The 57,425-nt window shown below is 53.2% G+C and carries 45 protein-coding genes; 25 read left to right on the top strand and 20 right to left on the bottom strand.

Going from position 1 to position 57,425, the window contains the following annotated elements; genetic code table 11:
• The 4 genes from KKG35_07560 to KKG35_07545 form a co-directional block, all read left to right on the top strand.
• Positions 1–894: Na+/H+ antiporter subunit D (locus tag KKG35_07560; protein MBU1737986.1), on the top strand; the 894-nt coding region annotated here is incomplete at its 5' end.
• Between the two features lie 194 nt (positions 895–1,088).
• The gene (locus tag KKG35_07555) at positions 1,089–2,156 is read left to right on the top strand and encodes a hypothetical protein (protein MBU1737985.1); all 1,068 of its coding nucleotides are present in this window, start codon (positions 1,089–1,091) and stop codon (positions 2,154–2,156) included.
• 132 nt (positions 2,157–2,288) lie between these two features.
• The gene (locus tag KKG35_07550; GenBank protein ID MBU1737984.1) at positions 2,289–3,035 is read left to right on the top strand and encodes a TerC family protein; all 747 of its coding nucleotides are present in this window, start codon (positions 2,289–2,291) and stop codon (positions 3,033–3,035) included.
• 12 nt (positions 3,036–3,047) lie between these two features.
• A complete protein-coding gene (locus KKG35_07545) occupies positions 3,048–3,611 on the top strand; it encodes a DNA-3-methyladenine glycosylase I (protein ID MBU1737983.1) in 564 nt (187 codons plus the stop codon).
• A 55-nt stretch (positions 3,612–3,666) separates the two neighbouring features.
• Here the strand turns inward: KKG35_07545 and KKG35_07540 are convergent, their stop codons facing one another.
• From KKG35_07540 to KKG35_07525, 4 genes are all read right to left on the bottom strand, one after another.
• Positions 3,667–5,595 carry a hypothetical protein gene (locus tag KKG35_07540; protein ID MBU1737982.1) on the bottom strand — a complete coding sequence of 643 codons (1,929 nt, stop codon included), beginning with the start codon at positions 5,593–5,595 and terminating at the stop codon, positions 3,667–3,669.
• 24 nt (positions 5,596–5,619) lie between these two features.
• The gene (locus KKG35_07535) at positions 5,620–6,180 is read right to left on the bottom strand and encodes a hypothetical protein (protein ID MBU1737981.1); all 561 of its coding nucleotides are present in this window, start codon (positions 6,178–6,180) and stop codon (positions 5,620–5,622) included.
• Positions 6,181–6,193: 13 nt separating this feature from the next.
• Positions 6,194–7,003: a hypothetical protein gene (locus KKG35_07530; GenBank protein MBU1737980.1), complete on the bottom strand. Its 810-nt coding sequence runs from the start codon at positions 7,001–7,003 to the stop codon at positions 6,194–6,196.
• 62 nt (positions 7,004–7,065) lie between these two features.
• Positions 7,066–7,755, bottom strand: coding sequence for a hypothetical protein (locus tag KKG35_07525; GenBank protein ID MBU1737979.1), 690 nt, complete (start codon positions 7,753–7,755; stop codon positions 7,066–7,068).
• Positions 7,756–8,023: 268 nt separating this feature from the next.
• Between KKG35_07525 and KKG35_07520 the strand changes: the two genes are divergently transcribed.
• Positions 8,024–8,530 carry a hypothetical protein gene (locus tag KKG35_07520; GenBank protein MBU1737978.1) on the top strand — a complete coding sequence of 169 codons (507 nt, stop codon included), beginning with the start codon at positions 8,024–8,026 and terminating at the stop codon, positions 8,528–8,530.
• A 27-nt stretch (positions 8,531–8,557) separates the two neighbouring features.
• Here the strand turns inward: KKG35_07520 and KKG35_07515 are convergent, their stop codons facing one another.
• From KKG35_07515 to KKG35_07500, 4 genes are all read right to left on the bottom strand, one after another.
• On the bottom strand, positions 8,558–8,989 hold the full coding sequence (locus tag KKG35_07515; protein MBU1737977.1) for a hypothetical protein: 432 nt from the start codon (positions 8,987–8,989) through the stop codon (positions 8,558–8,560).
• Positions 8,990–9,140: 151 nt separating this feature from the next.
• Entirely contained in the window at positions 9,141–10,400 is a 1,260-nt protein-coding gene (gene rfaE2, locus KKG35_07510; protein MBU1737976.1) for a D-glycero-beta-D-manno-heptose 1-phosphate adenylyltransferase, read from the bottom strand.
• A 298-nt stretch (positions 10,401–10,698) separates the two neighbouring features.
• Positions 10,699–11,334, bottom strand: a complete 636-nt coding sequence (locus KKG35_07505) for a hypothetical protein (GenBank protein ID MBU1737975.1) — start codon at positions 11,332–11,334, stop codon at positions 10,699–10,701.
• 91 nt (positions 11,335–11,425) lie between these two features.
• The gene (locus tag KKG35_07500; GenBank protein ID MBU1737974.1) at positions 11,426–11,938 is read right to left on the bottom strand and encodes a PDZ domain-containing protein; all 513 of its coding nucleotides are present in this window, start codon (positions 11,936–11,938) and stop codon (positions 11,426–11,428) included.
• A gap of 698 nt (positions 11,939–12,636) precedes the next feature.
• Between KKG35_07500 and KKG35_07495 the strand changes: the two genes are divergently transcribed.
• The 13 genes from KKG35_07495 (at position 12,637) to KKG35_07435 (ending at position 33,424) form a co-directional block, all read left to right on the top strand.
• Positions 12,637–14,745 (top strand): tetratricopeptide repeat protein, encoded by a 2,109-nt coding sequence (locus tag KKG35_07495; GenBank protein MBU1737973.1) that lies wholly within the window; start codon positions 12,637–12,639, stop codon positions 14,743–14,745.
• 183 nt (positions 14,746–14,928) lie between these two features.
• Positions 14,929–16,851, top strand: coding sequence for a DUF4445 domain-containing protein (locus KKG35_07490; GenBank protein MBU1737972.1), 1,923 nt, complete (start codon positions 14,929–14,931; stop codon positions 16,849–16,851).
• 12 nt (positions 16,852–16,863) lie between these two features.
• Positions 16,864–17,616, top strand: coding sequence for a glycosyltransferase (locus KKG35_07485; GenBank protein MBU1737971.1), 753 nt, complete (start codon positions 16,864–16,866; stop codon positions 17,614–17,616).
• 481 nt (positions 17,617–18,097) lie between these two features.
• Complete coding sequence (locus KKG35_07480; protein ID MBU1737970.1) at positions 18,098–20,116, top strand: HAMP domain-containing protein; 2,019 nt, start codon at positions 18,098–18,100, stop codon at positions 20,114–20,116.
• Positions 20,113–22,992 (top strand): transporter substrate-binding domain-containing protein, encoded by a 2,880-nt coding sequence (locus KKG35_07475; protein MBU1737969.1) that lies wholly within the window; start codon positions 20,113–20,115, stop codon positions 22,990–22,992. Before KKG35_07480 ends, KKG35_07475 begins: the two co-directional genes overlap by 4 nt.
• A gap of 125 nt (positions 22,993–23,117) precedes the next feature.
• A complete protein-coding gene (locus KKG35_07470; protein ID MBU1737968.1) occupies positions 23,118–23,558 on the top strand; it encodes a phosphate/phosphite/phosphonate ABC transporter substrate-binding protein in 441 nt (146 codons plus the stop codon).
• 21 nt (positions 23,559–23,579) lie between these two features.
• On the top strand, positions 23,580–23,969 hold the full coding sequence (locus tag KKG35_07465; protein ID MBU1737967.1) for a phosphate/phosphite/phosphonate ABC transporter substrate-binding protein: 390 nt from the start codon (positions 23,580–23,582) through the stop codon (positions 23,967–23,969).
• Position 23,970: 1 nt separating this feature from the next.
• On the top strand, positions 23,971–27,300 hold the full coding sequence (locus tag KKG35_07460; GenBank protein MBU1737966.1) for a PAS domain S-box protein: 3,330 nt from the start codon (positions 23,971–23,973) through the stop codon (positions 27,298–27,300).
• Complete coding sequence (locus tag KKG35_07455; protein ID MBU1737965.1) at positions 27,278–27,652, top strand: response regulator; 375 nt, start codon at positions 27,278–27,280, stop codon at positions 27,650–27,652. The genes KKG35_07460 and KKG35_07455 overlap by 23 nt, the downstream gene beginning before the upstream one ends.
• Positions 27,649–30,063: a response regulator gene (locus KKG35_07450; GenBank protein MBU1737964.1), complete on the top strand. Its 2,415-nt coding sequence runs from the start codon at positions 27,649–27,651 to the stop codon at positions 30,061–30,063. Before KKG35_07455 ends, KKG35_07450 begins: the two co-directional genes overlap by 4 nt.
• A 264-nt stretch (positions 30,064–30,327) precedes the next feature.
• Complete coding sequence (locus tag KKG35_07445; GenBank protein MBU1737963.1) at positions 30,328–31,224, top strand: dihydropteroate synthase; 897 nt, start codon at positions 30,328–30,330, stop codon at positions 31,222–31,224.
• A 108-nt stretch (positions 31,225–31,332) separates the two neighbouring features.
• Positions 31,333–31,911: a type I restriction enzyme HsdR N-terminal domain-containing protein gene (locus tag KKG35_07440; protein MBU1737962.1), complete on the top strand. Its 579-nt coding sequence runs from the start codon at positions 31,333–31,335 to the stop codon at positions 31,909–31,911.
• 178 nt (positions 31,912–32,089) lie between these two features.
• Positions 32,090–33,424, top strand: a complete 1,335-nt coding sequence (locus KKG35_07435) for a 3-deoxy-7-phosphoheptulonate synthase class II (GenBank protein MBU1737961.1) — start codon at positions 32,090–32,092, stop codon at positions 33,422–33,424.
• Positions 33,425–33,471: 47 nt separating this feature from the next.
• Here the strand turns inward: KKG35_07435 and KKG35_07430 are convergent, their stop codons facing one another.
• From KKG35_07430 to KKG35_07420, 3 genes are all read right to left on the bottom strand, one after another.
• A complete protein-coding gene (locus tag KKG35_07430; protein MBU1737960.1) occupies positions 33,472–33,822 on the bottom strand; it encodes a GNAT family N-acetyltransferase in 351 nt (116 codons plus the stop codon).
• Between the two features lie 209 nt (positions 33,823–34,031).
• Positions 34,032–34,439: a hypothetical protein gene (locus tag KKG35_07425; protein MBU1737959.1), complete on the bottom strand. Its 408-nt coding sequence runs from the start codon at positions 34,437–34,439 to the stop codon at positions 34,032–34,034.
• A gap of 199 nt (positions 34,440–34,638) precedes the next feature.
• Positions 34,639–35,313 carry a response regulator transcription factor gene (locus tag KKG35_07420; GenBank protein MBU1737958.1) on the bottom strand — a complete coding sequence of 225 codons (675 nt, stop codon included), beginning with the start codon at positions 35,311–35,313 and terminating at the stop codon, positions 34,639–34,641.
• 563 nt (positions 35,314–35,876) lie between these two features.
• On the opposite strand from KKG35_07420, the gene KKG35_07415 reads away from it, so the two are divergent.
• From KKG35_07415 to KKG35_07405, 3 genes are all read left to right on the top strand, one after another.
• Positions 35,877–38,516, top strand: a complete 2,640-nt coding sequence (locus KKG35_07415; protein MBU1737957.1) for a cation-translocating P-type ATPase — start codon at positions 35,877–35,879, stop codon at positions 38,514–38,516.
• A 17-nt stretch (positions 38,517–38,533) separates the two neighbouring features.
• The gene (locus tag KKG35_07410) at positions 38,534–39,289 is read left to right on the top strand and encodes a sulfite exporter TauE/SafE family protein (GenBank protein ID MBU1737956.1); all 756 of its coding nucleotides are present in this window, start codon (positions 38,534–38,536) and stop codon (positions 39,287–39,289) included.
• A gap of 186 nt (positions 39,290–39,475) precedes the next feature.
• Positions 39,476–40,510 (top strand): tetratricopeptide repeat protein, encoded by a 1,035-nt coding sequence (locus KKG35_07405; GenBank protein MBU1737955.1) that lies wholly within the window; start codon positions 39,476–39,478, stop codon positions 40,508–40,510.
• 81 nt (positions 40,511–40,591) lie between these two features.
• Here the strand turns inward: KKG35_07405 and KKG35_07400 are convergent, their stop codons facing one another.
• Entirely contained in the window at positions 40,592–41,227 is a 636-nt protein-coding gene (locus tag KKG35_07400) for a response regulator (GenBank protein MBU1737954.1), read from the bottom strand.
• Between the two features lie 221 nt (positions 41,228–41,448).
• Positions 41,449–42,057: a hypothetical protein gene (locus KKG35_07395; GenBank protein MBU1737953.1), complete on the bottom strand. Its 609-nt coding sequence runs from the start codon at positions 42,055–42,057 to the stop codon at positions 41,449–41,451.
• 99 nt (positions 42,058–42,156) lie between these two features.
• Here KKG35_07395 and KKG35_07390 point away from each other — a divergent pair, with 99 nt between their 5' ends.
• On the top strand, positions 42,157–43,515 hold the full coding sequence (locus KKG35_07390) for a phosphomannomutase (GenBank protein MBU1737952.1): 1,359 nt from the start codon (positions 42,157–42,159) through the stop codon (positions 43,513–43,515).
• Positions 43,516–43,578: 63 nt separating this feature from the next.
• On the opposite strand, the gene KKG35_07385 is transcribed toward KKG35_07390, so the two are convergent.
• The 3 genes from KKG35_07385 to KKG35_07375 form a co-directional block, all read right to left on the bottom strand.
• Positions 43,579–45,015 carry a hypothetical protein gene (locus tag KKG35_07385; protein ID MBU1737951.1) on the bottom strand — a complete coding sequence of 479 codons (1,437 nt, stop codon included), beginning with the start codon at positions 45,013–45,015 and terminating at the stop codon, positions 43,579–43,581.
• A 325-nt stretch (positions 45,016–45,340) separates the two neighbouring features.
• The gene (gene eno / locus KKG35_07380; GenBank protein MBU1737950.1) at positions 45,341–46,642 is read right to left on the bottom strand and encodes a phosphopyruvate hydratase; all 1,302 of its coding nucleotides are present in this window, start codon (positions 46,640–46,642) and stop codon (positions 45,341–45,343) included.
• A gap of 306 nt (positions 46,643–46,948) precedes the next feature.
• A complete protein-coding gene (locus KKG35_07375) occupies positions 46,949–47,350 on the bottom strand; it encodes a bacteriohemerythrin (GenBank protein MBU1737949.1) in 402 nt (133 codons plus the stop codon).
• A 403-nt stretch (positions 47,351–47,753) separates the two neighbouring features.
• Here KKG35_07375 and KKG35_07370 point away from each other — a divergent pair, with 403 nt between their 5' ends.
• Positions 47,754–49,298, top strand: coding sequence for a DEAD/DEAH box helicase (locus KKG35_07370; GenBank protein ID MBU1737948.1), 1,545 nt, complete (start codon positions 47,754–47,756; stop codon positions 49,296–49,298).
• A 159-nt stretch (positions 49,299–49,457) separates the two neighbouring features.
• Positions 49,458–50,207, top strand: coding sequence for a ComF family protein (locus tag KKG35_07365; protein ID MBU1737947.1), 750 nt, complete (start codon positions 49,458–49,460; stop codon positions 50,205–50,207).
• A gap of 14 nt (positions 50,208–50,221) precedes the next feature.
• Here KKG35_07365 and KKG35_07360 read toward each other — a convergent pair whose 3' ends face one another.
• The 3 genes from KKG35_07360 to KKG35_07350 form a co-directional block, all read right to left on the bottom strand.
• Complete coding sequence (locus tag KKG35_07360; GenBank protein ID MBU1737946.1) at positions 50,222–51,538, bottom strand: inorganic phosphate transporter; 1,317 nt, start codon at positions 51,536–51,538, stop codon at positions 50,222–50,224.
• A gap of 46 nt (positions 51,539–51,584) precedes the next feature.
• A complete protein-coding gene (locus KKG35_07355; protein ID MBU1737945.1) occupies positions 51,585–52,256 on the bottom strand; it encodes a TIGR00153 family protein in 672 nt (223 codons plus the stop codon).
• A gap of 265 nt (positions 52,257–52,521) precedes the next feature.
• Positions 52,522–54,645: a thioredoxin domain-containing protein gene (locus KKG35_07350; protein ID MBU1737944.1), complete on the bottom strand. Its 2,124-nt coding sequence runs from the start codon at positions 54,643–54,645 to the stop codon at positions 52,522–52,524.
• Positions 54,646–55,118: 473 nt separating this feature from the next.
• On the opposite strand from KKG35_07350, the gene mtnA reads away from it, so the two are divergent.
• Positions 55,119–56,240, top strand: coding sequence for an S-methyl-5-thioribose-1-phosphate isomerase (gene mtnA, locus KKG35_07345; GenBank protein ID MBU1737943.1), 1,122 nt, complete (start codon positions 55,119–55,121; stop codon positions 56,238–56,240).
• Between the two features lie 312 nt (positions 56,241–56,552).
• Here the strand turns inward: mtnA and KKG35_07340 are convergent.
• The coding region (locus KKG35_07340) for a serine hydrolase (GenBank protein ID MBU1737942.1) at positions 56,553–57,425 on the bottom strand (873 nt) is incomplete at its 5' end.

Raw genomic sequence — 57,425 nt, 5'->3', positions numbered from 1 at the left:
GCGGCGGCCCACGCGTTTGCCCATATTATCTACAAGGCGCTCTTATGGATGTCGGCCGGTTCGGTTCTCTACATGACCGGCAAGAGCAAATGCACCGATCTGGGCGGTCTCTATAAAACCATGCCGTTCACTCTGATCTTCGGCACCATCGGCGCCCTGGCCATCTCCTCTTTTCCCGGGACCAGCGGCTTTACCACCAAGACCCTGATCATTGAAGGGTCGATCCACGAACACCTCTTCTGGGCCTGGCTGGTGCTTGAGATCGCCTCGGCGGGTGTCTTTCTCCATGCCGGGATCAAGTTCCCCTACTTTGTCTTCTTTGCCAAAGACAAGGGGTTACGACCTGGAGAAACCAACCGCTCGATGCTCTTCGCCATGGGCTTTCTCGCCTTTATCTGCATCTTTCTCGGCGTCTATCCGGAACCTCTTTACAATATCCTGCCCTATGAGATGGAAGCATATCACGCCTACACCCCGGCCCACGTCATCACTCAGCTGCAGCTTCTGATGTTCTCGGCCCTGGTCTTCTTCCTCTTCCTGCCGCTCCTGAAACGGACGGAAACCATCGCCCTCGATACCGACTGGTTCTACCGCAAGGGCGGCAGATTGTTCTATGTCCTGATGGACAGGGTCGGTAACGGGATCAACGAGGCGGGGGAGCGGATCCTGATTCAAGGATTTGTCCCCGCCCTTGCCCGGTTCACCCGCAACGGTCCGGCCCATCTGGCAAACCTGGTGATGACCCCGGTCTGGCTTCTCACCCTTGACCCGGCGGAACGGGAGCGGGAAAAGACCCTCCTCTACAAAAACTTCGCCTCCGGGACCATGGGCCTTGCAGTGATGACCATTTTCGTCGCCCTCTTTTTCGGACTGCTGTTTTTTTTCAGCCTTTGATTTGACCACAGAGGACACAGAGAGCACAGAGGTAACGGATACAAGAATTCTCTGTGTCCTCTGTGCCCTCTGTGGTGAGAAAAGTCTTTTCACCCTTCGGGTACTCACTTCAGTACCCCCTTTAGGGGTATAAGTTTCGTACGAGCAGACGAGCTGCTCAACTTAAGCTTGATTACGAGACCATCACATCAAATATGGATCTGGAAAAAATCGTTCAGCATAACTGCAATATCTCCGACGCGAGGGACAGCGGGATATATTCACTCTGTACGATGATCCTGAAGCTCAGGAATCTTTATAAGTGGGAAAAGGGGCTTGAGCCCTGGGACGAACCTGAACCGGCTGAGATCCTCGACTGGATTGAAGGGCGGGAAAACTACTGGGACTCGATCGTCGATGAAGAGTATGGCGTGATCACCATCAACGGCAATCGTTTCGATCCGTTTGACCTTGCCGCCGTCAACGAGAAAATAAAAGAAGACAATCTTGTGTACGGAGCGGGTTACGGGCGTTCGTTAAAATCGGTTTTTTTCCTGGCCGAACTTCTGGAAGAGAGCACAGCTGATGGCTGCCCGGTGCTGATCCTCGGCCGGGAGCTGGCCCGGGAAATGGCGAGCCCCTTTGCGATGCTGCAGGATGGCGCCATTATCATCCGGCGCGAATCCCTGCGCTTCTTTTTCTGGGACCAGGTCCAGGAGATCCGCTCGACCAGCCGGCCTGCCCTCAAACACGCACTGGAACTCCATGGCTGCTGGAAAGATGACCGGCCGGACCGCCAACTGTTCAGAAAGAACCTCGACCGGATCGTCGATCGGGAGATCCCCTCTTTTATTCATCATGAAACCGGGGAATACCACGAAAAGGGGCTCGACAGCACAACCCTGAAAACAATCGTTGCGACATTTCCGGCCTCCGCCATTGAACTCGTCGCCCGGGGCATCAAGGACATCCTGGCCGACACCAATGACAAAGGGATGCTCGGGTATATTATCAAAAACCGCGTTGAAACGTCCCTCGCCTTTTACGTGGGTTTTCTTGATGGCCTGCGCAAACTCCTTACCCCGGAGATCAGCGCGGCCTTCCCGGAGTTCCTCAAAACCCGAGACTGGAGCACCATCGAAAACGCCCGTCAGCTCTGCCGGGAGCGCAATCTGCAAAGGGGTGCGGTGTTGCAGGAAGCGTGTGCGAAATTAAAGAAAGATTCGGCAGAATCAGTGAAATGCTTTATTGAGAAGAAATTACTTAAACCACTGAATTTATAATCTCATAACATACTGTAATTACTATATTATATGTTTGTGATCACCCCCGTCTTTCCGGCATGTTTTCATGCCGGAAAGACAAACCCATCAGCTATTGTTACTCACTTCATTCACATAAAATAAGGAACCACTATGGACTGGCTACTTGACCCGCAGGCCTGGGTCGCCCTCCTGACCCTGACCCTGCTTGAAATCGTGCTCGGCATCGACAACATCATCTTTATTTCCATCCTGGCCGGCAGACTGCCGGAAGCGGAGCGGCAAAAGGGGAGAACGCTGGGACTTGCCCTGGCGATGATCACCAGGATTCTGCTCCTGCTCTCTCTCACCTGGGTCATGGGCTTGACCACCCCCCTGTTTGAAATATTCAGCCGGGAAATATCGGGCCGCAATCTGATCCTGCTCGCCGGCGGGCTCTTCCTGCTCGGCAAAAGCACCCATGAGATCCATAACAGCCTGGAAATACCGGCAGAGACAGGTCAGGAAGAAAGCAAAGCGATCAGTTTTGCCGGGGTGCTTCTCCAGGTGGCGGTGATTGATCTGGTTTTCTCCCTGGACTCGGTCATCACCGCCGTCGGCCTGGCGAACCGGGTCGAAGTCATGATCACCGCAATCGTGGTCGCCGTCGGGGTCATGATGGTGGCCGCCAAGGCGATCGGGGACTTTGTCGACAGCCATCCGACCTTCAAGATCCTCGCCTTGAGTTTCCTGCTCTTGGTCGGCTTTTCCCTGGTCGGCGAAGGCTTCGGGCTCCACATCCCCAAAGGGTATGTCTATTTTGCCATGGCCTTTTCCGCCGGGGTCGAGGTGCTCAACATGAAAGTCCGCACCCGGCCTTCCACCCGGGTGAAACTCCACCGGGCAACCGACGAAATCTGAAGGTGACAAGCCATGAAAAGATGCACCTGGGTGACCGACGACCCCCTCTATATCGACTATCACGACCGGGAATGGGGAGTACCGGTCCATAACGACCGGAAGCTTTTTGAAATGCTCTTGCTCGAAGGGGCGCAGGCCGGATTGAGCTGGCTCACGGTTCTGAAAAGACGGGAAAATTACCGGATCGCCTACGACGATTTCGATCCGGTGAAAATTGCCGCCTGGGACAACGGAAAAATCGCAGCCCTGCTCGAAAATCCCGGGATCATCCGAAACCGGCTGAAGGTGGCCTCGGCAGTCATCAATGCCCGGGCCTGTCTGAAGGTCAGCGAGGAATTCGGCAGTTTCGACGCCTTTCTCTGGTCCTTTGTCAATGGCAGACCGATCCGCAATTCATGGCGGGAGATGGGGCAGATCCCGCCGACCACTCCGGAATCGGACCGGATGAGTAAAGAGCTGAAACGGAGGGGATTCAAATTTGTCGGCTCAACCATCTGCTACGCCTTCATGCAGGCGGTGGGGATGGTGAACGATCATCTGGTGGATTGCTTCAGATATGAAAAATGTAAGGATTGAGATCGCGCCCGACCTCTAGTGTCACCTCGTTTCCGCTTTGCCCGCTCACCGTTTTTCAGGGCAAGCGGCTGCCAGGGCAGAAACCGCTTGGGCATTCGGGGTCGATGACCTGGCCCTTCTGCAGTCCGTCCCACAGGGCGGCCTGCCGGAAGGACTCTTTCTCCAGCCCCACCCGGATTTCCCGGTTTGCCGTTTTCCCGGTCACATCCACCGCAGTCAGTCGGATGATCGGCTCCGGATAATCGGTCGTGTAAAATGAAGAGGGCATGGTGAAAGAGACCCTCGATCCCTCATCGTTCAGCCGGTTGAAATACACCGGGACTCCCGCCACCTGCCGCCATTCGAAGATCAAACTCTCCCGCTTGTCGTCCCGGCTTTTGCTGGCATCGATCACCACCGTCTCCCCGATCCGGTAACGCTCCTTGTCAAGGGCGACCACGATCAGGTCCGGCGGCGGATTACCCGAGGCAACCTGCATCTCCATCTTTCTCTGCTTGGAGGAAACCCCTCTTTTTTTGAACCGGAATTTGAGCTCTTCAAGACCGGCACTGAACGGGTCCGGTTCATAACGATGACGATAGCGATCGAGTCTGGTCAGCTTTCCTTTAAGTCCATCGGCAGATACTTCCACCGTCACATCCTTCATCTGGTCGTCATTTTCTTCGCCCCAGACCGTGCGCCAGTCGATAATGACCGGCTCGGTGCTCAACGCGGCAATTTCCTGATCCCGCGCCTTGAGAACGGGATGTTTCGGTTCGATCACCACCGGCCCGGCCAGCCGGGCGGCAATATCCGGACCGCTGATGGCGACCGCCGCCGGAGCGCTCGCCTGGCTGCCGTCACTGACCCGGTATTCAAACCGGTCCCGGCCGGTAAATTTATTGTCCGCCTGATAGACAAGCTGCGGCGGCTCACCGCTCAAGGTGCCATACTCCGGCGGCGAAACAATCTCATAAACGAGCTTTGCCCCCTCCGGATCACTGGCTTCAAGCCTGATCTCCACCTGTGCGGCATCCGCGGCAATGGAGGCTTCGCCGTTTTTCGCTTCCGGCGGGCGATTGATCATGGCCTGCTGCCCATCATAACCGCTGCCTGTAACACCTTCCTGGTCCGGCAGGAGAATTGCCGGCTCGCCACCCCGATGACCGATCGAATTCATGATCAGCCCCACGCCGCCGATCACCAACAGGAGGAGAAAAACCCCGATCGCCGCCTTTTTGATGTTGATCTTCGCCAGTATCGCCGGAATGAAAGATCCGGCGGCGGGCTTCTTCTCTGAAACCGTCGGCGTGCTTAATACGGTGGCATCTTCAGAAATATCGCGGGGTGGTGGCTGTTTAGGTGATGGCTGCTTAGGTGGCGCCGCCACCGGTTCCTCGGCAAAAAGATCATCCAGCGGGGTGTCATCCACCGCCTGCAGGGCCTCATCTTCCTCAAGGGAGTCCAGGATCTCGTCTCCGAAATCAAATTCATCATCCAGCTCCGAACCATCGAACTCCTCATCTCCGGTATCAACCCCGAGCACTTCTTCAAAATCAACGGCTTCCGGTGTAAAGGGCCCTGCAGCTGCTCCGCTGGAAATTTCCGCAAAAGGATCCTCGCCCTTTTCTCCAGCCGGTTCAGCGCTGGCTGCCCCGGGAACGCTGTTGCCAAGAAGGGCATCAATGTCCGACTGATCAAGACCTGCATCCGGATCACCACCACCTTGAACCGGATCTGCTGCACTCGGCGCTGCCGCACTGTCAAAACTGTCGCCGAGCAGGGCGTCAATGCTTGCCTGGTCCAGCTCTTCCTCTTCTACAATCCCGCCACTGGACACCGGAGGGTTTTCCTGCCCGGTCCCGTGTTCGCCGGACTCAAAACTGTCGAACAGTTCATCAAAATCCGCCTGCCCGTTGTCGGCTGTATCAATTTCGTCATTCGACTCATTGAAATCATTCAGCCAGTCGTCGTTTTCCGGTATTTTTTTTTCTTCGTCTGCCATAAAATCTCTCCAGCGGTAATGCGCTCAGCCGCTGATGAAGGTGTGCAAGGCCCGGTAAAGCAGTTCGGACATTTCAACGTTGATCACGTAAGATCTTCTTTCCCCGCGGACATTGACGGCGTCAATGTGGATGCGCAGGTATCCGTCCAGCTCCTGGAGGATCCCGCCGATCTTCTGGCGCTGACCCACTCCTTCCATGACCAGCTTTGATAACGAATCATTGCTGACCCTGGCGGCCATCTGGTCGGCAATGGTGATTCCGAGCGCGGTTACCCTGCGCCCGGGCAGCTCACCGACAACCTCCAGGGGGAGAACATCGACCGTTCCGGGGGAGAAAAAATTATAGAAATGGTCCATCGCATTGCCACACACCGCTTCCACCAGCTCGGGGAGGGAGGCGTAATTCCCGGACAGCGCTCCCGTTTCGCCGGCTGCGCTTCCAGTGTCCGTCACCACAGACTTTTCGGTCGGGACATTCGGTTCCCCCTTGTCCATGGAGGCAATGCTGCTCCCGGCAAAAAACCCGCATCCAAGAACTGCCGCCAGACCCGGAATGAACAGCCATCTCATTGCTTCTGCTCTCATTTTCTCCCTCCGCTCAATGGCTCACCCCTCTGACCGCGATCTTGAAAGGCTCCTCGGTCCGCCTGAACATCCCGACCAGTTCGCGGTTCATCGGCAGAACATGCCGCCATGAGGTCTTGATCAGGCCGGTGTTCAGATCGACCATCCGCCCCTGAACAATGAGGGTTTTGACCGTATTGCTGAAGGTGGAGACCACCACGTAGTCGATTTCCGGAGAGACATAGGCCAGTTCGCCGATATTTCTCGACATGATGAATTCACCGGTCCGGGGCAGAATATTGATCTCTCTACCCAGCCGCAGCTCGGTCACCTTCAGGCCCCGGTCGGCCAGATCGGTCAAGAGATATTCCCCAATGATCCGGCCGAATTCCGTCTCCCGTTTGAAGTCGGCAAGCGGGACCGCACCCACCACCGCCACTCTCGCGGTATTCAGTTTTTCGCCATCTTCCTTCAGCTGGTAATACACCTTGCCGGCAATCTCTTTGGAGATCTCGGCAAGCAGCGCTTCGGTCCCATAGGCCGTGGATGTATCCGGCATATAGCGGTAATACCGGTAGTCCACAGGCGCCCGCCGACCGCTGATCCGCCGGCGGTCTTCCCGGCTGATCTCATCCTGGAGCTCCCGGACCACCTGGTTGGCATTCCGCTCTTCCTGGATCGTGGTGATGGTTTTCTTGACCACTCCGGGCACATCAACCTTGTCCACCGCTTCCTGAACAATGGCGGGGACATTCACCTCATCCACCACCGTTTTTGCGATTCTTTTGGCCCGGGCCTGCTCTCTGGCCTCGATCTTTGCCGCGCATGAACTGGTGAAAAGCATCACCAGCACAAGACCAGCCGCCTGATACACCTGGTATTTTCTCATCCCGATCTCCCGTGTTCTCACATTTCCAGTTTCTTCAGATACACAACCCCTGGTTTTCCCTTGGCCAGTGAAGCGCGATCAGACAACATTGCCGTGGTCAGCCGGTTACCCCGGAAAACCACGGTGGCGCTGGCAAGCAGCACCGCGTTGCGGTTATCGACGATCCGGGCGTTGATCATGACATCACCATCGGCTTCAGTATAGGTTCCGGTCAGCATGGCATCAGCGGCAATGGCGCTCCCTGTTTCAGCAGGATCTCTGGACAGGCCGTATTCACCCCGTCTTTCCTGCATCAGGATGCTGGCGGTTTTTCTGATCTCAACCACCCGGTAATAACGTCTCTGCATTTCTCCCATCAGTTGTTCGGAAAGGTATCTGCCGAAGGAAGAGGTCCGGGAAAGCTTTTTCAAATCGACAAAGCTTAAGACGATCACCCCGCCGCCCAGATCACCGAACTCCGGATCCGGCTCATCGAGGCTTGCCACAAGGTCTTCGGCCAGCATGCTGATCGCCTCCTGCAACTCTCTTCCAGGCACCACTTCGGGAAGCTCAGTCACCGGGTTTTTCTGCACATCTTTCGCCTGATCTACTCCCATCACTCCATCTACCGGCCAGAAAGCCCGGGCGGAAATCGGGATGAAAATTGCTGAGAGAATCCCAAGGGTGATCATCATGAAAAAAACCCGCATTCGTCCTTGAACTTGCATAAGCCGCCACTCTCCTTTATTTATATCTCTGCGGAAGGGCGAAAATCATGGTCGCACCTCCATCCGCCGGATAACCGGTTTTCTACTCAGTCATCGGAAAGAACGCGGCGGTTCTTTAATAAAATCGTCGAGCCACGAAGATTTGTCGGTCTCGTAAATGCCACGAGACGGACGGCCAGTGCTGTCTAACTTATTGATTTATCGTTGACCGATTTGGACGTATACGACTTTTTACGAATGCATCAAGATTTCGGAGCAAAACAAATCCATGACCGACGACCGGGAATCACTGCTGGCCGATGAGCTGCTGATCGTCAGGCACTCGGGTGAAATCCCTGAAGTCGCCCTGCACGGCGCCATCTACTTCCTGACCGAAGATCCGGATGGACCAGGTCTTGTCCTTGAAGAAAAGGAGCTTCGGAAGTTGAAGAAAATGGTTGTTGACCGCTATCGGGAGATCATCCACCGCGACCTCAACCCCGACAACCGCGACAAGAGCCTTTACCGGGGGATTGCAAGATGTATCGCCAACTGGCGGAGGCTGGAAAAATTCTGCGGTGCGGAAAGTTTTGATCTGACGTCGATTCACACAGAGGTCAGGGAAGCGCTGCTTTCTTTCCTGCAAACCGAAGCCTGTGATGTGGAAACAAAACAATGCTGTTCTTCGGTCAACTGTAGCAGCGGGGAACTTGAATGTTTTCTGGAAACCCTGGCGCTTGACGGAGAGTCGCTGCCCGATGGGTGGCAGAAACTCTGTAGCGAGGAGACCGGTTGAGCCGTTTGAACCGTTTGAACTGTTCTTCTACTGGATTTTCTCTTTGGCCTTCCGGTAGTTTTCGTGAAACTCTTTATTGTTCGGCCATTTAGTGATTGCCTTGTTGAAAAAAAAGATGGCCGATTTGTAATCGCCTTTCTTGAAATATTCCGACCCGGCCAGATTGAATTTCTGCGCCTCCCGCTGCCTTTCCTTTAAGGCTTCATCCTCCTCGGAATACGGGGTTGAGGTGACCGGCTGCCCCTTTTTATACACTACCATGAACCTTTGTTTGTCTTTGGAAATAAAAACCCCCTCGCCGTCGGGAACCCCGTCGGCGAACCTGCCGGAAAAGGAAGATCCGTCAGCCCACTGATAAACGCCGGTGCCGTTCAGGCAGTTGCCCTCCCGGCAATAACCACCCCAGGCGGTTGATGCGGACAAAAGAATAATCAGGACCAAGAAGAGAGTCTTTTTCATCACTTTTCCCCTCCAATGATGCAACAGAAAGAGAAGCTTCGAACCATTTAACAACTGTTACCGCCCATAAACCTTCCGTGAAAAAATCCTCAATTGTGTTGTTATTCTCAGAATACCAAAAACCGGAAGTCCAGGACAAAAAAACTTCGGCTTATTCCCTGATTCTTTCGATCAGAGAAGTGGTAGAAAAATTATCTACCAGCGGAATGCTTAAAACCTTGCCGCCGGCGGCAACAACCTCCGCCGCACCGACGATCTGCGAAACCGGCCAGTCACCCCCCTTGACCAGAACATCGGGCATCAGTTCCATAATCAGTTTCAGGGGGGTGTCTTCGGCAAAGAGCACCACATGATCGACACATCCCAGGGCGGCAAGCACCCTGGCACGGGATTGTTCATCGTTGTACGGTCGTTCCGGGCTCTTGTTCAGCATCCGCACCGATGCATCATTGTTCAGCCCGACCACCAGACAATCCCCCAGCCGCCGCGCCTCTTCGAGATAGGTCACATGGCCCCGGTGCAGAATGTCAAAGCAGCCGTTGGTAAACACCACCCGCCGGCCCATCGCCTTGTAGCGGGTGATGACGGGCTTAAGCTCCGCCAGGGTGGTTATCTTGCCGCCATCATGAAACCGGTAGGGGGCGGGGGCGACCGAAGTAAACAGCCGCCGGCTGCGGGAAAGGAGCGCGGGATCAAGATCAACCAGAATCGTTGCCGGATCGATTCCGGCTTCGGCGAGGACGGTGCCGTCGGGCGCGACGATCATGGAATGGCCCCCGAACTCGGTGTTGTCGGTGGTGCCGCATCGGTTGCAGCCGATCACAAACACCTGGTTCTCAATCGCTCTCGCCCGGAGCAGGGTCCGCCAGTGCTCCCGGCGGGCCGCCGGCCACTGGCCGCTGACCACCAATAGACCCGCCCCTTCCGCCGTCTGGCTGCGGGCCAGATCGGGAAAGCGAAGATCAAAACAGACCAGGCCACCCAGCACCCCCAGCGTGGTTGAAACAGCCCGAGGCTCATCTCCCGGAGTGAAATAGTCCGCTTCACCCATGGGTGCGAAAAGCTGCTGTTTACGCATTTTGCCGAGGACTCCTGCCGGACCGACAATGTACAGGGTGTTGTGAATTGCCGGGCCACCCGGGGTCTCTGCCGATTCAGGAATGGAGCCGACCAGATACAGATCTTGCTCCGCCGCCAGTTCCTGCATGATTTCAAGGATCCGGCCGTTCTCTGCGGCATGACCGGCAAGCCCGGGATAATCAAAACCGGCAGCCCAGAGCTCCGGCAGGACCACCACGGCCGGCTCATCGCCTTTCAGCCCGGCAAGCGCGGCCCGGACCCGGGCAAGATTGTGCCCGGAATCACCCAGCCGCACGTCAAACTGGATAAATCCACCCCTGCATTTTTGCAACAGCTCTTCCTTCAAAATCACACCTGTGGCTGACCGCCGGTTAACTGATGATCCCCGTTCCTGAAACAGGACACCGTTTTATATAAACCCATTCCCGAACGCGAAGCAAAAACAATCTGTACCCGGGCCACTTCATAATTTGCACTGAATTTGTATCCACTTCTCTGAACAACAAAAAGCCGACTCATCATAATGTGTCGGCTTTTAAACATCGCACGAGAATAGTCTCCGGTAAAAACAGGTATCTCTATTCTATTCTGATCCACAAATACCCATCGTTGCTCCTGGTGAAATTATGCTATTCCTGAACGACAAGACCATTAAGAACAGATAACCCACGTCGGGTAAAAACCCTCACCGGACCTGCTGTTTTCAAACCTCCGATGGTAAAACCGGTTGCATCTGAGAGCCTTACACAAACAAGATTTTGCGTTGCCCCATCGAGGGACCGGTTCTCAGTGTCACCGCCAAGCCCTCTCCCCGAAATATTACCATCAATTGAACGCATTTCGATTTCCCCGGCAAGATTACGCGCTTCCATGTTGCCGTCGATCCCCCGGCCTTCGCTGTCGCCTCCCAGATTCCGACCGGTCATATCACCACCCACGCCTCGATTTTCCGTATCGCCGCCAAGACCACGCCGCTCTATATCACCATCGACATTCCGCTGCTGAGTATCTCCACCGATGACGCGTCCTTCCGCTCCCCCCCCCAGACTGCGCACTTCAATGTTTCCCCCAAGCGCCCGCTCCTCGGTATAACCCCCGTATAGATGCGGATCAACACACTCCGGCACAGGCACATAGGCGTAGCTGCCGACAAAAACAACCGGGGCTTTAAATCTTTCATATATTTCTGCAAGCTCCGTCTCTTTCGTAACCACAGCCACCGGAACCAGTCTCCCGGTAAGCTGCACCTCGTTGGCCGGGATCATTGCACAACCTATACATAAATGTAAGCAAAACGCTCTGATGATTAAAGAGTTTATCTGACAACATTTCATTATTCCCATCCCCGCCAACTGGCTAATAACTTAATTCCACAACAGGCATGGTTACCGTTTTCCTTTCATCACTTTTTGCCTTGGTCATGACAACGGTTCTGGTCGAAGATCCACCATTGCCGTTGCGGTAGTCAGCATAGGGAACGCCATCAATACTGAGAATAAAATCTCCAACCGCAAGCCCGTTATCCGCTGCGGGAGAACCTGGATACACACCTTCTATCCGTCCTGTTTTTTTGTTAAAGTGAAACCCCGTTCCCTGAAAGCTGATTTTTTTCGTAAAAGGCATGTCTGAAAGCCACAGAATCCAGGAATGGGTTTTACTGTCGACCGGATTCGACCCGGTATACCAATTGGTCCTGAAATTAATCGGCTCATAGACAACGCTTATCTTGCCGCCGAGGGCAGCCTTTATATAGCTGTCAGGTATCTGGATCTGATACGATCTCGACGCCGGGCCGGTAGCATTCACATGGGCTTTTCCGAGAAACAATACTCCAAAGAGTTTCTGTTCAACTCCAGGGACGGTGACCATTACTTTCCGGGCACCTCTGGAGACGGCCGTATCAAAATAATCTATGGTCTTTTTGGCGCCGTTGTTTGCCCAATCATTACCACTGCAGAAGTCACAGTAGAGAACACCCCGGCCGTCCTTCTGCGCCCACCACATGCTGGTGCTTTGAAAGGGTGGTGTAAATACCTCGCCGGAGACAAGCCTGAATCCACCCATCACATCTTCAATGACGACTCCCGGGGTTACTATTTTCCCATATTCAATATCTCGAACATAATCTTTGGGCAACTGAACAACAGCACAGCCACCGGCAAAAAAAAGGAAAAAGACAAAACAGACAAAAACCCCAAAAACCTTTCTTGAAGCGACCGATGAATTCATTAAAACCTCCCAAATATTTAAGTTGCGTTTTTGACTATTTTTATTGCCTGGAAAAGAAGCCCTTTTTATCGATATACATCAAAAAAATGATTATGCCGACTAACACAGGTAATTCCCGCGAAAAGTTTTTCCACATTTGCCCGGGAAGTTCAATCTTTTCGTAACCTTGTTTCTGTGGTATTAAATCCACCGGCGTTTGGCACGTATTTGCAGGAAAGAAAAAAGACCCTGCGAGGTCCGTTTTCTGCAAGACAATGTCTCCGGTTTTCAGGAACTGTAAAAACCGACCTGTCATTGTACTTATTTACCGGATATCCTTTCCACCTTCCTCGAGGGTCATGAAACCGAACAAACTCGCCAAGAAGTTGCGCAAGCAAAGACAGAAGACGGCTTTCATGCCGGTGAACACCCTGTCTTTTCAGCTTTACAGCGCCGGGAAAACGGCGGAAGCGGCAAACGCCTCTTTGCGGGAACTGCAGGCGGACCCCAAAAATCCGACCGCCCTGTTCGTCCGGGGTCAATTGCTGAGAGACCAGGGGCAGGACCAGGAGGCCATCGAGCTGTTCAGCCGGGCGCTCGCTGCAAAACCGAATTTCGCCGAGGCCCTTTTTGCCCTGGGATGCACTTACACCCGGATGGGTCGGAACCGGGAAGCGATTCCCTGCTTCAAAAAAATTGTTACCCTCGGCATTGAGAGCCCGCTCCTTTTCAATGTCATGGGCAATGCCCATAAAGATTGCGGCGAGATCGACACGGCCATCAACTGCTACAAAAAAGGACTGCACCTTGACCCTGATTTCTATCAGGCGCATTTCAATCTCGGCAATGCCTTTCATGCAGACGGGAAGATCCAGGAATCAATCGCCTGCTTCAAAAAAGCCCTTTCGATCAACAACGAGTACTATCTGGCATTGGACAATCTGGGAACCATCTATGACGACCTCGGCAATTATGAGGAGGCGGTCAGCTGTTACAATCGCTCCATCAGAATCAACAGCGCCAATCCGGTAGCGCACAATAACCTGGCAAATGTCTTGAGAAATGGTGGCCTCCTGGAAGAGGCCGAAAAAAGCTGCCTGAAAGCCCTCGACCTGAACAGCAATTTTCCCGCCGCCTACAAGAATCTCGGGACAATTTGCCATGAAATGGGGAGAGAGACGGAAGCCGTCGCCGGATATCGTAAGTCCCTTGCCCTTGCCCCCGACCACCGCACCCACTCGAACCTTTTATCGAGCCTGAATTATCTGGAGGATGTGTCTCAGGAAGAAATCTATTCGGAATCGCTGCGCTGGGATGCGCTCTACGCGCCGGAATCAACTGTTGCAGGGCAGGGCGCCGCCCCTCATTTCGCGGGCGGCCGTCGGTTGAAGATCGGCTACGTTTCTCCGGACTTCTGTGATCATTCGGTCTCGTATTTCATTGACCCGGTCCTGCACTCCCACCATCGGGAACATTTCGAAGTGTATTGCTACGCCAATGTAAAAAAACCCGATGCGATCACCAGCCGCCTCAGGGACGCCGCCGACCACTGGCGTGATATTTTCGGGATGAACGACCCGGCGGTCGTTTCACTGATCAAAAAAGACGGGATCGACATTCTGGTCGACCTGGCCGGCCACACCCGGGACAACCGGCTGCTGGTCTTTGCCGGAATACCGGCCCCGGTCCGGATCACCTGGCTCGGCTATCCGAACACCACCGGGATGAAAGCTCTTCAGTATCGGCTGACCGACGGTGTTGCCGATCCTCCGGGTGATGCCGACAGGTTCCACAGCGAAAAGCTGCTCCGCCTGCCCCAGGGTTTTCTCTGTTACCAGCCCGACCCGGCGGCCCCGGAAGTAAGCCCGGCGCCCTGCCTGGAGAAAGGCGGGATCACCTTCGGCTCCTTCAACAACCTGGCGAAAGTCACCGACCGGGTCATCCGCCTCTGGGCGGAGATCCTCCTTGCCGTGCCCGGCTCCCGGCTTCTTCTGAAAAGCAGGGCCCTCGGAGACCGGAAGTCACGGAAACGCTACCTCGCCTTGTTCGGTGAGGCCGGAATCACCGAAGACCGCCTGGAGCTTCTCGGCATGCTGCCGGACAAGGCCGACCATCTTGGCCTCTACCGGAACATCGACATCGCTCTTGATCCCTTTCCCTACAACGGGACCACTACCACCTTTGAGGCGCTGTGGATGGGGGTTCCGGTGGTGACTCTGCGCGGAGAGCGGCATGCCGGAAGGGTCGGCGCCAGCATCATGCATCATGCCGGACTTGAAAAATTGGTTGCAGAATCAACGCAGGAGTATAAAACTCTGGCCATCGCGCTTGCCGAAGACAGAACCCGGTTGGCGGAATTGCGGAATAGCCTGCGGGAAAAACTGCAGCAGTCACCTCTTCTCGACGGGCAGCGATTTACCGAGAGTCTCGAAGAGTGTTACCGAAAAGCAGTAGCGGAATACTGTTGATTCGTTCACAAAAAGTCGACAACCATTGTTGGAGCTCACTTCGACAAGCTCAGCATGAACGTTCATGAACTCCCCCGCTGCAGCTCGCGAAGACTTTTAGCCCGGAATGACGGGTTGTTGATGATGTCATGCCGGACCTGATCCGGCATCCAGGATTTTACACATAATCGAGGTGTTTTGAGCATGACCAGAAAAGTCCAGTTTCTGCCGGACAATGTCACCATTGAAGTTCCCGAGGGCGAAAACCTCCTCGCCGCCGCCGCCAACGCAGGTGTTTATATCCACGCCTATTGCGGCGGGGACGGGGTCTGCGGCAAGTGCAAAATAAAAATCGAAAAAGGGGAGGTCGGCGTCGAAGGCCCGCCGCCGAACAGCAAAGGATTCCGTCTCGCCTGCCAGACCACGGTCAGAGGTGACCTGGTGGTTTCCGTCCCGGAAGAGATCAAAAAGGGCGGCCAGGCCCTGCAGAGAAAGCCCAAGACCACCCGGGCGATCTCGGCCCGCTCCATGGCGGATCTGGTGGGCAAATGGGAGCTTGACCCGCCGGTTGAAAAACGGTTCCTGAAACTTGACCCGCCGTCCCAGGATGACAACTCACCCGATCTGCAACGGCTGCTGAGGGCCATCCGCAAAGGGTGCTACGACTGCGCCGAACCAACCTACGACCATCCGCAGCTCCTCCAGGAACTGCCCTTCATTCTCCGGGAAGCCAACTGGGAAGTGACGGTCATCGTTCTCCGGGGCAAGAGGGCGGAAGAGCCGGACCGGATCATCGCCGTGGAACCGGGCGACACCAGCAGCCGTCTGTACGGGCTCGCCTTAGACATCGGCACCACCACCGTCTGCGGCCTGCTGATCAATCTCACCACCGGCCAGGTCATCGCCGAAGCCTCATCGTACAACGACCAGATCCGCTACGGCGAGGATGTCATCTCCCGGATCATCTACTCGCAAAGGCCGGGCGGTCTGGCAACACTCCAGGAACAGGTGGTGCGGACCATCAACCGGGTGGTGGAAACGGTCTGCCGCCAGGCGATCATCAGCCCGAGCGACATCAGCTACATCATGGCCGCGGGAAACACCGTGATGAGCCAGCTGCTGCTGGCGATCAACCCGAAATTCCTGCGCGAGGCGCCCTATGTGCCGACCTGCAGCCAGATGCCCCTGACCCGGGCCGCCGCCCTCGGGGTTTACGCCCATCCTTCGGTGCGCCTCTTTCTCTATCCTTCCATCGCGAGCTATGTGGGCGGCGATATCGTGGCCGGGGTCCACGCCTGCCAGATGCATAAAAGCAGCGAGAACACCCTGTTCATCGATATCGGCACCAACGGCGAGATCGTGGTCGGCAACAAGGACTGGATGGCCTGCGCGGCCTGCTCGGCAGGCCCGGCCTTTGAAGGCGGCGGGATCAAGCACGGGATGCGGGCGAACTCCGGGGCCATTGAAAATTTTCACATCCACCCGGAAACCCTCGATCCGATGATCATCACCATCGACCGTTCCAAACCCTGCGGGATCTGTGGCTCCGGGCTGATCAGCATCGTCTCCGAACTGCTGGAAGCGGGGGTCATCGACCAGCAGGGTAAATTCAACCGCACCCTCGACCACCCCCGGATCCGCAAGGGAGGCGACGGCATGGAATACGTCCTCGCCTGGGCCGGAGACTCCCTTACCGGAGAAGACATCGTCATTACCGAGGTCGATCTCGACAACCTGATCCGGGCCAAGGGCGCCATGTATGCCGGCTACCTGACCCTCCTCGAATCGGTCGGGATGACCTTCACCGATCTCGACCGGGTGGTCCTGGCCGGAAATTTCGGCGCCTACATCGATCTCGAACGGGCGATCTGCATCGGCCTCTTGCCCGACGTGGAGCGGGAGAAATTCTACTATCTCGGCAACGCCTCACTCACCGGCTGCCAGATCAGCCTGATCGACCATAAACGTTTCCGGGAAAGGGTCGAGGTCAGCAAGCTGATCACCAACATGGAGCTCAGTGAAAACCCCCAGTTCATGGGCCACTACATGGCGGCCCTGTTTCTGCCCCACACCGACATGTCCCTGTTCCCGACGGTGAAAACCAAACTGCCGGGAGGAAAAGGCTAACCCGCCCCAGCGATGGCTTTCGACATTGAATATGACCTGAATATCTGCCTCACGGTCAGAAAGTGGGACGCTTCCTGCGTTGATTTCCTGAAGTGTGTGTATCAGACTGAAGGTTCCCTTGCCTTTCAGGTCATCGTCGTCGACCAGGCAGCACCAACCCGGCCGGCTGAAATCCCGGCAAGGTTTCCGGAACTTGTCCTTTTTGATAATAATGGTGCAGCCGCCACCCCAACCGCTCTGAACAACGGTCTTAGACTCGCCCATGGAAGGTATGCCGCACTCTGGGATACGGAGATCCGTCCTGACCCGGCATGCTTTGAAAAGCTGATCCGTTTTATGGACATGAATCCCGATGCGGGAATTTGCGGCCCGAAGATCATTGCAGAAAATCGTTCTGCAATCCCTTCTTCCGGACAGTTCCCTCCTCTGTTGCCCATGCTCCTGAATTGCCGAATGCCGAGCCAACAACCGATCAATCTCGACAATATTCCCCGCGAAGTTGACTGGTTGAACGCAAAAGCCATGATTGTCCGGCGTGAAGTGTTTACCGACACCGGACTCCTTGATGAGGGATTTACTTGCGCCATGTTTGATCTCGACCTCTGCCGCCGGGCGAAAAAACACGGCTGGCATCTCTGGCATTTTCCGGATGCGACCGCATCAATCGGTTGCCCGCAAAATATGGATTCCGGAAACAAGCTGCATGGGGGAGATGTCCTGAGGCTGTTTCTGAAAAAATATTTCCTGCCTGCCGAAACGAATTGAAAGGAAACAAAGCCTGAAAACGAAAATCCGGTAATCCTTAAAAAATACTCCTCAGTAACAACCAGCGGGGCCGACATCGGGAAATGACACCTCCCGAATCGGCCCTTAATTATTTTCACCCCGAATTGACAACAATAAACCGTTCATTATTTAATGAAAGTGATCGGGAATATTCCGCCAATCTCGAAATGAAAGATTCCCGAAGCCTAAAGGACATAGTTTCAACATGAAACCGTTGCGATTATACCCACAGGAAAAAAACGGTTAACAACCTAGTGTCACGTCAAGGATGAAATGTCATAATATTTCTCAGGCATTTTTTGTGCCGGCAAGGCACGTGTTGGGTTAGCAGCGCTATGTAACCCAACACGTAACGCAGGAGGCGCGAAAAACGACGAGAAAGATGTGACGGTTCAGAGTTGACGTGACACTAGTCCCTGCCCGGCATTCATTTACTCCGCTTATCAAGGAATGGTCGACAATGATGAGCATTCGCACCAAACTCCTCTTTCTCATTTTTTTCTGCTTTATTGTCTCCATTGTAACACTCAATTATTTCCACCTGAAGGCCTGCGAATCCCCATTTAATCGCAGGCATCTTTCCATATTAAGCGCCCTCGCCGCCTCCAAGGCGAAGCAGATCACCTCCCGGATTGAGCACGACTGCGATTGTATCGCACTGGTCGCGTCCCGGACAAAACTGCGGCAATGCCAGGTGGAATTTCTCTCCGGATCTCCCGAACGTGAAGCCAAACGGGCGTACATGAAAAAGATACTGGGTGACGCCCTGCCGTCGGTGAAGATTCTGGAGCATCTCTACACCACCGATCTTGCAGGCAGGGTCATCACCTCGACCGACAACAATGCAAAAGACGCTGACTTTTCCAATGTTATCCACCAGGGGAAAAAAGTGAATGATTTTTTCCTGGGCGATTTTTTCCTGAAAAACCATCAGCTCATGTATACCATTGCCGCGCCCATGGCAAACCCGTTTAACAAAACCGAAAACCAGACCATCGGCTTTCTCGTGGCCCAGGTGAAAGCCACGGCGCTCTTGGATATTCTCAGAGATTATACCGGCCTGGGAGAAAGCGGAGAAACCCTTCTCGCGGTACGACAGGAAGACAGCCTTTCTTTCATCTCACCATCCCGCCACCGACAAACCGAACCTCTTGAGCTTCAAATCCCCGCAGACAGCAAACATGTCGCAATACCGATGCAGCGGGCACTTGCCGGAGAAAATGTATTTGTCACCGCACCCGACTATCGAGGTGTGGAAGTCCTGGCGGCCTGCCGCTTTCTCCCGGTCGGCAACTGGGGGCTTGTTGCAAAAATTGATGCCGAGGAAGCTTTTGCCGGCATCCGTAGCCTGAATGCCACAATGACTTTCAGCAGCGTTGCTATTCTCCTCTGCTCCATCACTATCATCGGCGTCTTTATCAGTCTGCTGATCCGCCCCTTATCCACACTGCTCGACGGCATACAAACCATCAAAACCGGCTCGCTTGACCATCGGATTCCGGTGACCACCCAAGATGAGCTTGGACAACTGATCACCGCCTTTAACGGGCTGCTTGACCATTTACAGAAAGTTACTGCATCACGGGAACTTCTCGATCAGGAGGTCGAAGAACGAAAACAGCTGGCCGACAATCTCCTCTCCGAGCACCAACAATTGAAAGCGGCCCAGTCGCAGATCCTGCAGCAGGAGAAAATGGCCTCCATCGGCCAGCTTGCCGCAGGCGTTGCCCACGAGATCAACAACCCCATGGGTTTTATTCTCAGCAATCTGAATACTTTAAATAAATATTCGGCGCGGCTCCTTGAGTTCCTGGCCGCCCAGCAGGAAAAGCTAAACGAACTGACAGGCCCATCCAGAGAGGCAACTGCAAAATCAGAAAAACTCGACACACTCCGCAAATCCTTGAAGATCGAGGCGGTGACCGGCGACATTAACAATCTGATCGCCGAATCCATCGAAGGGGGTGAACGGGTCAAGCAGATCGTCCAGAATCTCAAAAGTTTTGCCCATATTGACGAGGAAGAGCATAAGGAAGCTGATATCAACCAGTGTCTGGAATCCACCCTTAATATTGTCTGGAATGAACTCAAATACAAATGCACAGTGAACAAGGAATACGGCGAAATTCCCCCGATTATGTGCAACCCGGGCCAGTTGGGCCAGGTATTCGTAAACCTTCTGGTCAACGCGGCCCAGTCCATCGAAAAACAGGGCGAAATCACCATTGCGACTCACTCGGTCGGTGACTGGATAATCATTGAAATCTCCGACACCGGCTGCGGTATCCCGCCGGAAAAACTCTCCCGGATCTTTGAACCTTTTTTTACCACCAAGGAAGTGGGCAAAGGAACCGGACTTGGCCTATCGATCGCCTATGACATTATCACCAAACACCACGGCGAGATCGTTGTCGAAAGCGAGATCGGCCAGGGCACAAGCTTCACGATCCGCCTGCCGATAGAGGGAAAGGAATCATGAACAAGCCCCTCCTCAATTTTGTTTCAGCCTTTCTGGCAACCGCTTTTTTCCTTGCCCCCAATGCTGCAATGGCCAGCGTTGGCGATACCGTATACAAGGTGGCGGTCGACCGGAACTACGCGCCGTACGAGTTCGTCGATGTCGATGGTGAAATCAAGGGCTTCACGCCGGATCTCCTGCAGGCGATCGGCAAATCAACCGGGGTCACTTTCCGGCTCGTTCCGATGGACTGGCCCGAGGCAGTCGCTTCACTTGCCGACGGACGGATCGACCTGATCAACATGATCAGAACCCCGAAACGTCAGGAGCAGTACGAATTCTCCGAACCGCACAGCTACATCAAGCAGGGAATCTTCCGAAACATCTCCTATCATGACATCACCGATCTATCTTCGCTGGCAGGCCATCGGGTCGCATTGCAGAAGGATGACATCTCCCTTGAAATGCTTGCTGGACGCATCGATTTCAAGCGCACGATCGTCCATAACAAGACGGAAGGATTCCTTCTCTTGAACGCCGGCAAGGTTGACGCCTTTCTGGCCGCCGAACAGGCCGGGCTTCGCCTGATCAGGGAATACGATCTGGCCAATGTGGAACCGGCGGCAGTGGACCTGTTCCCCAGAGATTACTGCTTTGCTGCCCGTATGGGAAATAAGCATTTGATCGATCTTCTGAACGGCGGCCTGAAACACCTCAAAACATCCGGCAGCTACAATGAAATAATCGAGACATGGTTCACTCTTAAACCACCCGACCATAGTTGGCTTGTCCATCACTGGCACAAGGTGGCGGGATTTATCGGGGTAATATCAGCACTTCTGATCTGTTTCATCGTCTGGAGTGTGATGCTGCGGAAAGCTGTCGACCAGCGGACCCACGCAGTGCGCAAAAGCAGGGACACCCTGAACGAGGCCCAGCGGATCGCCCGGCTCGGCAGTTGGGAATGGGACATCGAATCCGACACCCTGCATTGGTCGGACGAAGCATTCCGCATCTTCGGGATCGACCCCGAAAAATTTACCGCCGATTTCAAGGCTTTTATCGAGGCCGTTCATCCCGATGACCGACTGCGTGTCCGGAATGATGTTGAAAAGGCGATCCGCGACGGAATAGCTGAATGGACCATCGATTATCGGATCCTCCTGCCCGGAAATGAGCTGCATTATCTCCATGAGGAAGCCAGATCGGTCTTCTCACCGGACGGCCGGGTGGTGAAAAGAGTCGGCACGGTGCAGGATGTCACAGAGCAAAGAGAACTGGAGGATTCCCTGCGTCGAATCAACCGCAAGCTCACGGCGATCAGCAACTGCAACCAGATCCTAATGAAGGCCGAGGAAGAACAGACCCTGCTTGACGAGGTCTGCCGGATCATCTGTGAGGAGGCCGGCTATCGTCTGGCCTGGGTGGGATTTGCCGAGCATGATGCGGAAAAAAGCATCAAACCGGTGGCCTGGGACGGTTTTGATTCCGACTATGTGGCCGAAGCCAAGCTTTCCTGGTCCCCAGAAACGGAAAAGGGGCAAGGCCCCGCCGGGATGGTGATCCGAAGCGGGACGACCATCCAGGTCCAGGATTTCAAAACCGACCCTCGCCTGAAACCCTGGCGGGAAAGCGCCCTCTCCCACGGCTACAGATCCGGAATGGCCCTCCCCCTCAAGGATGAAAGAGGGGTAACCTTCGGCGCACTCCTCATCTATTCCGCCGAGCCGTATACCGCCACCCCGGAAGAAATCACTCTCATGCAAGAGCTGGCCGGCGATCTCGCCTTCGGGATCACCGTGCAGCGCAATCGTGCGAAACAACGCGAGGCAGAAAGGGCCTTGCGGGAAAACCAGAAGCTGTTGCTCGAAGCCCAGCACATGGCCCATATCGGCAACTGGTGGCACGATCTGGTGACCGGCGAAATATTCTGGTCCGAAGAATTTTTCCGGATCCTCGGTATCAAACCGCAAAAACCGACCCCGGCACTTGCCGCAGAACTGTTTCATCCCGACGACCGGCCGATTCTGGACAAGGCCATGCAAGAGTCGGCGACCGGCAAAATGAAACATGAACAGGACTTCCGGATCATCCGCCCGGATGGTGAAGTTCGCTGGATCCATAATCACTGGATCAGGGTAAACGATGAAAACGGGATGGAGATAAAACGTGTCGGGACACACCAGGATATCACCGAGCGTAAACTGGCGGAAGAAGAGATTCGGCAGCATCTTGACCGGCAAAAGACCCTTCTGGACTTGTACCGAACAATGACCGAAGCGCCGGTACGGGAAATTCTCTCATTCGTCGTCGACCGGTGCGTCAACCTGACCGGAAGCACCATCGGCTTCATCGGACTGATCAGCGACGACGACAGTTACATGGAGGCCCAGATCTGGTCGGAAACCGCCATGGTGAATTGCCCCCTCGACACTCCGGCCCGCTTTCCGCTTGAGGATGCCGGCCTCTGGGCAGAGCCGGTGCGGAAGCGCGGGACAATCATCGTCAATGACTATAGCGAACCGCACCCGGCCAAGAAAGGCTGTCCCGATGGGCATCTTGAACTTGTCCGCTTCATGGGTGTTCCATTGGTTGACAAGGATCGGGTGGTTGCCGTGGCGGCTGTTGCCAACCGCCAGGAAGCGTATGTCGAAACAGACCTCGACCAGATGTCACTTTTCCTAGAAGGCATGTGGGTACTCATCAAGCGGAAACGGGCCGAAGAAGACCTCCGCACCCTTAATGATCAACTGGATGCACGAGTAAAGGAACGAACGGCTGAACTTTCGACCATGAATGCGGAGCTGGAACGGATGAACAAGCTTTTCGTCGGTCGCGAACAGAAAATGATGGAGTTGAAGAACAAGATTAAGGAACTGGAGGAGGAGAAAGCATAAAGATCCGACCTGCGTTTTTCACAAAGGTCAGCTTGAGTCTGTGGATACAGATGGCAACCGGAAATGAGACCGTTGAGGAACGCGTAATACACTTACTATAAAAACCGAAGAGAAAGGAGGTCGCCATGAAGTATTTCGAAAAGAAATTCTGTCTTCTGCTCATTCTACTCCTGCTGATAGCTTTGCCCTTGCGAGAGGCGGCTGCAACGAACAGAGAAAAATACACCATCGGCGTCATCCCCACCTGGGATCCGGTGGTGACCCATACCCAATGGATCCCGTTCGTGGAAAAGCTGGCAAAGAAAACCGGGCTTTCATTCAAACTGAAAATCTATGAAACAATGGCCGACTTTGAACGGGACATCGTTTCGCCGACCGGGCCGGATTTCATTTTTGCCAACTCCCTCCAAGCGGTGGTAGCCCACGAGGCACAAGGCTACCTTCCCCTGGTGAAAGGCAGCGCTTCCATCCGGGCAGTACTCTTCGTCCGCAAAGATTCGCCCGTGCACACGGTCGAAGAGCTGGCCGGAAAACGAATCGCCTTTGTCGGCGATAAAAACCTCTGAACCGTGTACATCAGACACGTGTTGTCTGAAAATGTAAAAAATCTTCCTTTCTCCAACGAGCTTACGGGCTCGACCCGCAACGTACTGCTTGCCGTAGCCCTGGGAAAAGTCGACGCTGGCGCGACGCTCAGCCCTTCGTTCGAAAGGGAGCCAGAGGATATCCGGGCCCAGCTCCGCACTATTTTGGAAACGGAAGAAATACCCTCCCACCCCCTCTCGGCCCATCCCCGGATTTCGGAGGCGATAGGAGCCATGATCAAGCAAGCTGTTCTGGATATTGCCGCAACACCTGAAAACGCCGGGCTCATGAGGCAAATCCGATTGCCGGCTCCGACAGCAGCGGATTACGTGAGTGATTACAAATCACTGGAAAATGTGAATGTGAAACACTTGTCAAACTGGGGTGAATGAAATGCCCATTGTACCCCGTCGCCTCTCTTCGCGACTGATTCTTCTGGTCTCCTTCATCCTGCTGTCCACCGGAATAACCTCCGGCTGGATGATGGCGGGGAAGCAGGCGAAAATGCTCGCCGACTCCATGCGCCGCAACGCCGCGCTCATGGCCGAGAACCTGGCAGAGCGCTGCGCTTACCACATGGTGCTGAACGACTATGCGGGGCTGGAAGGAATTCTGGTGCAGGCAACGGATAAAGCGGACATAAAGCGGCTCCGGGTTTCAGAACCGAACGGGTTCGTGCTCGGCGACGTGATGAACGGCCCCGATGGAAAACCGCAGCGCGGCAGCCCGGGCGTAATCAATCCTCCTCCACCCTCATTTACCCCGGATTCTATGATCGAAGGCAATGAACTCGTCGTCCGGCAGCCGATCTCTGCCGGCGCCCCCCTGGGTTGGCTCGAAGTGACTTTTGATCTTTCCTCCATTCAGTCCATTGAAATGGAGGCCCGGAAATACACTATACTTTTCTCTCTGCTCTGGGTTGGATTAAGCGCTTGCCTGCTTCTCATCATGCTGCGTCCTCTGGTTCGATCCATCGGAGAACTTACCGATTTTGCCAGGCGTCTTGACCAACGAAAAGGGGAACGGATCTCGATAAGTCAACAGCAAACAGAGGAAATCACCGAACTGGCCGTGTCATTAAACGATGTTTCTCTGAAGCTGCTCTCCTCTGAGAGGCAGATGCTTGAGGACCGGGAGCTATTGCTCAGGAGCGAAAAAAAATACCGGTCTCTCATTGCCATGGTGGGGACAGCCATTGTGGTCCATGACGGCAACGGTCTTATCCTGGAGAGCAATCCCAGGGCCCAGGAATTGCTCGGCCTTTCTGCGGATCAGCTCCTGGGCAGGGAGGTAATTGATCCCGATTGGTGTTTCCTCCGTGAAGACGGCGCCATCTTGCCGGTTGACGAGTACCCGGTCAGCAAGGTTCTTGCCTCTCGTCAACCGCTTCGCGATTACGTGATCGGATTAAGTACTCCGGGGCACGATCACATCTCCTGGGTATTGGCGAATGCCGAGCCGGAGTACAACGACAACGGAGATGTCCGCCAGGTTATTGTTTCCTTTATGGATATCACCGAGCGTATGTTCGCGGAGCAGGTGCGGCTGAACAACCTCCGTCTTTTCGAAACCCTGGATCTGGTCAACCGGGCTATCCAGGGTTCGGAAAGTCTTGAACAGATGATGAGCGATGTTCTTGATGAGGTGCTTTCAGTCTTTGATTGTGACCGTGCGTTTCTGATGTTCCCTTGCGACCCCGAAGCGAAGACATGGTCCGTGCCCATGGAGCGCAACAAACCGGACTATCCCGGCGTCCTGAACCGGGGAATTGAGATCCCGATGGATCCGGAGGTTGCCGGAACCCTCCGTATTCTTTTAAATGCTGACGGACCGGTGAAATTCGGACCGGGGACCCCGCACAAGTTACCGGCAGACGTATCGGAACAGTTCGGTTTTAAATGCTTCATGTCCTTGGCTGTCCATCCTAAGATCGGCAAACCCTGGCAGTTCGGCATCCACCAGTGTTCGCATGCTAGGGAGTGGACAGCGGAAGAGGAACAGCTCTTTCTGGAAATCGGCAGACGGCTGACGGACGGCCTGACCAGCATGCTGATAAACCGGAACCTGAAAGAAAGTGAAGCACGCTTCAGCACCTTGGTCAACCAGGCTGCCGATGGGTTTTTTCTCCACGATTTGGAAGGACAAATCCTTGAGATCAATCAAACGGCCTGCAAAAGTCTCGGCTACACCCGGGAAGAGCTCTTGCAGATGAACGTCGCCGAGGTGGATGCCGAATTTATCAGCCATGATCATGTAAGAAATTTCTGGAGCAAATTGTCCGTCAACCATCCGGTGACCCTCGAAGGGGTGCATAAAAGAAAAGACGGAACAACGTTTCCGGTCGAGGTTCGTCTTGGCCTTCTGCAATTTGAAGACCGCCGGGTCATTCTTGGTTTGGCCCGTGATATTACCGAACGAAAGTCAGCCGAGGTACAAATGCTCCGCTCGGCCCAGCGGTTGCATCTGCATATGGAACAGTCTCCGCTCGGGTATCTGGAATGGGATGAAAATTTCCGCGCGGTCGAATGGAATGCCGCCTGTGAGCAGATATTCGGCTACTCCAGAGAAGAGGCTATTGGCCACCATGCCAGGGATTTGATCCTGCCGGAAGCGGCCCACGATCTCGAGGACGGGATTTTCCGGAATCTGATAAATCGGGAAGACGGGCGGCACAGCATCAACGAGAACGTCACCAGGGATGGCCGCACCATCATCTGTGAGTGGTTCAATACAACCCTGGTCGACAAGGATGATAAAGCCATTGGCGTCGCTTCAATCTGCAACGATATCACCGAGCAAAAACGGATGGAGATCGAACTTGCCGGATACCGGGAACATCTCGAGGAGCAGGTGAAGGAACGCACGACCGAACTGGAGACGAAAAGCTTGCAGCTGCAGGACAGCCGACATGCCCTGATTAACCTGGTGGAAGATCTCAACCAGAAAACCGAAGAACTGGAAGCCGCCAATGCCAAGTTGCAGGAACTCGACCGCCTGAAGTCGATGTTCATCGCCTCCATGAGCCATGAATTGCGCACCCCTTTGAACTCAATCATTGGCTTTTCAACCATCGTGCTGGACGAATGGTTCGGCCCCTTGAATACCGAACAGAAAGAAAAGCTGGCCACTGTGCTTCGGGCCGGTCGTCATTTGCTGGTGCTGATCAACGACGTGATCGATATCTCGAAGATTGAGGCGGGAACCATCGACCCCCTTGTTGAAGACTTCGAGCTTGAGGCGCTGGTTAAAGAGGCAGTGGAATATGTAAAAACCGACATTGAGAACAAGAAGCTTCATCTTGAGATCAAAATGAAAAACTGCCGTCTCCATACCGACCGACGGCGATTATTCCAATGCTTGCTCAATCTGCTCTCAAATGCCGTTAAATTCACCGAGGACGGAGAAATCCAGGTGAATGCCGGCCTTGTTGTCCCTGAAGATCGTAACCGGGTGCGGATCGAGGTCCGTGACACCGGGATAGGAATTGCCCCCGAGGATCAGGCGAGACTTTTTACCCCTTTTTTCCGAATTGAATCCCCCTTGGGGCCTCAGGCGAAAGGGACCGGTCTCGGGCTTTATCTTGTACGGAAGATCTGCCACGACATCCTGCACGGGGATGTCGGAGTCAAAAGCGAACCGGGAAAAGGCAGCCTGTTTTTTCTGACTGTTCCGCTCAGTGGAGAAACAAAGGGAGAAACGGATGAAAAAGGTACTGGTGATTGAAGACAATCCGGACAATCTGGAGCTGATTTCCTGCGCCCTCAAACGCTCGGGGTACGAGATACTCGCCGCGATATCAGGGGAAGAAGGCCTGGAAGTCGCCATCCGGGAAAGGCCGTACTTTATTATCATGGATATCGACCTGCCGGGCATGAACGGTTTCGAGACGACGAAAAAAATCAGAAGTTCATCGACAAGCCGCGACATACCGATCATCGCCGTCACTTCATATGCCATGCGAGGTGACCGAAAGAATATCATCGACAGCGGTTGCACCGGTTATTTCGAAAAACCGATCGACCCGTTGACCATTGTGGACGAGATCCATAAAATCCTTCAAGAGGCTGGCACATGAGAATTCTTGTTGTGGACGACAATCACGATGACCGGACCCTGCTGAGGCACATTGTTGAAAAGAACGGACATACGGCGATTGAAGCGCGGGACGGCAGGGAAGGACTGCGGATGGCGGAAATCAACCGACCTGATCTCATTATATCCGATGCGTTGATGCCGATAATGGATGGTTTTATGTTTTTGAAGAAAATTAAGGAAGATCCTGCGCTGAGTACAATTCCATTTATCTTTTATTCGGCCAACTATCAGGCCAATCAGGATGTGGAACTTGCCGAAAGCATGGGCGCCTGCTCCTATATTTTCAAGCCGAAAGATCCTAAAGAATTGTGGGGCGAAATCGAACGAACAGCAACTACCTGCCGCGACAAGGCGAAAACCCCCCCGGGAACACTCAAAGAAGACCAGATGAAATATCTGGAAAAATACAGGGACATTCTTGCGACCAAACTCGAACAGAAAGTTGCGGAGTTGGAAATGGCCCTGCAGCAACGGAATCAGGCCCAGAAACAGCTAACCAAACAGCATGAATTTTTGCAAAGAGCCCTTGACGCCCTGACTCATCCCTTCTTGATCATCAACGTTCACGATCATTCCATAGACCTTGTCAACGAAGCGGCAAGATCCTGGGAGTACAGACCCGAAATAAAATGTTATGAGCTGATCTACAATAGGACCGCACCCTGCACCGGACTTGCACACCCGTGTCCGATCGACACAATCAGGGAAACCAAAAAATCCGTGGTCTTCGAACACCGTCACCAGTATGCAAACGGTGACCAGAAATTTTTTGAAGTGCATGGATATCCGGTTTTCGGCAATGATCAGGAAGTGAGACAGATCATTGAATACTGTATCGATATTACCGACCGTAAAAAGGAAGATGAAGAACGGAGGCGACTCACCACGCTCATTGAACAGACAGCGGACAGCATCATCATCACCGACCGTAACGCGACAATCCAATACGTCAACCCGAGTTTTGAACGGATCACCGGATATTCCAGAGACGAAGCCGTCGGCAAAACCCCGAGGATTCTCAAAAGCGGCAGCCAGAGCACCGATTTTTACCGGAAAATGTGGGCCACCCTGAAAAGCGGACAGGTCTGGCGCGGCGAACTCACCAACCGCAAAAAGGACGGCACCCTGTTTGTAGAAGAAGCCTCTATCACTCCGGTTCACAACAATGCCGGTAAAATCACTACGTATGTAGCAATCAAGCGGGATGTGACTGAACAAAAGCAGCTTGAAAAGCACCTTCAACAGGCTCAGAAAATGGAGGCCATCGGCACTCTGGCCGGAGGCATTGCCCACGATTTCAACAATATTCTCACCGCCATTCTCGGTTATACGAGATTGGTCCTGGATGAGCTGCCGAAACAGAGCGAACTCTATTCGTTTCAGGAGCAGGTACTCCATGCCGGCAACAGAGCCAAGGACCTTGTCAACCAAATTCTGACTTTCAGCCGCCAGAAGGCCCAGGAACCGAAACCGGTAAAATTCCACCTGATCGTCAAGGAGGCGCTCAAACTTCTGCACTCTTCAATCCCCTCCAATATCAATATCAGATCCTCTATCGACCCGGAGGTCGGCATGGTCATGGCAGACCCGACCCAATTACACCAGATCGTCATGAACCTCTGTACAAACGCTTACCACGCCATGCGGGAAACAGGAGGCGACCTGACGATTTCATTGCGCTCCTGCTCCCCGGATGAAACGGATCGCATCTTTCCCGAAATTCCCCTGCCCCCGGCTCAATATATTAATCTTGAGGTAAGCGATACCGGCCACGGAATGGACCGGGAGACTCTTGAGAAAATTTTCGAACCCTACTTTACCACCAAGATAATGGGAGAGGGGACCGGACTCGGACTGGCAATCGTTCATAGTATTGTAAAGAGCTGCAATGGCCATATCGGGGTTTCCAGTAAAGTGAACATCGGCACGACATTCAACGTCTATCTGCCGAGGATTGAAAATCACACTTCCGATCCGGAAACAATTGCCAACGGAGAATACCCTGGTGGCAGCGAACGAATTCTCCTGGTGGATGATGACGGGGCCATTGCGGCCCTGGAACACCGAATGTTGACAGGCCTGGGATATCAGGCTGAATCATATACGGATTGCTCGGAGTTGCTTGGAAAATTTATGGCCAGCCCTGAAAGCGTTGATCTGATCATCAGCGACATGACAATGCCCGAGATGACCGGTGTGGAGATTTGTAAAAAACTTCGGGACATCAGGCCGGATATCCCGATCATCCTTTGTACGGGATTTAATGAACAGATCGATGAAAAGAAGGCCCTGGACCTCGGCTTCGATGCATTTCTGATGAAACCAGTTGCCACAATTAAACTGGCGACTGCAGTGCGAAATGTTCTCGACAAAAGATCCGCTGGCGGTTGAGGTTCGGTATTTCCCATCACCAGACGGCAAAAAACAACATGCTCTCAAAGATCCGTATGCATATGAAATATCCGGTCTGAAATCAGTCTGTCGCACAACTGTTCCTGAAGCATTCTAAAACCGCTATTTAGCGACCATTAATCATTGACAGCCTCTGCTTTTAACGCTAGTTTAGGCGATTGTTTTTTGGTGTGACCATGCCCGCCAGATCGATATTCCGGTTCTTAATGAATCTAAAAAATATAAAATTCTAAGGAGAATAAAATGGCAAACCTTGTTTTAGGCATTGCGGAGAGTATCAACATCATGGGCAACCGGAGCGGTAGCGCCATGAAGGAAAGAAAAAAAGGGCCGGTCCAGGAGATGGCCCGCGAGGAAACCGCCGCCGGCGCAGCCTTTCTTGATCTGAATATCGGTCCTGCCCGTAAAGACGGCACCGAACTTATGCCGTGGGTTGTCCAGGCGGTTGAAGAAGTTTCTTCCACCCCGCTCTGTCTTGATACCACCAACACCGCTGCCATGGAGGCCGGTTTTAAAGTGATCAAAAACAAGAAGGGGGCGATCATGAACTCCATCTCCGCCCAGCCGGAAAGAATGGAGAAACTGATCCCCGTCGCCGCCGAAGCGGGATGCCATGTCATCGCCCTTCTCTGGGGGCCGGACGGAATGCCCCGTGACTCAAACGAGCGGGCCGCGATGTCGGTTGACCTGATGATGGCCTTGAACGAGGCGGGAATCCCCAATGAGAAGATGCTGTTCGACCCGATCGCGACCCCGATCACCCTCGGCGCCGACCAGCTTGCCTCCGGCCTTGAGTTCTTGAGCATGCTGCCGGAAATCGCCCCCGGAGCCAGAACCACCATCGGTCTTTCCAACGTCTCCAACGGTGTAGACGAAAAACTGAGAGGATATCTTGACCGAACCTACCTGATCATGCTGATGTATTACGGCCTGACCACCGCCATCGTCAATTCCTACGACCCTGAACTGATGGCGATCTGTCGTGGCGAGCGCCAGGTGCTGGTTGATATGGTCCACGGGATGATTGAAGGCAATGACCCCGATCCGTCGACCCTCGACCAGAGATCGTTGGAGCATTACAAAACCTACAAGGTCCTCTCCGGCCAGAACGTCTTCTCCGAATCCTGGCTGAAACTGTAAGAGAGGCTGGATACGGATACAGGCTGCTCTCCCCATTGACAGCCTGCAGGAATGCTTTTCAGGGGGGCTGCAAGACAGTCCCCCTTTTGTTTTCAGATGGGAAATCGTATGGCCGATGTAACGTCGCATCACATGATTTACGGGACAACCACCGATTACGTAACCGGTGAAATGATCGTTGACACCGATGATGAACGATACCGCCAGAAACTCTGCCGGTTGCTGGTCGAAGAAAAAGGACACCGGAAAGAGGATCTTGAGGTCCGACAGAAGATTGAGACCCTGTTCGCCGGGCAGTTTGTCGTTTCCAGGATCGACATCATTGTGAAAGCGGGCGACCGCCGGGTCCTCATGATCCGTTACGGACCGGGGTCGCTGGTCACCCGCGAACGACCTGCTCTCGCCGCCGCCCGGGTTTTCTGCGAAGACCGGATCATCCCTTATGCCATGGTGACCAACGGCGAGGATGCCGAGTTGCTCGACACCGCAACCGGCAAGGTGATCGGCCAGGGTCTGGACGCCATTCCGGACCGCACGACATTGGATAAGCTCGCGGCTGAAACGGCTCCAACTCCTGCCCCAAAAAGCGACCGACGGGAAAAGGAGTTGCGGATATTGAATGCCTTCGACGTGGAAGTGTGCTGTGCCGGCGGTCCCTGCGCCCTGCCGCATGCCCCGGAAGGATGAGGTAGTGAAGAGTGAAGAGTGAAGAGTGAAGAGTGAAGAGTGAAGAGTGAAGAGTGAAGAGTGAAGAGTGAAGAGTGAAGAATTTTAAGCCCGGCCAGACGGAATTCAAGTTTTTTATTCCGGCGCCTGGCTTCCGGCTTCCGGCTTCTGAACACTATTTTAAAGGAGTACCCCGACAATGAGTAACTGGAGTAAAACGAGCTGGCAGAATTTCCCGGTACTGCAGCAGCCGAACTGGCCGGACCGGAAAGCATACGATGCTGTCATCGAGTCCATTTCCAACCTGCCGCCGCTGGTCTTTGCCGGTGAAATCAGGGTCTTGAAAAAACAGCTCGCCCTCGCAGCCGAAGGCAAGGCTTTTGTCCTGCAGGGCGGCGATTGCGCCGAAGAGTTTGCCAGATGTAACGCCCCGGCGATCCGGGAACTGCTCAAGGTCATCCTGCAGATGGCGGTCATCATCAGTTATGCCGGCGGCAAACCCGTCGTCAAGCTGGGAAGGATCGCCGGGCAGTATGCCAAGCCCCGCTCTTCGGATACGGAAATGGTAAAAGGGATTGAACTGCCGAGCTATCGGGGCGACATGGTCAACTGTATTGAGCCCACTCCGGAAGCCAGACGGCCCGACCCGAATCGCATGCAGGAAGGATATTTCCGGGCCTGCTCAACCATGAATCTCGTCCGCGCTTTTACCCGGGGCGGTTTCGCCTCTCTCGACCGGGTACACGCCTGGAACAACGAATTTGTCAAAGCCTCGCCACAGGGTCAGTCGTATGAAAAACTGGCCAAGAATATCGACCAGGCCATTAAATTCATGGAGTTGATCGGGCTCGACACCGAGATCCCGCAGATCAAACAGGCATCCTTCTTCACCTCTCATGAAGCACTGCTTCTGGGGTACGAGCAGGCGCTGACCCGCCAGGACTCAACCACCGGCGACTGGTATGACTGCAGCGCCCATATGCTCTGGATCGGCGACCGGACCCGGCAGCTTGACGGCGCCCATATTGAATTCTTTTCCGGGGTTTTAAATCCCATCGGCATGAAGATCGGACCCAAGCACGAGATTGACGAGATCAAAAAAATCTACACCAAACTGAACCCGGAAAACGACCCGGGCCGCCTTACCTTCATCACCCGTTTCGGCGCAAACAAGATCGGCGACTATCTGCCGAAGCTTGCCGAGGAGATGAAGAAAGAGGGCTTTAAACCGGTCTGGAGCTGCGACCCGATGCACGGCAACACCTACACGGCGGAATCGGGGTACAAGACCAGAAATTTCGATCTCATCATGCAGGAGATCAGGTCGTTTTTTGAAATTCACTGGAGCGTCGGCACCTTTCCCGGCGGGGTTCATTTTGAGCTGACCGGTGAAAATGTGACCGAGTGCACCGGCGGCGGCCGCAACATCACCGACGCCCATCTGGTCAACAACTACCAGACCACCTGCGACCCCCGCCTCAACGCCGAGCAGAGTCTGGAGCTGGCCTTTCAGATTGCGGAAATGCTGAGATAACAAAAAACAACAGAAAAAGTGGGGGGGAGAACATTCCGCCCCACTTTTCATGACCCGGCTCCATAACATTCCGAATCCCGGACCACCTCCCGAACCATATAGGCGATCGAGTGACCCCGGTCTTCAATCCGGAACCCGAATTTTTCATAATAGGAAACAAGCCTCTGCAGTCTTTCCTCGGAACATTCCCCGATCGGACGGGCTGAAACCCGGACCATCTTGCCCATCCGGTCCGCCATGATCAGCACGTGATTGATCAGGGCCTTGCCGATCCCTTCACCCCGATGATTTGCGGGCACCATGACGGTATCGATCGAAAATGCGCTGCTGCTCTCAGAAAACTGCAGCCGTGCATAGTCCTCATTGAGATACCACTTAATTTCGCCAACAATATTCATCAGTTATAACCGGTGTGCCCTCTGATCTTCTCTGCCAGTGCAAATGCAGGTTTGTCCATACTTGTTTTACAATCTCCGGAATGCCGGGACTCTCTTTACAGAGGATGAATGTTATTGAAACGAAGATCTCTTTACCCCATAAAAGACGAAGGAGTGTTAAAAAACACCCCCGTCCCTTATGGATATGACTGATAAAAAGGATCAGTTATTCACGCCAGTTCTTCCATCACCTTGGGGACCATCTTTTCCATCTCCATTTTGGCAAGTGCCTGATTGCCATCCGCTGCCATAATCACGATCGAGTGATAATGGACCTTGGCCTTTACCCCTGAACAGCGCATGATGATGACCCCTTTCGGCGTGCTGATCACCGACTCCTTGCAGGCATCAAGGCCGATCTTCACCGAGGCTTCATGGGCGGTCCTGAAGATATCATTGAAAGTCGCCCCCACGAGGCCAAGATCAATATTCGAATCCACCGTGTCCTGGACCAGAACCTCGCCGGTGAAATTCATGATTGCCGATGCCTTGTAACCGTTGATCTGCTTCAGACCCTTTAAATAACTGTCGAGCGCCATAACCTTCTCCTCCTTCTTGGGTTTCCGTGTGTATTTCATGCTCTTCACTTATGTTGAAAGATGCGAATGAACTGCTTCCCAGAAAAAATGATATGATTTTGACCATTGCCATTCATATAGGTAACCCCCCTCATTTAAGATAGGGGTTTTCCTGAAAGAGCGTGCGATAACGCCTACACACGGTGAAGGAAACAGGGAATCAGCAGGATGAAGGACGGAATCAAGGCAGGAAAAATGCCTAAACATCAGGTTTGATGATCCCGATGCGGTGGGCATACCGGTAGAGATCAAAATAGCGGGTGAAGTGAAGCTTTTTGAAAATGCTGGTTTTATGATTTTCTACGGTTTTTGGGCTCAGATTGAGAGTTCTGCCGATCTCCACCACCTTCTCACCGTCTGCAAGCATCCGGAAAACCTGTTGCTCCCTTTCGCTCAACAGCGAGTAGGACGGATCTCCCGCTCCCGCTCCGCCGGCAGCATGATTTTTCAGGAAATCAACGATATCAGGAGAAAGTTTGTTGTCGAGATAAGAACCGCCGCGCATAATGACATTGATGGCGTTCAACAGTTCATCATGGGCCGAATTCTTGGTCAGATATCCGGCCGCCCCGGCTTTCAGGGAGCGACAGACGTAATCGATTCCACCATACATGCTGAGAATCAGAACCCTGGTCCCGGGAAAGAAATCGGTTATTCTCCCGGTCAGGCTGATGCCGTTTTCCGCCCCGGACAGAGTGATATCGATAATCGCGAGATCGGGCCGGTGTTTTTCGACCAGATCAAAGGCCGCATCGGCTTTTCCGGTTTCCCCGACAATCACCAATTGACCACCTGCACTGCCCTGGATGATTGCCCGTATCCCCTCACGCACAACCGGGTGATCATCAACAAGCAGGATCTTCTTGCCGTTCATTTTCCCCTCCTTCTCAATACATGATACCCAACAATCATTATCATCAAACACATCAGCGCCATTTGTCAACCATTTAAATCAATCTGTTTGAAAGGCTTTGGCTGTCCGAAATTTTCCAATAGCAATATCCGGCTGGCGGAGAACTGAGGTTGGAGCATCCTTCGACAAGCTAAGGAGGAGCGGGCTTCGACAAGCTCGGGAGGAGCGATAAATAGTCATGCCGCTCATCCTTAGCCTGGCGAAGGGTGACCGTGAGCGTGTCGAACTGTCGAGGAATCATCGGCTGAAATTGAATGGTAATGCAGCTTGAGTAGTGATCCGCGCCATTCCGGAAATCCCGGCCAGAGAAAAATGAATGGAACGTTCTCCATGCATCGGGACATCATTCTTCAAGCATATAAAACCTCCTCGGTCGCAGAGAGCACTTATCTGCAGTAAACTTCCCTCCTTGATGTTAAATTGAAACAGGTATTTCAAAACCATTCCGGAATCAGGATATGGTATAAAAATCGGTGATCAGCTACAATTGCCGGTTGAAAACAATCATTCCCCCGGGGTAACCAATGCCATACCGCAGGACACCAGATGAAATTCTGACCGACCTGAAAAGCACACGGGAAGGTCTGACCGCAGCTGAGGCCGCACTGCGGCAGCAGCAATACGGTTCCAACGAACTTGAAACCAGAACAGCCATCAGCCCGGTCGCCATCTTTTTCAGCCAGTTCAAAAGCTTTATCATCTACATCCTGCTCTTTGCCGTCGCCTTCTCCCTCTTGATCGGCGAATACGTCGACTCGGTGATCATCCTGATCATTCTCCTTGCCAATGCCCTGATCGGATTTTTCCAGGAACTCTCCGCCAACCGTTCTCTGGAGGCCTTAAAAAAAATGACCGCCATCCAGGCAACTGTTTTCCGGAATGGCACCCTGGAAAAGGTGGATGCTAAAGAACTCGTGCCGGGTGATGTGATAAAAGTTGAAGCCGGGGACAAGGTCCCGGCCGACGCACGGCTCCTTGAAGCGGTACGCCTGAAAGCAGACGAAGCGGTCTTGACCGGAGAAAGCGTGCCGACGGAAAAAAACCAGGCCACCATCACTCGTGAAGTCCAGCCCGGCGACCGACACAACATGCTCTTCACCTCCACCTCGGTGGTTTCCGGAAACGGACTGGCGGTGGTAACCAGTACCGGGATGACTACCGAGATCGGGAAAATCACCCGCCTGATCAAGGAAACCGTTGAAGAGATGACCCCTTTGCAGAAAAGGCTTGACCGCTTCGGCAAAAAACTGGGGCTGGTCATTATCGCGGTCTGCCTCTTCATCTTTGTGCTGCTTTTCAGCAAAGACCTAATCATGGGGAAATTGAGCGTTCATTCGTTCATCTCATTTGCCTTTATCGCCATCAGTCTCGCCGTTGCCGCGGTGCCCACCGCTCTGCCGGCCGTAGTCACTATTGCGCTCAGTATCGGGGTGAAGAGACTGCTCGCGAAAAAAACCCTGGTCAGGCGTCTTTCCTCGGTTGAGACCCTGGGCAGCTGCGACCTCATCTGCACCGACAAAACGGGCACCCTGACCGAAAACATGATGACTGTCCGTTTCGCCTGGACTCCCGACGGAGAAGCGGAATTCTCCGGCAACGGCTACAATCCGCAAGGTTCCGCCTCTACACCCCTTGAGCCTCTCCTCTACCGGACCGCTCTTGCCTGCAACAATTCGTCACTGCAGGAAAGAGAGGGTGAATGGCTGATCACCGGCGACCCCACCGAAGCGGCCCTTCTGACCAGCGCTGCCAAAGCCGGGGTGGTTTTTTCAGGCGACCGACTGGACGAGCTGCCCTTTGACTCCGATCGCAAAATGATGAGTGTGCTGGTGGCTCAAAATGAAGGGCGGATGATGTATACCAAAGGCGCTCCGGACCAGATCCTCGACCGCTGCAACCGTGTCCTGATCACCGGCAGCGAAATGGAGATGACCGACCGGATGAAAAAAGAGATCCACGCCCGCAATGATTATTACGGGGCAAAAGCGTTGCGGGTTCTGGCTTTTGCCTGCAAACGCCAGGAAAACGAAGAGGATTTTTCCGAGGACGACCTGGTCTTCATCGGCCTGCAGGCCATGATCGACCCGCCCCGGGCCGACGTTGTCGATTCCCTGCGCCGTACCGCCCGGGCCGGAATCAGGGTGATCATGATCACCGGAGACTATCAGGAAACCGCCCGGGCCATCGGTTCGGAAATCGGCATCACCGGGAAGCTCTGCAGCGGCGTGGAAATGGACGGTTTTGATGACCAGACCCTGATCGAACGGTTGCGGGACAACACCAATCTCTTCTCCCGGGTCGTTCCCGAACACAAACAACGGATCGTCAGCGCATTGCAGAAAATGGGTCATATCGTGGCCATGACCGGTGACGGAGTGAACGACGCCCCGGCCCTGAAAAAGGCCAATATCGGGGTTGCGGTAGGCAGCGGCACCGATGTTGCCAAAGAGGCCTCCGACTTTGTCCTCCTCGACAACAGCTTCACCCATATCGTCAATGCGATTGAGGAGGGCAGGGGGATTTACGATAATATCCAGAAATCGATCATGCTGCTCCTGTCAGGGAATTTCGGTGAGGTGCTGATTATTTTTCTGGCGGTCATCCTTGGTCTGAACCTGCCTCTGACCGCAGTGCTCCTGCTGTGGATCAATATGGTGACCGATGGCGCCCCGGCCCTTGCTTTCAGTGTTGATCCTTACGGCAGTGATATCATGTCCCGCCCGCCGAAATCAAAGGATGAAGAAATTCTCCCTGCGGAAAAACTGGCGATGATCGGGCTGCTCGGCATTCTCGGTACCGCTCTCGCCCTGTTGCTCTTTACCTTTTCCGGGGGCCGTTCATCCGATGCGGCAGAGATCATACATGGCCAGACGATGGTCTTCAACTTTGTCGTTTTCTTTGAGGTCGTTCTGGTCTTCATTATCAGACAGGGCTACCGGGTGGCGTTCTTCTCCAATCGCTGGGTCTGGGGTTCGGTGTTCCTGTCGATTTTCCTTCAGGCCCTGATCATGTACACCCCGCTGCACAAAGTGTTCAGAATAGTTCCCCTCAATCTTGCGGAGATCATGATCATCGTCGGCGGCGGCTTTGCTGTCTGGGGCGTCTCTTTCCTGCTCCGGAACCTCATTCTGAAATTCTCCCGCAGCGGACATGCCGCTGTCTGATCGAGGCATTGATCCCGATGGAAACAACACTCGCCCTTTTCGCCATTTTTCTCTGCAGCAGTTTCATCCAGGGGCTGACCGGTTTCGGCTCGGCCCTGGTGTCCATCCCGCTGCTGGTACTGTTTATCGACATCAGAACCGCCGTGCCGCTCTGCATCCTGAACGGGCTTGTGATCACCGCCTATCTCTCCCTGCAGCTCAGAAGTCATATTGACTGGCGGAAAATTATGCCCCTGTTGATCGGTTTTCTGCCGGGAATTTTTCTCGGTTTATTGTTCCTCAAGAACACCAATGAGGTCTTCTTCAAAAGCTCCCTGTCGTTGATGCTCATCAGCTACGCCCTGTACCGCCTTTTTTTTCATCAGGGCACGGGTGTTCCAAAATCAGTACTCCCAGACAAAGGGCATAGATTATCGGCCTTTCTTGCCGGCTTTGCAAGCGGGGCGATCACCACCGCCTTCAGTGCGGGCGGCCCCCCGGCCATCATCTACACAACTCTTACCGGCTGGTCCAAGGATGAGATCAAGGCGACCCTGTCGGTCTATTTCTTTCTCGGTGGCCTCCTGACCGCCCTGGCCCATTTTATGAGCGGCATCACAACTTACGAGGTTGTGACCCATCACCTTTTCTCGCTTCCGGCAATCATTGGTGGAGTGATCTGCGGCTCACTGCTCTATGGAAAATTCGATACCGAGGGCTATATCCGTCTCATCCTGTGGGGGTTGATAGTAACCGGTATTCTCCTTTTTTTGTCGGCTGCCGGCTGTTTCTGAACGTTTTCCGGGAAACTCATAATGGTTGCAGGTCTTCATGCATTTAGATAAGCTTAAGTTGAGCAGCTTTATACCCCTCAAGGGGGTACTGAAGTGAGTACCTGCAGGGTGAAAGAGAGTGATTGGGGAGTGGCAGTCATAACCGGCTGTCCTGGGGAGATTTTATTCAACACAAGGGAGAGACTCGTGGACAAATCAAAACTTCTGGCCGTACTTTATTCCGGTATCTTTTCATTAATTTTACTTCTAAGCACCAGCGTCAACGCTAGTTCCTTTCCATTCCGGTCCGTGAACCCCGGCGACAGTTTGCCCGGGATCACCCTGGCCGACTCCGCTTCGGGAAAGCCTTTTGCCCTGGACAGCAACAGCGGCAAAAGCTCCATCCTCGTTTTCTGGAACGGTGATGTGGAAAGCAAAAAATCGAGAGCGATCAAAACGCTGAAGGTCTTCGCGGAACTGCAGGATTTTATGAAAGCAAAAAAGATGTCGGTTCTGGTGGTAAATATCGGCAACGACACCCCCGGAACTCTTGCCGAGGTCATGTCCGGCAGCGGACTCTCCACCACCGTATATATGGACTCAAACCAGAGCGCCTACGGCGGTTTGGGGATTTTCGTCATGCCCTCGATCATGCTGGTTGATGGTCAGGGAAAAATCAGCTCCGGGCTCGGCTACAGCAACGACCTGAAAAAACGGCTGCACGGTGAAATAGAAATCATGCTCGGGGAAAAAGATCGTGAGCAGCTCGACAAGGAACTGCACCCGGAAACAATTGAAAAATCCGCCGAGGAAAAAAACTCAAAACGCCACTTTCACCTTGGGGAGACCATGATCCAGAGAGGTCAGCCGGAGGTCGCAGTCAAGGAATTCAACAAAGCCCTGGAGTTTGAGCCCACCATGAGCGAAGCCCATATCAAGCTCGGATGCCTTTACCTGGAGTTGAATCAGGGTGAACTTGCCAGGGAACACCTGACTAAAGGGATGGAAGAAAACCCCGATTCGGTCGAAGGCCAGATCTGTCAGGCCGAAATGAGGGCCAATGCAGGCGAAGTCGCGGAAGCTGCCGATGACCTGCAGTTCCTGCTGTTAAGAAATGGCCGCAACCATCATCTGCACTATGTTTTCGCCACCCTGCTTGAAAAACAGGGCAAGCTTGAAAACGCCATCAGGGAATACCGCATGGCCTACGAACTGGTGGTCAAAAAAGAAATGCACAAATGAAGTCAATTGTAACATCTGACCTGGAAATAAATCGGGCGGGCCAACTGGCCCGCCCGTTGTTTTTCAGGTGAAACAGGACTCTTATTTTTTCAATTTCCGCTCAAACTCATCAAGATTTTTCATTTCCTTGGCGTAACAGTCCGGACAGAGTCCGTGGGATAGCTGGGCCGTGGTCTTCCGGTTGAGGTATTCATCGGCGGAGTGCCAGCTCTCATCCTCTTTTCCGGTAATATCCTTGATCTTCCGGCAATAGGAGCAGATGGGCAGAATATCTTCATAAACCTTGATCTTTCTCTCCCGCTGCTGCTGGACGAGAAATTTTTCCACCCGCCAGCTGATCTCCTCGAGCTTGGCCGGCTTGGTGATGAAATCGTCGGCGCCCAGGCGCAACGCCTCGATGGCGGCGTTCATATCGGCATGTCCGGTGATGATAATGACCCCGGTCAGATCCTCGCAAAGCTCCTTGGCCTCCTTGAGCAGCTGAATCCCGCCGATGGGCTCCATTTTGAGATCGGTGACCACCAGGTCAAACTTCTTTTCCAGTAGAAGGCGCAGGGCCTCTTTGCCGTTCTCGGCAACGGTAAGATCATACCCCTCGTTTTCAAGACCGGTCTGCAGCATTTCAAGAATCACCGGATCATCGTCGACCAGAAGAATCTTTTTCCTGTTTTTACTGATCTCGCTGCTGACATCCATTCCGAAGGCTGGAATAATCATTGTTGAGCCTTTTCCCTTTCACGCTTCATAGTCGATCATTCATTAAACTTCATGACCAAGTGTGCCTTTAAATTATAGGCACAAGAGGGGGTCCTGGTCAAAGTTTGCCGAAAATATTTTTTTAACGCAAAAGATCAGCAGATCAAAGCCTTATCCGATACGTCCGGTAATAGACCAGTAAAAATATTTATCCCCTGGCGACTTCCTGACGCCAAAATGCATCACATGCCGCCGGTCTGAAATTGCGGCGGTCCGTGAACGATCATTTCCGCAATCGTCATTTTGATCCGAGGTCCCCTGAACCTGATTGCCAGCAACAGGTCCTTTTCCAGAAAGGCAAGCTCCCGGTACATGATGGTCCGCTCAACTTCTGGAACCTCTTCCCGTCCGGAAACCAGCTGCTGGCAACGAAAGCATCCGGGAAAATTCATCCTGCCGCCATCCGGCTTGGTGAAAGAAGAGGGAACCCCATGCATCCGGCAGATCATCAGCCGGTAGTGATAGATTGAACACAGACCGTTTTCGTTTGCCGGACACATCTCGGCGGGCCGCTCACCCCTGGTCAGTGAGAGCCTGCTTTTTTCAAGGTAATCATCGGCCTTCGCCCGAATCTTTTCCAGTTCCTTTCCGGAAAGTTTAGATAGCCCCTCCCAGAGATACGCCCATTCAATCACCGTGTGGTGGAGGAAATAACTGTCGCAGCAGTTGTCCGGACACCCGCCGCAGGTAAAGCTGAGCTCCGACGCCACGAGATCATACGCCTCTTCCATCCGGCGATACAGGTCGGCAAGTTTACTGGAAATTTCCGGCTGCAGAATACTTTTGGTCATTGGCCTGATATTGATTATATATGTTAATCTTCAGTGAGAAAGAGGCGATTCTACCCGATTGATCCAAAAAAAAGCAAATAAGGATATTCACAATTACCCATGGATACTCTTCCCTGTTTTAAAGCGTACGATATTCGCGGCCGGGTGCCGGATGAACTGAATGAGGAGCTGGCCTATCGCATCGGGTGTGCCTGTGCGGAATTTCTGGCTCCGGGCCGGGCCGTCATCGGCCACGATATCCGTCTTTCAAGTCAGGCCATGTCCGACGCCCTGGCCAGGGGCTTCATGGATTCCGGAGTGGAGGTGATCGATCTCGGTTTATGCGGCACCGAAGAGATCTATTTTGCAACCACGCATCTCAAAACCGGCTGCGGGGTCATCGTGACCGCCAGTCACAATCCGGCCGATTACAACGGCATGAAAATCGTGCGCTCCGAGTCCCGTCCGGTCAGCGGCGATACGGGACTCAAGGAAATCGAAGCCATGGCGGCTTCCGCCTCTTTTACCCCCAGAAAAACGAGAGGAAAACGGCAAACTCTCGACAACCGGGACGCCTTCATTGAGCATCTGCTGACCCATGTGTCTCTTGAAAACCTGAAACCGCTCAAGATTGTGGTCAACGGAGGCAACGGCTGCGCCGGTCCGCTGCTCGACAGGCTCGCCGACAGACTGCCCTTCACTTTCATTCCGATTCTCTGTGAACCGGACGGCACCTTCCCGAACGGGGTGCCGAACCCCCTGCTTCCGGAAAATCGCAGCATCACAAGCCGGGCGGTGCAAGAGCACGCCGCAGATCTCGGCCTCGCCTGGGATGGTGATTTCGACCGCTGCTTTCTCTTTGATGAGCAGGGAGCTTTTATCGAAGGATACTACATGGTCGGTCTGCTGGCGAAAGCCATTCTGACCGCAAATCCCGGCGAGAAAATCATCCACGACCCGCGCCTCTTCTGGAATACGGAAGAAATTGTCCGGGCGCACGGCGGCATCCCGGTACTCTGTAAAACCGGGCACGCCTTCATCAAGGAAAAAATGCGCTCCGAAAACTGCATCTACGGCGGGGAAATGAGCGCCCACCATTATTTCCGTGATTTCTCCTACTGCGATTCCGGAATGATCCCCTGGCTCTTGGTCTGTGAAATTTTAAGCCGGGAACAAAGGCCGCTTTCCGCGATGGTCAGGGAGATGATCGAAAGTTTTCCGGTCAGCGGGGAGATCAACAGCAAGGTGCAAGACCCCGATGCGGTCATTGCCGCCATTGAAAAATTGTATGCGGGCAAGAAAGGGGAGACGGACCATACCGACGGCTACAGTTTTGCCGCCGATGACTACCGCTTCAACATCCGCAAATCCAACACCGAACCGGTCCTGCGCCTCAACGTGGAAACCAGGGGAGATCGAAAACTGATGGAGAAAAAAACCGCAGAGCTCCTGGCCATTATCAACTCCCCGGTTTTTTGACATAAAAAAACCCGGGAGATGGGGCGGCATCTCCCGGGTCCCCCCTTACAGCGGGATGGTCAGCTAGTCTTCAAGAGAGGCTTCATTCACGATAAAAGTCCCCGCATTGAATTTTACTTTGACAAGCGTAGAGCCCGCTGTAACTCCGGAGTAAAAAGCTGTTTCGGTGATGGCATTATTCCCGGCATCTTTAAAGACGAGGTTAGTACCCAGATTTGCGGTAACGCTTCCTCCGAGAAATCCCAGGGTTTTCGCGCCTTCATCTTCGGCCGTAACCAGGGCCTTCAACCAGTCGTCACCGCCACCACTGCCATTGACAATTCTCTCGGCGATGATGGTTCCGCCATCGTCAAATCCTTTGATCCGATAACGCTGTCCATTCGTTATGCCTACATTGTCGGTGAACGGAGCAATCGCCACATTGAGTCCCATCACCGTCACTGAAGTTGCGGTATTGGCTGTTGCGGTTGCCTGAATCTCCACCCTCTTGTTCTTGAAAGTGATCTTTCTGGCCGCCAGCACGCCGCCGCTCAGGTGTCCTTCCGCCTCAACCTTGGTCCCATTGCCGAGATCCTCTTCAGAACCGCTGCGGAAAATCGTGGCGGCTGTGGTCTGCACATTCCGACCGTTGATGGTGAAGGAGCCTGGATGGCCACTGAATCCGGCCATAAAGCCTTCAACCTCAAATTCCTGGCCTTCGTTCGGCTCAAACTCAGCATCCTCCAGATCCTCCCGCTGAATCAAAGTTGCGACCAGAACGCCACCCACCAGATTCCCCTTGACCTCGACCAGGTCGCCGTTGTTGATCGCTGCACCGGCTGGTTCCCTGCTGGCGGTATTGAAATTCACGACCATATCAAGGGTCCCGTTACCGATCGTTATGGTGTCGGCACCGTTGACATTCAAGTTCGCGGCAACCCCTTTCAGCTCCATTTCATTTGCCCCGAGCGCGCCAAGCAGCTCCACCCGGGAGGCCCTCAGATTACCCGCACTGTCCCGCAACCCGTGAACTTCGACAATACTGCCGGTGGTTGTCCCGTTACCTGCCGTTAACCCTGCCAGATTCACCAGATTGGCGTAAACCGTTTGCGCGTCCACATAAATTGTCTGACCGAGAACGATAAAGGTCTGGGGATTTACAACAGTATCTACAGAGGTGACCCTGCCCTGAACCTCGTTCTCCGTCTCCACTGCATCGGCAGCACCGGTGAGGCCGTCATCATTCCGGTTCCCTCGCACCCGGACCACCATGCCGTTTTTCAGGTTGTCCTCGAGTACCCCGGTTGTGTCGTCAACCCTGATCGCAGTGGCGGGAAGAACGGCAAATGAAACCCCATTGACGATGACACTGCCCTTGGTCATCACCCCGCTGGCCTTGACTGAGGTGCCTGTTGCTGTTGTCCCGGTAGCCGGAGGAGCGTCAGAACCGCCGCCGCATGCGGCAAGGAGCATTGAGAGCAAAAATACCGTCACGATTTTCAGATGATTCATATTTGTCATAGTCCACCTCCATTTATTTGTTTTCCTCTTTAGCACAGAAACTAGTAATCATTCCCGTTTATTACAATTTATATCTTGGTGACTAAGTCACACAGAAGCTGCTGCAGATGGCGAACTACGGGAGATTTCGCGGAATAAAACCATGGGGGATAGATATGAATCGTTCAAAGTGCGGCACAGAATGCGATCTCTGATTGAGCAAACCGGAAAAAAGGAGGCTATCCGTACAGTGACCAAAAAGATGAGTCCCCGGGGTGATCCAACCACCGGGCAAAAAAAAAGCCGGAGCTGACTGCCCCGGCTTTCTGTGTTTATGATGCGCCCGTCACCCCTGACCCTTCACCTCAATCCTTCCTCGGAACGGAGCCTTTTCGGCCAGTTCTTCCTCGATCCGCAGCAGCCGGTTGTACTTGGCAACCCGATCGGAGCGGCTCAAGGAACCGGTCTTGATCTGCCCGGCACAGGTGCCTACGGCCAGATCGGCGATGGTGGTGTCTTCCGTTTCACCCGACCGATGCGAGATCACCGTGGTGTAGCCGGCATTTTTCGCCATTCTGATCGCGGCGAGCGTTTCCGTAAGGGTGCCGATCTGGTTGAACTTGACCAGGATTGAATTGACGATGCCCTTGTCGATTCCCTCTTTGAGAATCCTGGTATTGGTCACAAACAGATCGTCACCGACGAGCTGCATTCTGCCACCAAGCTTTTTGGTCTGATACGCAAAACCGTCCCAGTCCGACTCATCCTGGCCGTCTTCGATTGAAACAATCGGATAGGCATCACTCAGCTCCGCCAGGTAATCGGAAAATCCCTCGGAAGAGAAGGTCTTTCCTTCGCCCTTCAGGTTGTATACCTTGCGCTCTTTTTCGTAAAACTCGGAAGAGGCGCAATCGAGGGCGAGAACCACATCTTTCCCGAGAACATATCCCGCCTTTTCCACCGCTTCCCGGATAACCGCCAGGGCCTCGGCATTGGAGGCGAGATTGGGGGCAAACCCACCCTCATCGCCCACCGAGGTGCTTAACCCCCTGCCTTTGAGAACTTTCGCCAGGTGATGAAAAACCTCCGCCCCGATCCGCAGCGCTTCGGCAAAGGTCTTGCCGCCGACGGGCATGATCATGAATTCCTGGATATCGACATTATTGTCCGCATGCTCTCCGCCGTTCAGGATATTCATCATCGGCAAAGGCATGGTAAATTTTCCCGCAGTTCCGTTCTGCTCGGCAATATAGGCGTAAAGAGGGATGTTTTTCTCATGTGCCGCAGCTTTTGCCGCAGCAAGAGAGACCGCAAGAATTGCATTTGCCCCCAGTTTCTCCTTATTTTCGGTGCCGTCCAGATCGATCAGCACCCGATCAAGCGCCGCCTGGTTTTCAAATACCTTCCCGACCAGAGCGGAGGCGATCTGCCCGTTCACTGAGCCGACAGCCTTCAAGACCCCTTTCCCGAGAAATCGGCTCTTGTCGCCATCCCGCAGCTCCAGCGCTTCCCTGGAACCGGTTGACGCTCCGGACGGAGCCGGTGCCCTGCCGACAAAACCACCCTCCAGATGCACCTCTGCCTCGACGGTGGGATTCCCACGGGAGTCGATAATCTCCCGACCTTTGACTGCAATGATCCTGCCCATGTTTACCTCGTATGCTGTTATTGTTAAGAACAAAATATAATGGCAGCCTGGTAGCTGACTAAAAATCTTTTTCGCCCATGCATCATGAACTGTGCGTGCATTCCCCGCAGCTCGGATTCTGCACGGTTTACTCTTTGTTCCGGAGAAGCTTCAACTCTGTGCAGGAAAAAGATAATAACAAGGCAGCAGAATTTTGCAAAAATACTCTGAATTATTTTTCCGGAAACATTTGAAGGTATCGAAAAATAACGAAAAAAAGCTGGATTAGAACCGGCTTTTGTGTGTGTTGTGTTTTTTTTACACCTTTCAGGTTTGCGCGGCAAATCGACTGTACTTTCGGTCTTCTATCTGAATATGGCTCTGCAGCCAGCCGGTGAGGACCTTCATGATCTCGGTATTCAATATCAATCCGCCGCCTCTTTCCTGCTGCAGTTTGTTGATCAGGTCCTTCATGAAGGCGTTATGCATGCTCCGGTGCATGGCAAGTTCCGGATAACCGATCTTCTTCAGATATTCCTCTTCAAATGTGAAATGAAAGCGGCCGTAATCAATCATTTCATTTAAAGTGCGTTCCGTTAGATTATGTGCGCCGCCGTGCGACATGAGTGAATCGTGGAGTTCGTTGATAATATCAACCCAGCGGCGGTGCTGCTCATCAATTTCCGGTATCTGCAACTCAAATGCTTCAGTCCATTCAATCCTAGGCATATCGGTCCCCGTTTACTTTTTTTCACCAACCTGTTTCTCAATCGAAATAGATCCAAACACAGGATACCATAACTATCAACACTGAAGTCAACCCCCGGCATGCGGAAGGGTGGATTGTCAGAAAACCTTGACTCTGCGGGTTTTTTAGACTATCTAAGGTGGTTCACAGAAATCAGGAGTCCAAGATATTTATTGTTTCCAGATGGGAATTTCTGACCTGGGAGAAAAAATCTCGAAAGCTAAAAGCCGGGCTTATTCGTATCTCCGATATCCGGACTCCCCCTTTCCTTGAGAGATGGCGATATGGTCCGGGGTTCAAACTGCGGTCACCGCTTTGGACTTTAAAAAAATCTCCTCTCCCTTTTCCATTCCCCGCGAGACAACTTGAAGCGGCATAAAAACCATGATCAGAAGATTTTTCAAATTTATTCGTAACCGCCTGGGGAAAGCCTCCGGTGTCAACCAGGAAAGAAGTGAAACAACAAACGTTGTAACCGCTTCAGATTCAGGGCAAAATTCTACAGCCCGATCCGCCCCGCAGAAAAAAAAGCGAAGACGTCGGCCCAAAAAAAACCAGCCCGGCGAACAGCTCGTAGCACCGGAAACCGTAATTCCCCTGGAGCCATGGAACCCTGAGAATTTTCAGGTCATCCCGGCTGAAGGCAAAACCAGATTTCATGATTTTTCCCTGCCGGATGAGATCATGCACGCCATTGCTGATCTGGGGTTTTCATACTGCACCCCGATCCAGGCCGAGTCCCTTGTCCCGACTTTAAACGGACAGGATGTGATCGGACAGGCCCAGACCGGTACAGGTAAAACAGCCGCCTTTCTGATCGCCATTTTTGCGAGAATCCTTGCCAACAGGGGCGAAAAGCGAAAAACCGGCTCACCCACCGCACTGGTTCTCGCCCCCACCCGGGAGCTGGTCATCCAGATCGCGGAGGACGGTGAGGCGTTGGGCCGGTATGCCGGAATCACCATCGCTCCCGTTTATGGCGGGATAGATTATCAGAAACAGCAGAACCGGTTGCTCGGCAAGGCGGTTGACCTGGTGGTGGCAACCCCGGGCAGGCTCCTCGATTTCCAGCGCAACCGGATCCTCGATTTGTCGGAAGTCAACACCCTGGTGATTGATGAGGCCGACCGGATGCTTGATATGGGATTCATCCCCGATGTCAGAAAGATCGTCCAGACCACACTCCCCAAAGAACGGCGCCAGACCCTGATGTTCAGCGCCACCATCACCCCCGATGTGAGTCATCTGGCCGCCCAGTGGACGAGAAAACCGGTCACCGTTTCCGTTGCGCCGGAACAGGTCGCCGTCGATACGGTGAAACAGGTCGTGTACCTGACCACTGCGGCGGACAAATACAAACTCCTCTACAACACCCTGATTGATGGAGATCTGCAGCGAGTCATGGTCTTTACCAACCGCAAGGATGAAACCAGAAAGCTTACCGAAAGACTGAAGAGAAACGATATCAGCTGCGCCATGCTGTCGGGTGATGTCCCACAGAGCAAAAGAATCAAAACCCTGGAAGATTTCAAAAACGGCAGGATTCGGGTTCTGGTGGCCACCGACGTTGCCGGACGGGGCATCCATATTGACGGAGTCAGTCACGTGGTCAACTATACCCTGCCCTATGATCCGGAAGATTATGTCCACCGGATCGGCCGCACCGGCAGGGCCGGCTCCAGCGGAATATCGGTGAGTTTTGCCTGTGAGGAAGGCTCTTTTTATATTCCCGAAATTGAAGCCTACCTCGGAGCGAAACTTCCCTGTACCACCCCGGACCCGGAACTGTTGAAAGAACCGCCCAAGGGGACTATCAGACCCGAAGAAAAAATTTACCCGGGCAAACCTCCGGGCCGGGGACGCAGCAGAAGGCCTGCTCCCTCCGGACACCGGAAAACATCAAGGCCACGCCCGGTTGCCGGGAAATAATCATCCCCGGAGGAGCCGTTCAGCGCTAACCTGTCCGTTTTAGGCTGCCTTACCTTACGGCTCCTTATGCCATTCGGCTCCCTAAAACGGACAGGTTATTTTCTGACATTGGCTTATTCCTGAAACCGGTTCAACAGACCATTACAGGGTCCGGTGAGCATGGCAAACTCAAAGTTCAGGTATCTCTGGCGAACTGTCATCGGGTCCGTTGCCGACCTGCTCTTTCCGCCGTCCTGTCTGGTCTGCGGTCACCCGCCTTCGCCGGGCAGCACCGTCATGTTCTGCCCGGACTGTCTGGAAAGAATTGAATTAATCGACAAACCACTATGCAGTTGTTGCGGCCGGATGTTCCGAGCCGCCGCCGGAGGTGAACATCTCTGCGGAAGATGCCTGACCGGCAGGTGGTTTTTTGATATGGCCCGGGCCCTGGTAATCTACCGGGAACCGATCTCGGATGTGATCCACCGTTTTAAATACCAGGGACAGACGGTATCCCTGAAATCATTTCACACGCTCTTCCATGACCTGGTCACCATCCCCGAATACCTTCACCCCGATCTTGTGGTGCCGGTTCCCCTCCATCCGGGAAAGCTTCGGCAGCGCGGTTTCAACCAGGCGGTACTCCTGGCCGAAGCCTTATACCTCGAAAACCGCGAGCTTGTAAATCATGCCGTGCTGGAAAGAGTTCGGAAGACCGCCCCCCAGACCGGCCTCAGCGGAAAAGAGCGCCGCCGCAACCTGAAAAACGCCTTCCAGATCAACAAACCGGAGCAGGTGAAGAACAGAACGATCGTGTTGGTTGATGATGTTTTCACCACCGGGACAACCGTCAACGAATGTGCCAGAATATTAAAAAAGGCGGGAGCAAAAAAGGTACTGGTTTTCACCCTGGCCAGGGTTGCCGAGTAGAAGAGAAAGAGAGATCAACCGCCGGCGGCAAGAATCAGCTGTCTGGTCTGTTCGAGCAGGAAATAGCGGCCGAAAACAAAGAGAATCATCGCCAGGATGGCGGCAGCGGGTACAGTGATGATCCACGAGGTGAAGATCTTTCTCGCAACCGCCCTGTCTATACCGGTGAGTCCCCGGGCGAGCCCGATACCCATGATCGCCCCGACCAGGGTATGGGTTGTTGAAACAGGGAGCTTCATCCGGGTGCAGATCAGAACCGTAACCGTAGCCGCCACGTCGGCCGCCACTCCGCGAGACGGAGTAATCTCGGTTATTTTGGTGCCGACTGTATCCATAACTTTGTGCCCAAAGGTGGCAAGCCCGATCACAATACCTCCGCCGCCCAGGGCAAGAATCCAGAACGGAACCCCAACCTTCATTTCAATTGATCCGGTCTGAATAACATGGACGATTGCGGCTAAAGGACCGACCGCATTGGCAACATCGTTGGCACCGTGAGCAAAGGCCACCGAGCAGGAACTGATGATGACCAACGGTGTGAAAACCTTTTCCACCTCTTCAAGCTGGGCGGAAATGGGCAACTTGTTTTTCCCGGCCAGTCTTTTGTTCAGAACCAGTTTGGAGGCAATGGCACAGATCAGACTCAAGGCGAAAGCGATGAGGAGAGTCACGTTATCTGTTAACCACTTGATATCCCCGGTCACATGTTTCAGCCCCTTGTAAACCGTTGCCAGGGTGACCACGGAGACCACCACAAAAACAATATAGGGGACAAAAACCTTCGCTGCCCTGGCCGGCCTTTCCTGGCCAAGAATGAAGTTCGTAATGAATTTAAAACAGATAAAGGCCAGCACCCCTCCAACAATGGGAGAAATAAACCAGCTGGCAACGATCTGGGTCATCTTGCCCCAGTTGACCGAATGGATCCCCGCCGCAACCACCCCGAACCCGGCAACCGCTCCGACAATCGAATGGGTGGTGGACACCGGCATCCCAACATATGAAGAAAAATGGAGCCAGAACGCAGCAGAAAGCAGGGCCGCCGTCATGCCGATCACAAGCAGGGCGGCGGCTTCTCCCTGCAGGAGCCCGGGAAGATTGGCGATGGCCGCAGGATCAACAATGCCCTTGCGTACTGTTTCCGTCACGTGCGAACCAACCAGAACCGCACCGGCAAACTCGCAGATCCCGGCGAGAATCACCGCGTTCCTTACACTCAGGGCCTTGGACCCCACCGCATCGGCCATCGAGTTCGCCACATCGTTGGCGCCGATATTCCAGGCCATATAGAGACCAAGCAGGGCGGCAACAGAGATAACCAGTAAATCCATAGTAATATCCTGAAATGTATTGCTTGAAAAATGGCTGTTGACTGCTTTATTTGACGATCATCATCCGCAGCATATCACCGGCGTTCTCCGCCTCATTGGCAATCGAGCCGAGGGCCAGCAGAATCTTCTCATAAAAGATGATGTCGATGGGGTTAAGTTCTTTTTCCAGTGAATAGATACCCTTGGAGAGCTTTCGGGCCATCCGGTCGGCCTTCCACTCCTCTTCGCCCAGCTTTTCAATATACTTCAAGACTTCCTTGGACTCAGCGCCGCCGAAAGAAACTTCAGCCAGACTATTGAGCTCGACCGCAGCCGTCAAGAGAAGTCCGGTGACCTGAAAAATCTGTTCGACAAACTCAAAAAAACCGTCAATCAGGTCCGGGTGGATCCTGGTTTTGCGGATGGTCAGAATCACCGCCAGGTCCTGGACCCGATCGGCAATTTTATCCTGGCAGCGCAGAAAGTTATCGATCTCGCTTCGATCAACCGGCAAAAAAAACCGCCGCGGCAACCTGGAACGGATCTCCTGTTTGAAAAGGTCCGCCTCATATTCAAGCTTGGAAATCTTGTCCTGAAGTCTGTGGAGCTCCTCATGGTTCTCGTGGGCCAGCGCCTCCATCAGAGGCTTGAGTACCTCGACGCATTCGTGGACCTTCTTGGTGTGTTCAACGAGTGGCCCAAATGGTGAACCACTGAAAAGCTCCTGAATGATACTCATCTTTTCCTCCCTTTTACCGGGTGTCACCCACCTTTTGCGGTATCATTTTATCAACCTTGAAAACCACAATTTTCTCGTGCTGCCGGTTGGTCAGACCCTAATTTATGAACGCCAAGAAAGCAACCAAAAAAACAACACATCTCCCGGTGACCAGCACACAAATATTGTCTTTGTTTTCAGGTGGTTACAGCGGTTTCGGTTGTTTTTCCGATCCCCTCAGGGTTTATCGAATTCACATTCCATTCGCTCTCTGCTGCATGGCAGTTTATTCGCCGGGGAATTGAACCAGCTCTGCGGCGATAGTTTTGAGGTCAACAAGAGGTTCCTTACAGGAATGATTCCGGCACAGATAGACCGTTGGCAACCCATTCCGCATCTCCTGAAACTCGGTATAAGGAGCCATTTTCTGCAGTCCGGCACCATCCCCGTCCGGGCTTTTCAGCAGAACAGTTTTGTTGGGGATAAAAACCTTGTTGATCATCTGTAGAATATCGCTGGTGGCTTTTTCTCCTGACTTTCCCGCCACAACGATCTCTCCCGATGGACCCATCTGAAAATCCAGTGCCGACAGAAACATGGTATGACCGGCGGGGTACTCTTCCGCCTCTCTGCTGATTGTAGCAGCGAGGGTGTCGGCAGTTTCCCGGAGACTTTGATCATCGGTAATTTGCGCCAGTCTTAACATGTTCAGGAGGGCGACAGAGTTGCCGGCCGGCAGAGCGCCATCGTAAAATTCCCGGGCCGCGGAGAGCGGCAGACTTTCGTTGGCGGATCCGGAATAATTAAATGCCCCGGCTTCCCTGTTCCAGTAAAGGGCGATCGCCTCCCGGGTTAACCATAAAGCTTTCCGGAGATATTGCAGCCGAAAGGTCGTTTCATAAAGATCTAACAAACCGTAAGAGAGGAAAGCATAATCATCGAGAAAGGCCGGAAACCCCGGAGTGGTTTCACGATAACTGCGCCGCAGCCTGCCTTTGGTGTCAACAAGATTGTTTAAGATAAAATCCGCACCCCGTTCCGCAGCCCCTACAAAAACCGGTTCTTCAAGAATCATTCCCCCCCTTGCCATGGCGGCGAGCATCAACCCGTTCCAGGAGGTAATTATCTTGTCATCCCTGAAAGGTCTGACCCTTTCCAGCCGTTTCTCATACAGCAACGCTCTGGCGACAGAAAGGTCATCGATTTTCCGGTCTTCTCCGGCCAGGTGAAGAATATTCTTCCCGTTGAATTCCCGTGTTGATTCATCCGGATAATTTCCCTCTTTTTTGACCTGGAATTTCCGGTTGAAGCGCAGGCCTATCTCCCGACCCAGAACAGTTTCAATCTCTTCCTCTCTCCAGAGATAGAAAAGCCCCTCTTCACCCTCGGAGTCGGCGTCTTCCGCCGAATAAAAACCTCCGGTGTCCGCCGTCATGTCACGCAGAACATAAGTGAGTGTTTCCCGGGCGGTATCAGCAAAGAATTTATCCCCGGTTGCCTGAAACGCCTCAAGGTAGACGAGAACGAGAAGGGCCTGGTCGTAGAGCATTTTCTCGAAATGCGGCACCAGAAACCTGGTGTCGGTGGAGTATCGGTGAAATCCGAAACCGAGCTGATCATAAATACCACCCTGCCGCAGTGAAACCAGGGTGTGCTTCACCATTTCCAGGGCTTTTTCCTCGCCGGTTCTTTTCCAGTAGCGAAGCAGAAACATCAGCTGGTGCGGGGTCGGAAACTTTGGCGCCTTCCCGAAGCCGCCATGCTTTTCATCATAAGAAGCAGCCAATTGTGAATACCCCTCTGCCAGCAGTTTTATGCCGGAAACCGGTGTACCTTTTTTTTCATTTTCCTCCATCCGCCCCGCGACAAAACCGGTAATGCGGTCGGCAGAATCAAGCACCTTCTGCTTCTCTGTCCGCCACAGATCTTCTATCTTCAACAAAACATCCACCATCCCGGGGCGACCATACTTCGACTCTTTCGGAAAATAGGTCCCGGCATAAAAAGGCTTGCGGTCGGGGGTGAGAAAAACCGTCAGCGGCCAGCCTCCGCCTCCGGTCAGGGCCTGGCAGAACCTCATATAGACCGCATCAATATCCGGCCGCTCCTCCCGATCCACCTTGATGGCGACAAAATAGCGGTTGATGATCTCGGCCACCTCCTGATCGGCAAAGGATTCCCGGGCCATGACATGACACCAGTGACAGGTCGAATAACCGATCGAGAGAAGCACCGGCCTGTTTTCCCTGGCAGCCCTGGCAAAGGCTTCGTCGCCCCACGGATACCAATCGATCGGATTTTCGGCATGCTGCAGAAGGTAAGGACTTTTCTCAAAAATGAGCCTGTTGTACCTGCTGCCGCCATCCGGAGGAAGTTTTCCTGTTTCCACTTTAGGTAAGGTTTCGGCCATAATCCGGTTTCCTGAAAGGAGCAGAAACACCTGTATGATAACCATTATCCTGAAACAGATATTTCCTTTATTCATTTTGACAATCCAGCCTGTCACTGTGACCTTTGCCTGCAATTGATCAGATTGCAGATCGAATCACTTGATGCCTGTGAAACCAATTTTTGAAAACGGTTACTGATAAACAATTTAATCATTTTCAGGGAAAAGGGTTCTTTTATTTAGAAACCGCCATCCGGGTAAATGGCTTGCCAGAGAACCTCCCGCACGTTAGAATAGCGCGTTATGAATACCGTCATCCCCGTAATCATTTCCGCTTTGATCGGCATTGCCACTTTTCTGGTCCTCATGAGAAAAAAAGAACCCGACTGCCCCCTCTGACTGCCTCTCTACGGCTCACTCGGTGCGGGTCTCGTATCGTTCATGATCTTGTCCAGATTCTTTTAATACACTTCCATCCACCCGGAATCCAGCCCATGAATATCAATGGTGAACATTACAGAACCATCTGGCCCGTCCCCGACGGGTCTGGAAAGATCAGAATTATCGACCAGCGTCATCTTCCCCATAAACTGGTCATGGAAGACCTCAGCACTGTTGCTGATTTTGCCCGCGCAATCAAGGAAATGCACGTCCGGGGTGCGGGACTGATCGGCGCTACCGCCGGATTCGGTATGTACTGTGCCGGTCTCAGGAGTGATCCGAAAACCATTGACCAGGCCCTGGAACAGGCCGCAGCAAATCTTGTCGCCACCAGACCCACCGCCTCCAATCTCGCCTGGGCCGTTGACCGCCAGCTCCAGGCGGTCCGGAATGCGTCATCTCCTGAAGAGAAAATAAAAACACTCTTTTCCACCGCCTGCGAAATCGCCGATGAGGACGCCGAATTCTGCCGGAGAATAGGGGAGCATGGCGTTGAAATCATCAAAGAGATCAGCAAACGAAAAAACGGCGAAACGGTCAACATCCTGACCCACTGCAACGCCGGCTGGCTCGCCTTTGTTGACTACGGTTCAGCCACCGCTCCTGTCTATGCCGCCCATCATCAGGGAATCGACGTCCATGTCTGGGTTGATGAAACCAGGCCCTGGTTGCAGGGTGCGAAACTGACCGCCTGGGAGTTGAAAGAAGAAGGGGTCCCACATACCCTGATTGCGGACAACACCGGTGGCCATCTGATGCAGCACGGGATGGTCGATATGGTCATCGTCGGCACCGACCGGACCACCTGCACCGGTGATGTCGCCAACAAGATCGGGACCTATCTGAAAGCCCTGGCTGCAAAGGATAACAACGTCCCGTTTTATGTGGCGCTTCCCTCTTCAACATTTGACTGGCGGATACGGGACGGAGTACGGGAAATTCCCATTGAAAAACGCGGGGGGGATGAGATCTGCAATATCAGCGGGATTACCGCTCTGGGAAAATCAGAAACAGTCGCTATAGCTCCCAAAAACACCGTTACAGCCAATTATGGATTTGATGTGACACCTGCCCGTCTGATTACCGGACTGATCACAGAGCGGGGAATCTGCAAGCCTGCCGAACAGGATATCTTCGCATTGTATCCGGAAAAAAAGAGAAAGGCTGGCTCATAACTTCCGTCTATTTAAACTACTCAACTTTCTGACTTGTCTTATGGTGTTGATTTGCTGTTATAAATTAATTGAGAGCCATCGTGGCATTCCATGATGAGAATTCAGAAGACAGAAGTCAGAAGACAGAAGTCAGGAGCCAGAATGACTGATTTTAAAGCTTTTCTCCTGGATTCTGGCTTCTTATGGAACACTGGCACGAAAAATCACCAAAACCTCTTTATTTCACCCTGCGGGTATAAGTTTCGTACGAGCAGACGAGCTGCTCAACTCAGCTTTATCGGGCGATTAACCAAACTCAGAAAGTTGAGTAAACTATACCAGTCCCAGTATTTCTATTATCCGGTCGTGAAAATAAGGCCGAAACTCCTTTATCTTTTCATTTCCGCGGCTTGGATGAATCCGATTGGTGAGCAGAACCACAACCAGATCTCTTTCGGGATCAATCCAGAAAGAGGTGCCGGTAAAACCGAGATGACCAACACTTTCGGGTGAAAAATATCTGCCGCTGCTTGATTTACCAACGGTTGGAGTGTCAAAACCAAGAGCCCAGCTGCTTTCTTTTATTTCCTCCCTTCGCCGCAGACATTTCTGAAGATCGGTATTGTTTATTTCCGGATGGGTCTTCCTTCCTTGCCACATATCCAGGATAAAAGCTGTCAGGGCAAGAACTGAATCTAGATCGGCAAACAATCCGGCGTGACCTGCAACGCCACCCAGAGCCCAGCAGTTTTCATCACTTACTTCACCCTGAATAAGTCTTTTTCTCCAGGGACAGATTTCCATAGGCACGAAATTCTCTTTTTCTAGGGAAAACGATTCATGTCGCTGAAAAAATATGTTTTTCCCTATTCCTATCGGATCCAGTATTTTTTCCCGTAAATAGTCGTCCAGATTCCTTCCTATTAGTTTTTCAATAATAAAACCAAGGAGTATAAAGCCAAGATCACTATAGACTGAGCCTGAACCGGTTGGGTATTCAAGCGGTTCATTCAATATTTTTTTTAGATAAAATTCTTTATGATCACTTTTACTTTCACAATCAACATCTTTAAAATAAGTACGATATGCAGGTAAACCTGATGAGTGACTTAGTAAATCAATAATTTTTATTTTATATTTATCAATATTTACTTCTTCAATATTTAATATATCTGATAATTTGTAATCTAAAATTGAAATATTATT

This window comes from Pseudomonadota bacterium, from assembly GCA_018823285.1.
Lineage (GTDB): Bacteria > Desulfobacterota > Desulfobulbia > Desulfobulbales > JAGXFP01 > JAHJIQ01.
Note: the sequence above shows the minus strand (reverse complement) of the source record. Positions and strands in the feature narration are given on the sequence as shown.

Excerpts from the sequence above, each read along its gene's own strand:
- KKG35_07515 (MBU1737977.1), bottom strand. The coding sequence starts at position 8,989 with ATGAAAAAGACTCTCTTCTTGGTCCTGATTATTCTTTTGTCCGCATCA.
- KKG35_07450 (MBU1737964.1), top strand. The coding sequence starts at position 27,649 with ATGAGAATTCTTGTTGTGGACGACAATCACGATGACCGGACCCTGCTG.
- KKG35_07440 (MBU1737962.1), top strand. The coding sequence starts at position 31,333 with ATGGCCGATGTAACGTCGCATCACATGATTTACGGGACAACCACCGAT.
- KKG35_07545 (MBU1737983.1), top strand. The coding sequence starts at position 3,048 with ATGAAAAGATGCACCTGGGTGACCGACGACCCCCTCTATATCGACTAT.
- KKG35_07395 (MBU1737953.1), bottom strand. The coding sequence starts at position 42,057 with ATGACCAAAAGTATTCTGCAGCCGGAAATTTCCAGTAAACTTGCCGAC.
- KKG35_07505 (MBU1737975.1), bottom strand. The coding sequence starts at position 11,334 with ATGATCCCGGCCAACGAGGTGCAGCTTACCGGGAGACTGGTTCCGGTG.
- KKG35_07365 (MBU1737947.1), top strand. The coding sequence starts at position 49,458 with ATGGCAAACTCAAAGTTCAGGTATCTCTGGCGAACTGTCATCGGGTCC.
- KKG35_07530 (MBU1737980.1), bottom strand. The coding sequence starts at position 7,003 with ATGCTTTTCACCAGTTCATGCGCGGCAAAGATCGAGGCCAGAGAGCAG.
- KKG35_07370 (MBU1737948.1), top strand. The coding sequence starts at position 47,754 with ATGATCAGAAGATTTTTCAAATTTATTCGTAACCGCCTGGGGAAAGCC.
- KKG35_07460 (MBU1737966.1), top strand. The coding sequence starts at position 23,971 with ATGCCCATTGTACCCCGTCGCCTCTCTTCGCGACTGATTCTTCTGGTC.
- KKG35_07485 (MBU1737971.1), top strand. The coding sequence starts at position 16,864 with ATGGCTTTCGACATTGAATATGACCTGAATATCTGCCTCACGGTCAGA.
- KKG35_07500 (MBU1737974.1), bottom strand. The coding sequence starts at position 11,938 with ATGGTCACCGTCCCTGGAGTTGAACAGAAACTCTTTGGAGTATTGTTT.
- KKG35_07470 (MBU1737968.1), top strand. The coding sequence starts at position 23,118 with ATGAAGTATTTCGAAAAGAAATTCTGTCTTCTGCTCATTCTACTCCTG.
- KKG35_07360 (MBU1737946.1), bottom strand. The coding sequence starts at position 51,538 with ATGGATTTACTGGTTATCTCTGTTGCCGCCCTGCTTGGTCTCTATATG.
- KKG35_07350 (MBU1737944.1), bottom strand. The coding sequence starts at position 54,645 with ATGGCCGAAACCTTACCTAAAGTGGAAACAGGAAAACTTCCTCCGGAT.
- KKG35_07555 (MBU1737985.1), top strand. The coding sequence starts at position 1,089 with ATGGATCTGGAAAAAATCGTTCAGCATAACTGCAATATCTCCGACGCG.
- KKG35_07400 (MBU1737954.1), bottom strand. The coding sequence starts at position 41,227 with ATGATTATTCCAGCCTTCGGAATGGATGTCAGCAGCGAGATCAGTAAA.
- KKG35_07410 (MBU1737956.1), top strand. The coding sequence starts at position 38,534 with ATGGAAACAACACTCGCCCTTTTCGCCATTTTTCTCTGCAGCAGTTTC.
- eno (MBU1737950.1), bottom strand. The coding sequence starts at position 46,642 with ATGGGCAGGATCATTGCAGTCAAAGGTCGGGAGATTATCGACTCCCGT.
- KKG35_07375 (MBU1737949.1), bottom strand. The coding sequence starts at position 47,350 with ATGCCTAGGATTGAATGGACTGAAGCATTTGAGTTGCAGATACCGGAA.
- KKG35_07520 (MBU1737978.1), top strand. The coding sequence starts at position 8,024 with ATGACCGACGACCGGGAATCACTGCTGGCCGATGAGCTGCTGATCGTC.
- KKG35_07435 (MBU1737961.1), top strand. The coding sequence starts at position 32,090 with ATGAGTAACTGGAGTAAAACGAGCTGGCAGAATTTCCCGGTACTGCAG.
- KKG35_07495 (MBU1737973.1), top strand. The coding sequence starts at position 12,637 with ATGAAACCGAACAAACTCGCCAAGAAGTTGCGCAAGCAAAGACAGAAG.
- KKG35_07385 (MBU1737951.1), bottom strand. The coding sequence starts at position 45,015 with ATGACAAATATGAATCATCTGAAAATCGTGACGGTATTTTTGCTCTCA.
- KKG35_07425 (MBU1737959.1), bottom strand. The coding sequence starts at position 34,439 with ATGAAATACACACGGAAACCCAAGAAGGAGGAGAAGGTTATGGCGCTC.
- KKG35_07420 (MBU1737958.1), bottom strand. The coding sequence starts at position 35,313 with ATGAACGGCAAGAAGATCCTGCTTGTTGATGATCACCCGGTTGTGCGT.
- KKG35_07390 (MBU1737952.1), top strand. The coding sequence starts at position 42,157 with ATGGATACTCTTCCCTGTTTTAAAGCGTACGATATTCGCGGCCGGGTG.
- KKG35_07550 (MBU1737984.1), top strand. The coding sequence starts at position 2,289 with ATGGACTGGCTACTTGACCCGCAGGCCTGGGTCGCCCTCCTGACCCTG.
- KKG35_07540 (MBU1737982.1), bottom strand. The coding sequence starts at position 5,595 with ATGGCAGACGAAGAAAAAAAAATACCGGAAAACGACGACTGGCTGAAT.
- KKG35_07355 (MBU1737945.1), bottom strand. The coding sequence starts at position 52,256 with ATGAGTATCATTCAGGAGCTTTTCAGTGGTTCACCATTTGGGCCACTC.
- KKG35_07415 (MBU1737957.1), top strand. The coding sequence starts at position 35,877 with ATGCCATACCGCAGGACACCAGATGAAATTCTGACCGACCTGAAAAGC.
- KKG35_07535 (MBU1737981.1), bottom strand. The coding sequence starts at position 6,180 with ATGAGAGCAGAAGCAATGAGATGGCTGTTCATTCCGGGTCTGGCGGCA.
- KKG35_07525 (MBU1737979.1), bottom strand. The coding sequence starts at position 7,755 with ATGCAAGTTCAAGGACGAATGCGGGTTTTTTTCATGATGATCACCCTT.
- mtnA (MBU1737943.1), top strand. The coding sequence starts at position 55,119 with ATGAATATCAATGGTGAACATTACAGAACCATCTGGCCCGTCCCCGAC.
- KKG35_07445 (MBU1737963.1), top strand. The coding sequence starts at position 30,328 with ATGGCAAACCTTGTTTTAGGCATTGCGGAGAGTATCAACATCATGGGC.
- KKG35_07475 (MBU1737969.1), top strand. The coding sequence starts at position 20,113 with ATGAACAAGCCCCTCCTCAATTTTGTTTCAGCCTTTCTGGCAACCGCT.
- KKG35_07490 (MBU1737972.1), top strand. The coding sequence starts at position 14,929 with ATGACCAGAAAAGTCCAGTTTCTGCCGGACAATGTCACCATTGAAGTT.
- KKG35_07430 (MBU1737960.1), bottom strand. The coding sequence starts at position 33,822 with ATGAATATTGTTGGCGAAATTAAGTGGTATCTCAATGAGGACTATGCA.
- KKG35_07455 (MBU1737965.1), top strand. The coding sequence starts at position 27,278 with ATGAAAAAGGTACTGGTGATTGAAGACAATCCGGACAATCTGGAGCTG.
- KKG35_07480 (MBU1737970.1), top strand. The coding sequence starts at position 18,098 with ATGATGAGCATTCGCACCAAACTCCTCTTTCTCATTTTTTTCTGCTTT.